This is a genomic window from Emticicia soli (assembly GCF_037860775.1).
Classification (GTDB): domain Bacteria; phylum Bacteroidota; class Bacteroidia; order Cytophagales; family Spirosomataceae; genus Emticicia; species Emticicia soli.
The window spans coordinates 1-57,671 of record NZ_JBBEWC010000016.1 but is presented as its reverse complement, the minus strand read 5'-3'; the positions used below and the strand labels follow the sequence as shown (position 1 = coordinate 57,671).

The following is a 57,671-nucleotide window of genomic DNA, read 5'->3' as shown; positions in this document are numbered from 1 at the left end:
AGTCAAATACCTTTTGGCTATGGCTTGCCGGATTTTATTTTCTTTATCCAGATTCGGTAACTTTACATTCAGTATAGCCGCTTGCATTTCATCAAGACGACTGTTGATGCCTTGCTCTTCAAAAATATATTTTTCACCTGAGCCATAATTTCTCAAAGCCCTTATCTTACCTGCCAAATTATCATCATTAGTAGTAATCGCTCCGGCATCACCCATTGCTCCCAGGTTTTTTGTTGGATAAAAACTAAATCCTGCGCCATCTGAGAGATTGCCTGCTTTTTTTGTTTGATACTCGGCTCCATGAGATTGAGCTGCATCTTCAAAAATTTTCAGATTATTTTTCTGAGCTATTCTGCTGATGGGCTCCATATCACAACATTTGCCGTAGAGGTGTACCACCAAGATTGCTTTTGTATTCGGAGTAATTTTCTCTTCAATTTTTGCAGGGTCGAGCAAGTATGTGTTAAGGTCTGGCTCAACCAAAACAGGAGTAAGACCCGCCAAAGAAATTGCAAGGATACTCGCAATGTATGTATTTGATGGAACGATAACTTCGGAGCCTTTCGGAAAATCAGAAGCTTTTAATAAAAGTACCAGTGCATCGAGCCCGTTGGCTACTCCTATGCAATGTTTTGTTTCGCAGTATTCGGCAAATGAATTCTCAAAAGTTTTTACTTCTTCACCTAATATAAACCAACCCGATGAAACTTTCCTAGATAAAGTTTCATTGATTAGCTTCTCATAATCTTGATTAATTAATTTTAAATCCAGAAATGGGATAGGCTTAGTACGTGTGTTCAATGTATTTTTAAAATTTGTCATTCTATCTTCCGCAAATTCCCTTAAAATCACACCTTTCGCAAATCGTCATATTGTTGGTTTGTATGAATGGTGTTTCAGGACTAAGCATTTCTTTTATTAAATCGGCTAGTATCTGTTCAGATTTTTCTATGAAACCAAAGATACTTGGGTTATCATTAAAACTCAAATTTACCTCCAGATTTTCTTTCATATTTCTGAAAGAATAAATTTTAGCTTTTACCTCATGGTTTTCGGGACTTTCGCCACCTAACAAAAAGCTCTTATCTTGCGTAATGCTCTTGAGCATCAGGTATTGATAAAGCCAAAGTTGACGAAGTTTTTCTTTATCTGGGTCAACGAGAGCTTCTTCCAGTATTTGCTCTCTCGATTTTTCAAGCTCTTTCTTCGCTACTCTGCCAGTTTTGTAATCAATTACTTTTATTGTATTGCCTTCTTTTTCTATCCGGTCTACTCTTCCGGCAATTTTTACTTTTTGTACTTTTCCGAGAATGTTCACATCAAATGCTACTTCAATTTTCTTCTCGGTTTCTAAAACCTGATACGGAAAAACCTGGCTTTCACGTTGCTGTTTAAAGAAATCTTCCAGCAATTGTTCTGCTACTTGTTTCAACAGGTAGTTCATTCCTGAGTCAATCACATATCCGCCAAATTGTTCGAGATAAGCAGTTTCCAGCCTTTTCGGAATTTCAGTAATAATCGAATCTATTAATTCTTTTGTAATTTTCGGGCCGTGGTCATAATCTATTTTCTCTAGCGTATTGTGCAGCCATGTACCAAAAATATCGGCACCAAAATTTTCGTCTACTTCTTCACGCTTCGATATTTTGGCAATTTTATTAAAATAAAATTTCATGGTACAATGTAAGTACTCATTCAGATAGGTCGGGTAAATCCCTCCGTCGGAAATCAACATACTTATATTGTTTAGTATATCAGGTGTTTTCTGAATTTCTATTTTACCAACCGACTGTCTATCAGCGCTTTTAGCGTATTGAATCTTCGGATACGAAATCTCTATTTTCTTATTTTCGTTCGCAAGCTCATTTTCTATCTGCAAAATAAATCGGCTTTTTTCGGTTGCGCCCCCTCCTACGCCTTCACCCGTCGGGATCACATAGAGCACATCTATTTCTTTGGCTCTTTGTAAAAGTCTGAAAAAGTGATACGACATAACGGCGTTCTGATCTGACTGAACAGGTAAATTAAACTCTATTGAGGCATCGAACGGAATCAGCGAGTTTAGATGTCGGGTTGATGGCAGGATGCCTTCGTTGACCGAAAGGAAAATAACTCTTTCGAAATCGAGGCAACGGGTTTCGAGCATACCCATTATTTGCAGGTTGGCTATAGGCTCACCACTAAATGGAATTTTCTCTTGTTTGATTAACTCATACAAGAAATGCTTGAAACTTTTGAGGTTTAGTTGTCTATTGTTAAATAGTATTTTTTCAAGACGGTTCAGAATCGTAAGGAATAAATACAGATACTCTGTTTCAATAGCATCTTTTGATTCTCTATATATACTGCGCAGCTCATCTATCAAATCATAGAAAGCTTGTAATACCTTCAGAGAATTATCACCCCAACGGCTAAAGAGTATTCTGAAAAGTTTATCATCGTTTCCAAATGCTAACATTTCTTCTTCACTCAGGTAAACGATATTTCCCTGAACAATTTTCCGTAGGGTTTCACGAAAAATATTTATTTTGCCCGACTCCTCTTGGTTAATATAATTCATCTGCTCGTACTTACGGCAGAATGGGTGATTGAGTACTTTAAAAATATGACGATGACTAAACTTCTGTACTCTTATTGTTTCTCCGGTTTTGCTTTTAAACTCTGCCACATTTTGCTGTAACTCAAAAATAGCGTCAATCAGTGTAAACAACATTGAGCCCCGTAACGACAAACCCATTGTGATGTTGAAGTCGGACACCACACTATCAAGTGAGTACATGAGCGGGTAAAGCAAATTTTCATCGCACAAAACGATGGCGGTTGGCACATCCGGATTTTGAGCCACCACTTCAGCATAAATTGCCCCAGCCACTTTGGTTTGTAAAGTAGCGTTTTCAACACCAATAATTCTAATTTTCTTGTCGTCGGTCAGCAAATTATTGGCCTGCCAGTTCCATGCACCAAACTTACCGCTGGCTTTATAGCTCCTGAGCAATTTGCCACCTTTATGGTTAAACTTCGGGTCCATAAAGTACTCGTCCGAATCCCAGAGCATTTCGGCAAGATTTGCCTTTACCAGTTTTTCAATTACTTTTTCTTCCGACTTACTAAAGGCATTGAATCCTACGAAATAGAATTTCTCAAATATCTTTTTATCGAGCAAGAGAGAATCAACTTCTTCGGCCAGAAGCCTATAAGCCATACCCCTGTATGCATAACCCTTTATACGTAAATCGTCGTGAAGGTCTTTATAAACATTGTAAATATTTTCAAAAAGCTTAAAGTACCTATCGGTACTTGGGGTGCTTTCAATATTCGGCTTAGCCAATTTCCCAAGTTCTACATTCCAGCGGTCAATAGTTTTTGCTTCGCTTATATAGTCGAACAATGCTTTTGGGTCGCCGATCAGGTATTGGTCTATGGTATCAAAATCTCTCAGTAATGTTGGAGCCCAAGAAATAAAACGGTCGAAGTCAACCTTTGGGTCATATTTTCTAAATGTTTCGTAGAGTTCAAAAAGCAATCCAACTGCATCAATCTGATTGAAGCCCGACATTTTGATTACGAAATCATCAATAGCAAAAACCTGTGGCGCAAGAAAAGGCACTTTTGAAACACGAGCCAGGTAACGCTTAAAGTAATAAACGGCTCTTCGGTTAGGCAAAATAACACAAACATTTTTTAGCTGTGCCAACGAATGTTTGTCAAAAATATACCGAGCCGATTGTTCCAGAAATACCATTGAAATGATTATTACTATCAATAAATGATTTGGAGCATCTATTTATTGTAAAGTGTAGAAACAGTTTATTGATAAGATAGATAATCTTTATGCAAATTACAGATTTTTATCAACTTTATTAAATGAAAGTTATTTTAAGGGAAGATATGTGCTAAATGCACTCAAAACTAAAATTATACTTTTCTAATCCATAAGCTTCAGTTCTAACTTTAATATCAGGAAACAAAATTGTATTTTTCAAATATAAACAAATAAACAAAATTCGCACACCTCGCACGATTCGCACACTTCTGATACCGTGCGATTCGTGCGAGGTGTGCGATTTGTGCGAAATGATTTACCTTAAATATTATTTATTATAATTTGAAAATAGATGAATAGATAACTCGCACACCTCGCACGATTCGCACACCTCTTATACCGTGCGATTCGTGCGATTGATTATTCGTTATAAAGTAATATATTATAATATTACTAATACTATACCTATTTCAATTCGCACAATCGCACGATTCGCACGGTATCAGAAGTGTGCGATTCGTGCGATTGATTATTAGTTATAAAGTAAGATATTATAATATTACTAATACTATACCTATTTCAATTCGCACAATCGCACGATTCGCACGGTATCAGAAGTGTGCGATTCGTGCGATTGATTATTAGTTATAAAGTAAGATATTATAATATTACTAATACTATACCTATTTCAATTCGCACAATCGCACGATTCGCACGGTATCAGAAGTGTGCGATTCGTGCGAATCACAAATTTTAATAAATTATATATTTCTAATATTTCAAATAATTAATTAAGACTAACTAAATTATCACAAAACCAAGAAACAAGCTCTTAGGCACTCATTTTTTATCTAATGCTGTTTTGTAAGCTTTTAGCACTCGCTCTCTGGCAAAGGTGTGTTCTACTATTGGTTCGGGATAATCAAAATTGCTAACTTCGGGCACCCATCTTTTTACATATTTTAGCTCAGGGTCAAATTTCTTTGTTTGAGCAGTTGGATTAAAAATCCTGAAATACGGTGCAGCATCGCAGCCACTACCTGCTGCCCATTGCCAACCTCCATTGTTAGCAGCAAAATCGTAGTCGAGTAATTTTTCGGCAAAGTAGGCTTCGCCCCATCGCCAGTCAATTAAGAGGTGTTTCACCAAAAAACTTGCAGTAATCATTCTTACTCTATTGTGCATAAAACCAGTTTGGTTCAGCTCTCGCATACCAGCATCAACAATGGGGTATCCGGTTTTTCCCTCGCACCATGCCTGAAACTCTTCTTCATTATTGCGCCATTCAATCGCATCATATTCTCTTCTGAATGCTTCGCCCTCATTAATATGTGGAAAATGATGTAGGATATTCATATAAAAATCTCGCCAAATCAATTCATTCAACCATGTCTGATTTAACTTAATTGCTCTCTGTACCAATTTTCTTACACTGACAGTACCGAAACGTAAATGCACACTCAATCGGCTAGTGCCTTGTATCGACGGAATGTCTCTTAGTGTATCATATTTTTCAATCAGTTTTTCGTCAATTATCTTTTTCGGAAAATCCTGCTCTGTTTCGAAAAAACCTATTTCGTTTAACGATGGAATTGGCTGGCTTTCAATTTTCAGAAAATCGGTAAAGTATTTTTCTGTCGGATACGATTTCATATAAAAATCATTCAACTGCTCTTTCCATTTCCGGCTATAAGGTGTAAAAACTGTGTAAGGAGTTTTGTTTCCGGTAAGAATCTCGTTTTTCTCAAATATTGTCTGGTCTTTATGCGTATAAAACCCTATACCGTGTGCGTTGAGCAACTCTCCTATTTGCTTGTCACGCTTAATGGCATAGTTTTCGTAGTCGTGGTTAGTATGCACTTCGGCAATCTCAAATTCTTCTACCAAGCTCTTCCAAACCTCCAGAGGTTTTCCGTATCTTACAATAATTGATGAGCCTAACTTTGTTAGTTGCTGCTGCAAGTCGAGCAAGGTTTTGTAGATAAATTCAACACGGGCATCGTGTTTATTACCTAAATCATCAAGTATTTCGCTATCAAAAATAAAAATCGGGAGTGTCGGGTATTTACTCCTGAGCGCATAATAAAGGCCGGCGTTATCGTCTAATCTTAAATCTCTTCTATACCAAAATATACTCACTTTTTGCTTCATCTCCATTTATTGAGTTTTTATCTTCACTAATATTTTTTTAATCTACATATTAAAATAAAAACTTTACTTTTAGCTTAATTGTTTGTCTAATCTAAAATCAAATCGCTCTTAAAACTATTACTACAATGAAAAGAATTTTTGTTAGTCTTTTTTCATTTATTGCACTGGGAAGTTTTGCCCAGAGTACCCCAACTGCTGATGCTATTATTGATAAATACGTAACAGCGATTGGAGGCAGAGAAGCAATAGACAAAATTAAGGATATTACCATCAGCACTACAAGCGAAAACCAAAGAGGTACGTCTGAAACTGAAGTTAAATATAAGTTTCCGGATAAATATGCCATGAGTATGTATTTTAATGGGAATCCGGGTATGACCACCGTTTATGATGGCAAAACCCTGAAAACCAGTGGTGGTTTTGGTGGCCGAGGTGGTGGTGGCGGTGCGCCAGGCGGCAATCGCCCGCAACCCGAAGGTAATGCAGCTAAGATTCAGGCTATGCGTTCAAACCCATTCTTTGAACTCATGTACAAAGACCTTGGTATAACAGGCACTGTGCAAGGTACCGAAAAAGTAGGCGATAAAGATGCTTACAAAGTAGAGTTTTCGACAGCCGATGGCAGAAAATGGACTGATTATTTTGATGTAGCTTCAGGCTTGAAACTAAAAACTTTTAGCTCAAACGAAACCCCAAGAGGAAAATTTGAAAGCACGGTTTTATATGAAAACTACAAGAAATTTAAAGGAACCGAAGTTTTAATACCGGCTGTAAGCAAACGTAGTGGCGGACAAATGGGAGAAATAACATCAGAAGTACAATCGGTAAAAGTAAACAAGGGTCTGAAAGATTCTGAATTTGAAATTAAAGAATAATTTTTGACGTGTACTGAATAACCTGAAAGCAGATAGTTTTGTTAGCTATCTGCTTTTATTGTTGCTATTATTTAGATGAGCATTCTTTTAAATTTATTTCTAGTTGTTTTTCGCAGAAAATTCCTTACATTTTCGTTTATTCGCAAATAAATCATTCTTTTAAATCCCTCACCAATTGATTTGCATACACATGAAAAAAACCTTTTTCATATTTCTATTACCCTTGCAGCTAGCTGTTATCGGTTTTATTTTTTGCAATAATTCTTTTTCGGATTCAGCTCCTAACGTTAGGTCTACTCCAAAACCTAAAGGGATAATCACCGGAGCCGACCAGTTATCAGAATATTTGCCATACCTAAAAGGCAAGCGCATTGGCATGGTTGTGAATCAGACTTCTATCATTGGCAATAAACCAAGTGTCGACAGTCTATTGGCATTGGGTATAAAAGTTGTAAAAGTTTTTGGGCCTGAGCATGGTTTCAGAGGAAATGCCAGCAATGGTGCAAAAGTTGATGATAACGTTGACCCTAAAACGGGGATTCCGATTATATCGCTTTATGGTAAAAACAAAAAACCATCGAAAGACCACCTGGCTGATATTGACCTGATGGTTTTTGATATTCAGGATGTTGGTGCTCGTTTTTACACTTACATTAATACGCTCAACCATGTGATGGAAGCCTGCGCCGAAAACAATAAAGAGTTGGTGATTCTAGACAGACCAAATCCGAATGGGTATCTGGTAGATGGCCCGATACTTGAAGACAATCTACATTCGGGTATTGGCATACATCCTATTCCGATTGCTCATGGCATGACTATGGCCGAGTTTGCGCAAATGATAAATGGCGAAGGTTGGATTCCTAACAAAATGAAATGCAAATTGCACATTATAAAAGTAGCCAACTATAAGCACGATATGGAATACGAGATTCCGGTCTTTCCGTCTCCTAACTTAAACTCACAACAATCTATTATACTTTACCCAAGTATCTGTTTATTTGAAGGCACTATTATCAGCCAAGGTAGAGGCACGTATATTCCGTTTACGGTATTAGGTGCTCCGGCATTAAAGGGTAAATATGATTTTCATTTTAAGCCTGTAAGTATAAAAGGTATGAGCGAAACACCTCTGCACCAAAACGAAGAGTGCTATGGCATAGACTTAAGAAATTATGACTTAAGTTTATTAAGAAAATCAAAAAAGCTGAACCTGAAATGGATGATGGAGCTATACAAAGCGTATCCATATAAAGATAAATTTTTCGACATGAGCCAAAGCAAGCAAATGAATAGCATTGATAAACTGGCTGGAACGCTGAATTTCAAACAACAGATAATAGACGGTAAGTCGGAAGAGGAAATCCGTAAAAGTTGGGAGCCGGGTTTATCGAACTATAAAATCATGAGAAAAAAATATTTGTTATATCCTTAAGTAAAGCGTTTTGAAAGAGATTCTGGATATATTTGGTATCGTTGGAAAAACAGAACGCTTATCAGGTGGACAAGGACAATCGGTTCGTGTAGGCGACTTTGTGGTAAAACCTATTGAAGAAGTACAAAAATATAGTTGGGCAGGTTCAGTGCTTGAGTCTTTGCCAACGCATAGTTTGGCAATAGCCAAGCCGATACGCTCAAAAAATGGCAATTTTGTTGAAAACGGCTATGGCGTTACGCATTATATAGTAGGTGAGTTTTCAAGGGGATATATTTCTGAAAAAATCGCCGCTTGCCAATTACTTAACCAATTGTTTAAAAATATTGAGCAACCCGAACAATGGAATAGTTGGCATTCGCCTTGGCAATGGGCCAATCGGGTAGCATGGCAAGAAAACAATTTGCCTCAAAACACAGATATTCGCTCAATTGATTTAATTGAAAACATTAAAAGCAAGTATGAACCTATTGATGTGGCAAATCAATTAATTCATTCAGACTTAGCAGGCAACATTTTATTTGATGGCACAAAGCCTATCATTATAGATTTTAGCCCAGAATTTCGGCCAAGTACTTATGCAGAAATTTTACTAATTACTGATTCTATAGCCTGGCACAATGAACCAACAGAAAGTTTGTGGCTTACAAAGCATAGAAAAGAATTAGTGATTCAACTTGCTTTAAGAGCCATTGTTTTCAGGTTATCGGTAGTAATTAATTTCTATCCGACAAACCATGAAGCATTTCGGAAAGAATTAAAAAACTTTCAGCCATTATTAAACGTGTTATTGGATTAGGTGTCTAAAGTTCATGAAGTAAAAATATTAGAACAATTAACACTATTATTTAAAAATTAGAGCTATGAAAAATTTACTCTTTGCCTTAGGCATACTATCATACAGCATGACGGGCTGTGTAGGAACACAAGGTGCGAGCAATTCGAACCAGCAAACAACAGAAGCACTTAATGCTCCTTTAAAACTTAACGGAAGTTGGGAACTCGCTGAAATTCCCGGAGCCAGGGTTTCGGTAGTAGGTTTGTATCCCGAGAAAAAACCTGTTATTACTTTTGATGTAAACGATAACAAATTCGTAGGGAATACAAGCTGCAATAATTTCAGCGGTCTTTTAGTTGTTTTTGGCAACAAGATAAGTTTTAACAAATCGATGGCCATGACCAAAATGATGTGTCCGGGCGAAGGTGAATCAACTTTTATTGAATCACTAAAAAAAGTTGATACCTACACTATTAATGCCGACAAATCGCTGAGCTTAAATATCGGAGGTGTTGAAACCCTACGAATGAAAAAAGTTATGAAGGAGTAAATATTAATCTGCAATATTGGTTAATACATTTCTTTTATCAAACTTAAAGTCTTTGGTAAACAATACCTGTATTTTATTGGCGTTCTCGAGCTTAATGTTTATTTTTTCTTTGCCATCAATATAACCAGCAACTGCCGGATTACGGCTATCAGTTAATTCTGAAGATGCATCATATTTATTGGCATAAATAATAGTACCTTGTGCATCAATATAATACAGGTTGCCTTTATGTCTTACAGCGGCCATGCCATTGTCGAACGAACTGGCTTTGTCGAACATTGCAGGTAAAATTTCTTTCCCTTCATTATTAATAAAACCATACTTGCCATTAATCTTGAAGGTTGCAATATTATCTCTGAAATCATCTAGCAAATCATATTTAGGCTCAACTATTTCTTTACCGTTTCGGTCTAAAATACCATATTTATCAGCTTTCACCATTACGGCTACTCCGTTCTCAAAACTTCCGATATTTTCGTAAATCGGTTCAATAATCATATTTGCTTTCTGGTCTATTACACCAGTTAGGTCTCCTACTTTCACAGTGGCTAGTCCTTCATGGTACGAACTTGCAATATCATACTTACACGGAATTACTTCATTACCGGCATGGTCGATATACCCAAATTTTCCGTTGCTCATCACAGCTGCATAGTTTTCAGAAAAAGGCAACGAAAACTCGTATTTATAATCAATCACCAAATTTCCGGTGGTATCAATGTAACCATTTTTTCCGTTTTTGCTAACCAAAGCTTTACCATCGCTAAAACCCATTCCGAAATCATATTGAGGATTCACAACTACTTTTCCATCTTTATCAATAAATCCATACTTACCATGAATGCTCACAAGGGCTAATCCTCCTGAAAAAGGTTCGCAACTATCAAATACCAACGATGAAAGCAAAGTACCATTTTTACGAATGAAACTATATTTATCTTTTTGTCTGACAATGGCTAATCCATTATTAAAATTCTGAACCATGTCATATTCACACGGAATCTGTACAAATCCCTGACGGTCTATAAATCCATATTTTCCTCCAATATTTACTTTTGCCATATCGTCGACAAAGTAAAGGCCGATAGTTTCGTTTGAAAAAATGCCATTTGTAGAATTTTGCTCTTGTGCCTTAAGCTGAGCAGAAAACAAAATTATAATGCTGAATAAAATAACGTTTAGAGTAGAAGTCTTCATGTTTTTGGGTTTTATATAAAATATTTACCAAACATTATGCCAAAGAAATCGATTATAACAATACATTCTACTTATATTTGATTTACTATAAAATATCCTATGGCTATCAGAGTGCTCCTTGCTGACGACCACGAAATTCTACTCGAAAGTCTGGCTACATCAATCAATACAAGCGATACTATTGAAGTAGTAGCAACTGCTATTAACGGCGAAGACGTAATACGAAAACTAGAAGTCCATGAGGTAGACGTATTGGTTTGTGATATGCAAATGCCCGTAATGGATGGCATAAGTACAGTTTTACAAGTACGGCAGTTGTATCCGAACATAAAGATTCTGATGCTTACCATGCTAGATGATGTAGAACCCATCACAAAAGCAATTCAGGCAGGAGCATCAGGGTATATACTAAAGAAATCTAAAAAAGCTGAGTTAGAAAAAGCTATCCTGGCAGTAGCATCAGGCAAAAAATATTTTAATGAAGAAATTATATCGTCATTAATGAAAGAAGAGAAAGGTGTGGTTAACGATTTTCATCCTCAATCACTTACCGAAAGAGAACTTGAAATTTTGGTTCTGATAGCACAAGAAAACTCAAGCCAACAAATTGCAGATAAATTATTTATAAGCCTTAATACTGTTGAAACACATAGGAAGAATCTTTTCCGAAAACTAAACATTAAAAATCTAGCTGGCATTATCCGCTATGCATTTCAGCATAAACTCATTCATTGATTAACTCTCGAAGACTAAATCTGTCGGAACCGATACTACAAACCGAGTACCCTTATTTGCAGTATCAACAAAAAACTCTCCGCCAATATCATTTAGTCGACTTTGGATATTCTTTAAACCCATACCCTTTTCTACATTTGTCGTCAAGCCTCTACCGTTGTCGCTTACTTCAAGCCATAGCACTCCAGCTTTTTCAAAAATAGAAATACTTGCCTCAGTAGCTTGTGAATGTTTGATAATATTCTGAATTAACTCAAGACAAATGGCATACATATTTAATTCTATACTACGGCTCTGACGATTCAACTGACCAGTTTTAATAAAGAATTTTATTCGTTGATTATTGTTCAATTTATTGATTAATCGTTCTAAAGCTGTTTTAAGTCCATCTTTTTCGAGTTCTTCCGGCAATAAATTATGAGAAAGCAACCTTATTTCAGCATAAGCGTTCTCTGACATATCCATAATTCCGGCATAAATCTTTTTTTCTTGCTCTGTCAAATTCTCAGGATTAATAGTATCAAGCGAAATATTAATAGCTGTAAGCAAACTGCCGAGATTATCGTGTAAATCGGCAGCCATTCGTTTCCGTTCGAGTGTCTGTCCTTTTTGCATAGCATCTTTTATTTCGTCGTATGCTCTCTGCAAGGCAATTGTACGCTCTTTTACCTTCTCTTCTAAACCCGAGTTTAACGTTTCAATCTCCTTTTTTTGTACCTCAACAATTGTACTTTTTTTAGTTAGTAATCTATAATAATACCACAAAAACCCTAGCATTATCAGCAATATTGCAATACCTAAAAACAAAAAATTGCGTAATTTTTTATGTTCTCTTATTTCGTTCTCTTCTTTCTGAATCTGCGCATTTAACTCTGCATCTTCAATTCTCTTTCTCAGAAACGACATCTCCAAAGCATTCTGCTGATTAAAACTTTTTTCTTTGGCTTCTATGTATTTCTCATAAAACATAAGTGCTTCATCAGGCTTATGTTTAGCCTTATAGCATAAATATAATAATTCATAGGCATTCTTAATTATCCGTAGTGGAAGCGTGTTTAGGGGTACAGCAAGTGCCTTTTTTGCATATTCTATGCTGTTATCGTATTTTTTTGTTTGATAAAATATTTTCGCAGCTAAGAAATTGGCTTCGCATAAAGCAAAAAAATCATTGGTATTTTCGAAAAACTTAAGCGAGGCTTGAACATAACTTATCGCTTTTTGGGGCTGATTTACATCCAGATATGTACTCGCAATTTCATTATACAAGTACATTTCAAGTTCGGCCAAACCAAGCTTTTGTGCATCAGCTAGCGCGTTGAACAAATACCGCTGCGCCTCATCAGTTTTTCCTTTCACACTCAGAGTTCTTGATAAATCTATCTGATAGTCAATCAAATCTTCAATATGATATTTTTTAGATTTTTTCAAGAAATCAATTGCAAGTAAATTCTGTTCAATTGATTTATCATTATCACCTAAAATTCTGAGATTAATCGCATAATATAAATGCAATTGCGCATGATAAAACTCAAAGCCTTCGACCCCGACAGAGTCGGCATACTTCAAGCCATTTACACAATACTCCAAGCTTTTCGGATAATTATGTGCATCGCTCATAGCATCAATTTTAAACAGCAAACCGTCAAACACAGCATATTTATCATTGTTTTTTTTACCGAGGGCAATCAATAAATAAGCATATTTTAAGGTAGAATCAGCGTTTTTTTCAGGATTTGTGTTCGATCCATACAGCAAACATAATTCTCTTATAGCCTTACGCTTAAGCGAATCGGGTATTTGTGGAGATTTGTAATAGACTTTGAGTAAATTGAGCAGGCTATCTGAATTAATTTTCTTATGCTGCAACGAAGCTTTTTTTATTTCGGAAGAAACATTTGGGAAGGTTTGAGCAAAAACAGATACCGAGCATATAAAACTCAGAAAAAAAGCAATTACTTTTTTAGGTATCTTTTTTTTCATTTGGCTCAAGCATTCTTTTAACAAATATAGCAACATCTACTAAAAAAGATGTGTAAATCGGTTGATTCTTGCAGATACTATTATTTCTTCACTTATCTTTGCAAAAAATCTTCATTAGTGCGATTCGATAACAGAAAAAAATTAGGCATACTCGGTGGCGGGCAATTAGGCAGAATGCTTATTCAAGCCGCCATTGATTTCGATTTAACTATCAAAACGCTTGACCCTGATAGTGATGCTCCGTGCAAATACATTTCTCATGAGTTTGTAACTGGCTCTTTAAACGACTATGATACAGTAATGGCCTTTGCCCAAGACTGTGATATAATTACGATTGAGATAGAAAATGTAAGCATTGAAGCCCTTGAAGCATTAGAAAAACAGGGTAAAGTTGTTTTCCCTCAACCTTCTGTGCTTCGCATCATTAAAGACAAGCGTGTTCAGAAACAATTTTATCAGTCACAAAATTTACCAACGGCCGATTTTGTACTTACTGATAATCAGGCACATACCAGTACATTCAGTGATTTCCTGCCGGCGGTACATAAACTTGGACAAGGTGGCTATGATGGCAAAGGGGTACAGGTTGTAAGAACGGCTGAAGACTTCCCGAAGGCATTTGATCAACCTGGAGTACTCGAAAAAATGATTGACTTCGAGAAAGAGCTGGCAGTTATTGTAGCCCGAAATCTGGAAGGCGAAACCAAGACATTTCCGGTAGTTGAAATGGTGTTTCACCCAGAGGCTAACTTGGTAGAATACCTTTTTAGCCCGGCCAATATTTCAGCAGAAATTGAACAAAAAGCCGAAGCAATAGCCGTACAAACTGCTGAAGCAATGGGCATTATTGGCTTGTTGGCAGTAGAAATGTTTTTGACTAAAGATGGACAAATACTTATTAACGAAGTAGCGCCACGTCCGCATAATAGTGGGCACCAGAGTATTAGAGCTAATGATGTATCTCAGTTTGAGCAACACCTGCGAGCTATACTCAATTTGCCATTGGGTAGTACAAAAGCATATTCAAAAGCTGCAATGGTAAACTTACTAGGTGAAGATGGCTACACAGGTGAAGCGATATATGAGGGCATGGATGAGGTGCTTGCCGTTGAAGGGGTTCATCCTTTTTTATATGGTAAAAGGTTTACAAAACCATTCAGAAAAATGGGACATATCACGATTATCGACCAGGATTTTGAAAAATTAAAAGAAAAAGTCATTTTTGTAAAAGAAAAATTAAAAGTAATAGCCAAAAACTAATAATATAGATTTCTTTAATATTAGTTAAAACACACGGAAATGGTTGGAATAATTATGGGCAGTTTCTCTGACTGGAAAATAATGGCAGGGGTTGCAGAAATTTTAGAAGAATTAGAGATTCCTTACGAAAAAGAGGTTGTTTCGGCACATCGTACACCTCAAAAAATGTTCGACTATGCTCTTTCAGCTCGTCGTCGTGGGCTAAAAGTAATTATAGCAGGTGCAGGCGGTGCAGCTCACCTTCCGGGTATGGTGGCATCAAGCACTACGCTACCTGTTATAGGTGTACCTATTAAATCGAGTAACTCGATAGATGGTTGGGACTCAGTACTATCAATTTTACAAATGCCTACCGGCGTACCCGTTGCTACTGTTGCTTTAAACGGATCAAAAAATGCCGGAATTTTAGCGGCACAGATACTAGGCGTTGGCGATGAGGAAGTAGCCAAAAGATTACGTAATTATCGTGAAGGCTTGAAGGATTTGGTGGAGGATATGAACGAGGAATTGAAAAAAAGTATATAAGTATATACAATTAAGTAGGGCGTCATTTTGTTAATTGCAAAATGATTGTATCTTTATGTCCGATACAATATGTGTATTAAATAAGAATTTGTTTTCCTAAATAATTAACTAAATTTCCTAATACCATGCAGTTCGAAGACCGCGAACAACGTAATGAACGTCCTAAAGAAGCCTCACGAAATCTACCAATGGCAGTGCTTTTGGTGCTAGTGAGTATTATTTGTGCTTTGCTTTACATCGGTTGGAAATACATGTCTGACGACACATCAACTTCCGATGATTTAACCGCTGCTCCTGCTGACTCTGTAGCTAATGCTATTAAAACACAACCTTCAGAAGAAGAACCAGTAAGTGATGACATCGAAGCTACTAACCCTGATGCTTTACCGGATGTTTCGATGCCAAAAGTAGGCGATAAAAAAGAAGCTGCTACAGCCGAGACCAAGCCAGCAGAAACGAAACCAAAAGAAGAAAAACCTAAAGAGGAAAAACTGAAGGAAGAAAAACCCAAAGTTGATATTCCGACAGGTGGTGAAACATACTCACATACTGTTGGCGAAGGAGAAACCTTTTTTGGCATTGCTAATCGTTTCAATGTAAAAAAAGAAACATTAAAAGCAATGAATCCGAATGTGGAAGAAGGAGGTATTAAGGTTGGGGTAACCAAACTGAAAGTACGCATAAAAGCGATTCATACAGTTGGGCCGGGCGATATTCTGCGTGTAGTGGGTAAGAAATATGATGTTCCTGTATCTTTAATTATGCAGGCAAACAAAAAGACCAAAAACTTTGCCGAACGAGGAGAAAAACTAATTATTCCTTATGGTAAGAAAGAATAGCAGTAACAAGAATAAATGACAAGAGGGCTAAGCCCTCTTTTTTTATATCACTAGTTTGTAAATGTTTAACAACAGACATAAATAAAGCGTTGAACAAACACAGAAACACTAATTGAGCAGCTTTTTCTCTGGGCTTATGCAACGCTTTTCTAAAAATGATTAGTTATTACTTAAACCATAAAGTTTACAATCAGTAGGAGAATAGTAAAAAATATTAATACCCACGCCTGGATCAAGTCAGTTTTTCGGTTTCTGTTAGGATCTACAGTACCTAAATTAAGAAATTGAAGCAGTAAACAAATTGTACCTAATGTACCTAATGTTGAATTTCTCAGTAGCGGTGATGGCATCATTGCAGGTAATATAATGATTCCTAAGAAAGTCAGCACAATAATCCATCTAGAGGTTTTCTTAGATAAAATTGCCATAGTTTATTATTTTTGATTGTAAAAGTTTGGTTGTCTTATTTTGATTCTTCTCTGAGTGTCTCTGAATCGTTTTCTATTTTATGATTCACCTCTGTATCAATATTATCTTCGCTTGTTTCAGCTTGAGTCAATTCATTTTCATCTGACTCAACATTCTTTTCTGTAAACCTATCTTCTGGTTGTTCAGACAACTCTTTTTCGTTGCTTACAATTGGTCTTAAAGAGTTTTCTTCATGTATGAAAAAGCTCTTCTGAAAAAGCAGAATACTTACTACTCCACAAAAGATACAGGCATCAGCAAAGTTAAATATTGGTGTAGTGTTATATTGACCTCCTAAAAAAGGAATCCAATCAGGATAATTACCGTCTAAGCCATAAGTATAAAACATATCAATCACTTGTCCATGAAACCACGGAGTTGGTGAGTCGAGCGGAGCATTGTTTAACCAAACACCATAGAAAGTACTATCGATTACGTTACCAATAGCACCACCTAAAACTGCCGCAATAGACCATAACAAACCACTATGTGCGTTTTTGCGGGCAAGGTAAACAAGATACCAACATATACCCACCATAGCACAAAGACGAAAGGCCGTTAACAATAATTTACCATATTCTCCGGCTAATGTCCAGCCAAAAGCCATTCCTTTATTTTCTACGTAATGTAATTTGAAAACACCTGGAATCAAATCAATTTCCCCGTAATGATTGGGTAATACATCGTAATACATCCACAGCTTAATTCCCTGGTCTATTAAAATCAATATAACCGTAAGCAGCAAATATTTGTATGGAGATTTTCCTTCCAACGAGCCTCTACTTGTAATCATTTATTAATTTGTTTAATACAAAAGCCTTAACTTAAGGCATATCCTGTCAAGAGTTATCTAATGTTCCTACCCTTAAACGATAGGCAGCATAAATTTATTAAAAATATTCTATCTACTCTTACTTTAAAGCTTTTCTGCGCTCTTTTTCTTTTTTAATTAACAAAAACTCACGACTGCTTTGTCCGGCAATAGAAGTATTTTCTTCTGCACGGCGGAATAGATATGGCATTACAGCTTCAACCGGACCATAAGGTACGTACTTAGCGACGTTGTATCCTGCATTAGCCAAGTTATAAGAGATATTATCGCTCATACCCAGTAACTGTGCAAACCATATTCTTTCGTCATCATTTTTAATACTTTTTTCTTTCATCAAGTCAGCACATAATAAACAACTTTCTTCATTATGTGTACCAAGGCAAATAGAAAGAATAGCTAAATTATCAATCGAAAAATGGATAGCTTTATTAAAATCAACATCAGTGTCATGCTTAGTAGCATGAATTGGGTCTTTATATTCAAATTCGGCAGCTCTACGCCTTTCTTTTTCAATATACGCACCACGCACCAGCTTTGCTCCTACTTTATATCCCTCTTTCTGAGCCACTTCGCAGGCATCGGTCAAATGTTTAAGGCTTTCCCAACGATACAATTGGAAAGTATTATAAACAATAGTTTTACCACTAATGTTATACTTCTTCATCATTTCGTAGCTTAAATCGTCAATCATATCCTGAATCCACGACTCTTCAGCGTCTAGAAAAATTCTTACATCGGCAGCGGCGGCAGCGGCGCACAGTTTATCTACTCTATTTCGAACTCTTTCAAAAGCACTCTTTTCTTCCTCCGACACACTATTTGGGTATTCTTGTACTTTTTCAAGAAGTTCAACAGAGCCAATACCAGACACTTTAAAAACCGAAAACGGGATGTCTTTTCTTTGTGTTGCCGCTTTGTCTATAGTTCTTAGAATTTCTTCAGTTGTTGCCTCAAAGTCTTTTTCGTTATCTTCTCCCTCTACCGAATAATCTAAAATTGTACCTACTTTACTTTTTGCCAGACTCTCGATTGTCTTTTGACAGGTTGAGATACTCTCGCCACCACAAAACTGAGCAAATATGGTATTTTTAATCAACAATTTTATCGGTAATCCTAATTTTATTGCTAGTTTTATAAAAAAAGTTCCTATCTTTACAACCCAGTTTTGATTCATCAACGCAAAAATCAGATAAGTTTTACGGAGCTTATTGTTTGACTGATGAGCAAAGGCAATAGAAGTATCATCGAAATTTAACGAGCGGTTTTTAATAGCCGTTTTCATTATTTCAAATATTGGTTTCTTTTAAATTTTTAGTTTTGATGATGAATTGCACTATTTCAAGAAACTCTAGCGTTTTTGGCACAGTATTCTTTAAAATGGTTTGCAAATATACGCCAAAGAAAAGACATTTGAATGAAACAATATGAATAATTCGGTAATGTAATCTGTTGTTGATGCTTGCAATCAGAAGCTTATGTAAAAACATTTGATACCTTTTACAAAGCATTGAAAAAATTGACAAAACAAATTTTAACAAAGAAATGAAAGCAAATTTAGATGTACTACCTCTTAATAGTTGGATAGATACAAACGGAAAACCCTTAATTATCGCTGGTCCGTGTAGTGCCGAGACAGAAGAACAAGTAACCGAAACCGTAACCCGTATTGCTAAAGAAGGATATGCACACGTGATTCGTGCAGGTGTTTGGAAACCTCGTACTCGTCCGGGTAGTTTTGAGGGTATGGGAGAAGCAGCACTACCTTGGTTAGCTGCTGTAAAAAAAGAAACAGGCCTACCAATTGCAGTGGAAGTAGCAACACCTCAACATATCGAATTGGCTTTAAAATATGGTATTGATATTCTTTGGATTGGTGCAAGAACAACCGTAAACCCTTTTAACGTACAAGATTTAGCTGATGCTTTGAAAGGTGTTGATGTACCTGTACTTATCAAAAACCCTGTGAACCCAGACCTTGCGCTATGGGTTGGTGCATTTGAGCGTATTGCCGGTGCAGGTATCAAGAAAATGGCGGCTATTCACCGTGGTTTCTCTAATGCACAGGAAACAAAATACCGCAACTCGCCAATGTGGCAACTTGCAGTTGAACTGAAAACATTGTTCCCTCAATTACCAATCATTGGCGACCCAAGCCACATGGCAGGTAAAAGAGCTTATTTATATGAGATTGCACAACGTGCGCTAGACTTAAACTACGATGGTTTGATTATCGAATCTCACCGTAGCCCAGACGATGCATGGTCTGATGCTTCTCAGCAATTAACGCCTGAGGCTTTGGGCGAAATGCTTCGTGAACTAGAAGTACGTAAAGCTTCTTATGGCGAAGATTTCCAAAGCGAGTTAGACAAACTACGTCAGAAAATCGATAACATCGACCGTGAGCTTTTAGAAGTACTAGCTGCACGTATGGCAGTAGTTGAAAAACTAGGCGAATACAAAAGAGATAACAATGTGGCAGTATTACAGCTTGACCGTTGGAAGCAAGTACACAATAGCCGTGCTGAACAAGGCAAGAAATTGAATCTTTACCCTGAAATGGTTGAGGAGTTATTCAAGCTGATTCACATGGAATCTATCCGTAAGCAAACAGAAGTAATGAACCAACAACCTGCTTAAGTAGCTTGTAGGAACCACGATAGAAAATGAAGATTTAGAAAAGCGTCAGGTTTTAATCTGGCGTTTTTTTATTCTCTGAAATATCGCCACATTTTCATCTTAAAAAACAATTGTTTAGCCCGATTTCTGGTTCTTTCTAAATCAAACTCGTTAGCCACCTGATTAATGTTAAGATTTGTGGCATAAAAATTATTATCGGCAAAAATGATGGGCCTGGCCTGTCTGGGTTTAGAGATATAGCGCAAAAATAAGGGACGGTTTTTCAGAAAAACGGTGTCGAGCTTGTTGCCTGATAAACCATGAGCAGCTTTTAAAGCAGATGATTTTTTCTTGGGGCTAAGCAAATACGGATTATACACATTGTTGATGCCTAGCTGAGCATTGACTTTAATAACAAACAATAAAAACCCAATCAACAATAAACTTGTTTTCATTGCATTTAAGATGGTTTTAGATAATAAAATAACGCTTCTTATTGCTTAAAATTTCATAAACTAATACTATCATTTTACAAAGGCATAATTTTACTGTAACTTTGTAAAGTTAAGAGCTAAAGTTTAATCAGAAAACTAAAATAGTATATTATTCGGCACATATAGATTAACTATTAAAGCCGATAAATGATATAAAGCGCGTCTATGAGCAAATACGCAACAACCGAAATAACAAGTGCCGAAATTCCTTCGGATAACCCTGTACATCAACGTTTATTTTTCCCTTATACCGAAGCAGCCAAAATTATTCATGGCAAAGTGTTGGAGTTGGGCTGTGGCTGGGGCCGTGGTGTTGAAACGCTAATTGAAAAATGTGAGCATTATACGGGTTTAGATAAGAACGAACCACTTATTAACCAACTGCAGGCTAAATATCCTAATCATACTTTTCGCACGGCCGATTTGCCTCATCTGACAGAGTTTAAAGATAATACTTTTGATTTCATTGTAACTTTTCAGGTTATTGAACATATTCAGGACGACCACAAGTTTCTGGCAGAAGCAGCAAGGGTGCTAAAACCTGGTGGTAAAATATTACTAACCACTGTAAACCGCCCTTATTCTCTAAGCCGTAATCCTTGGCATATCCGTGAATATGATACAGCCGAGTTGCGTACACTTATGCAAAAGTATTTTTTTAAAGTAGAAACAATGGGCGTAGGCGGAAACAAGAAAGTATGGGACTACTACGAAGAAAACAAACAATCGGTACGCCGTATTATGCGTTTCGATATCTTTGACCTACAACACAGGCTTCCGGCATGGATGCTACGTGTACCTTATGAATTCCTGAATCGTTTTAATAGAAACAAATTGATGGATGCAACCGGAGGATTGGCAGCGCAGATTCGTTGGGATGACCACTATCTCTCAAACGAACCCGAAAAATGTATTGACTTCTTTTTTATAGGAACAAAATAATATTTCCGGCGATGTTGCGATAACATCGCCGGATTATTTCTTTCACACCGAGTGCATTTATATCTTCATATACCATTTTGTCGCAGAGCGTGTCATTACTGTGATTTTCATTTCAGTACCAACCTTACCATGAAAAGTACGGTTGTAGAGGCTATCTGCCGGGAAATAGAACTTCAAGCTGATTATCTGAGCAATAAGCAACTACAAACTATTTATTTTGGTGGTGGCACACCCTCATTGCTCAACATGAATGAGCTGTATGATATTTTCGAAACTATTAAAAAGTATTATACTTTTGCCGAAGATATTGAGATTACACTAGAAGCAAATCCTGACGATATTACTAAAGAGCGGCTAGCCATTTTCCAAAGATTTGGTTTTAATCGCTTAAGCATTGGTATTCAATCGTTTAACGATGAACATCTAAAAAAACTGAATCGAATTCATGATTCTGCTCTAGCCGAAGGATGCGTAAAACTTGCCCAGGATATGGGCTTTGATAACATAACCATCGACCTGATTTATGCAATTCCTTACGAAAACCATCATATCTGGGAGAATGATTTAGAAAAAGCTATTTCTCTCAATGTTCCCCATATTTCTTCTTATTGTCTTACTATCGAAGAAAAAACTGTTTTTGGCAAATGGCTACAAATCAATAAAATTCCACCAATTAACGAAGATTTCGCCTCTGAACAATTCAGAATTTTGCTTGATACACTCGAATCGGCCGGCTACGAACAATATGAAATATCAAACTTTTGCCGAGACAATAAATATTCACGCCATAATTCTTCTTACTGGCAACGCCACGAATACCTAGGTATTGGTCCATCAGCTCATTCATATAACGGTACTTCTCGCCAGTACAACATTGCCAATAATACAGCTTATGTGAAGGGTATTCATCTTGGGCAAGTACCCGCCGACTACGAAATACTAAGTAAAGAAGAAAAACTAAACGACTATATCCTGACAGGCCTAAGAACTAAATGGGGTTGTAATATTGCTGAAATTGAAAATCTGGTAGGCGATAAATGGCAGATAGCTAATAGAGCCATTCTAGCTAAATACCTTAATAGTAAGCTGTTACAAATCAATAATCAAACACTTACGCTTACCCGACAAGGCAAATTATTTGCCGATAGAATTGCAAGCGATTTGTTCTTAATCTGAGCCCAATGGTTTCAGACTTCTGCTGTATTGTTATAATCGCTACTTTTTTTATATTTGTTTAGCTAAATAGGGTTTTATATTCAGCCGAAAAAAAAATACATTATATACAAGTGTAGATAAAACTTTTCAAAATAAAACTGTGTTCCCCCAATATTACCTTTACTAAAATGCATCACAGTCTACTACTTATTATTTCTTTACTTTTTGTCATTTTCATGCTGGTTATGCTGGGGCAAAAGTTCAAAATCTCCTCGCCTATCTTTTTGGTATTGGCGGGTTTAGCTATTAGCTTTTTACCCAATATTCCGCAAATTGAAATAAACCCCGAGCTTATATTTCTCATCTTTTTGCCTCCGCTCCTTTACGAAGCGGCCTGGTATACATCATGGAATGATTTCTGGAAATGGAAACGCCCCATTGCACTTCTGGCTTTTGGCTTGGTATTGTTTACATCAGTTATTATTGCCTATGCTTCCCAGGCCATGATTCCCGGCTTTACCCTTGCATTAGGTTTTTTATTAGGTGGTATTATTTCTCCGCCCGACGCCGTAGCTGCAGCATCGGTACTTAAAGGAATCAAAATTCCTAAAAGAGTAATTACAATTTTAGAAGGAGAAAGCCTGATAAATGACGCATCTAGCTTGATTGTCTTTCGTTTTGCTTTAGCTGCCATAGTTACCGGACAGTTCTCATTACAGGTCGCCGTTGGCAATTTCTTTTTAGTAGCCGGCATGGGTATTGTAGTTGGGCTTGCAATTGCGCATATAGCTTATGTTATTCATCGTTTCTTGCCAACAACCCCTAGTATTGATGCAGCGCTTACTTTGCTTTCGCCTTATTTCATGTATATCATAGCTGAGCAATTTCATTTCTCGGGTGTAATGGCAGTAGTGAGCGGCGGGTTATTTTTATCTTATCGCTCGCACGAAATCCTTACGCATGGTTCTACTCGTTTACAAACCATAGGCGTATGGAATACAGTTGTTTTTGTATTAAATGGTCTGGTATTTATTCTTATTGGGCTCGAGCTCCCAACAATTATCAAGGGTTTAAAAGAATATTCAATAGCAGAAACTGTAACTTATGCGCTTATCATCAGTACTTTAACCATTGCCATTCGTATTCTTTGGATATATCCTGCTGCATTCATACCCCGATGGTTATTTAAAAGCATTCGAGAAAAAGAACCTAATCCTGGTATCAAAAATCCATTTATTATTGGTTGGGCAGGTATGCGTGGAGTAATATCTCTTGCATCGGCACTTTCGATTCCTTTATACCTGAATAATGGTGAGCCATTTCCTCACCGAAACCTTATATTGTTTACTACTTTTACAGTTATTTTAGTAACCCTGGTTTTTCAGGGGCTTACACTTCCACTTATTGTTAAATGGCTAAAAGTAGAAGAAATTGACAAAACTGCAACAGAAGAAGAACAAGAAGCAGGCATAAAACTGCGTATTAAGAAGGCTGCACTCAAGCAATTAAACGAAAAGTACTCAAGTAAAATGGAAAATAATGAGCTACTGAGCTTTTTGAAAAGCGAGATGGAGAGCGATATTTCAATCACACACCAAAGATTAAACTCAATGGAATGCCAGGTATGTCAGAAAAAAGAAATTGAAGAGTATAATCAAGTTTTAAAAGACCTTTATAGCACTCAGCGAAAAGAATTATATGCCATACGCCGTGAAGTGGCATTTAGCGATGAGGAAATAAGGAAACAAGAAATGCAACTAGACTTTGATGAAGCTAAAATCACCTGGAAACGCCATTGATTTTTTAACCAAAGCTTATTTTCAAAATATATCATGACCTCCCGCTACCTGTTAAACTTTTTTTTAAATGTTTTCTTAATATCTCTTTTAAGTTTTTCGCTTTGTGCACAATCAATTACAGAGCAGAAAACCGAAAACTGGCATGACTTCCAGAAGGTCAGTTTTCGGCTGAATGGCACCCCAGCTTATTATGTAAAGCCAACTAAAGCAATGGCCGGCAATCCCTGGATTTGGCGTGCGCATTTTCCGGACTGGCACATAAGTATGGATAGCATTTTGCTCGAAAAAGGATTTCATATAGCCTATATCAATACTAATGATAGATACGGCGACCCACAAGCAATGCTTAAATGGGACGAGTTCTATGAATATCTTACCCAAAGCCTATCTTTTGCACCCAGAGTGGCCTTAGAAGGTGTAAGCCGTGGAGGTTTGTACGTCTATGGCTGGGCAAAGCGGAATCCTGAGAAAGTAAGCTGCATTTATACCGAAGCCCCAGTATGCGATTTTAAAAGCTGGCCGGGTGGAAAAGGCAAAGCCAAACGATCAGAAAAAGAATGGAAGCAATTGCTTCAAATATATGGTTTTACAGAAGAGCAAGCCTTGAATTATGCCGATAATCCGATAGATAATCTTGAAGGTTTAGCTGCTTATAAAGTTCCGATTTTGCATATAATTGGTTTAAAAGATAAATTAGTACCGCCTGACGAAAATACTTTTCCGTTAGTAGAGAAATATCAGAAATTAGGTGGGCCAGCCTACATATATAGCATGAGCCGTGGAGCTCAGGCTTTAAAAGGGCATCATTTCCCGATTGAACATCCTGAGTGGTGGGCAAACTTTATTATTCAGCATAGTACACCCGTTGTGCAAACATTACCTAAAGCAAATTATATACAATTAAGAAGCGGGCTTTCTAATTTCTATCAGGCTATCAATCAGAAACAGACAATTACTGTTGCTTTTCTGGGTGGCTCTATTACCCACAATACCGGTTGGAGAAATAAAATAAGCAAATACCTGCAAGAACGATTCCCAAAAAATAATTTTACATTTATAACCGCCGGAATCCCATCTTTAGGAAGTTTACCACACGCCTTTCGTTTCGAACAAGATGTTTTGCAAAAAGGCAATCCTGACTTGCTATTCATAGAAGCGGCCGTTAATGACCATACTAACGAAACTGATAGCCTTACACAGATACGAGCACTAGAAGGCATTGTTCGTCATGCAAAGGAAAGTAATCCTGAAATGGATATTGTCTTGATGGCATTTGCTGACCCTGATAAAATCGCTGATTATCAAAACAAAAAGATTCCTTTAGAAATCAAGAATCATGAGTTAGTAGCAAGTCACTATCAGTTACCTTCTATAAATTTAGCTAAAGAAGTAGCAGACCGCCTTGCAGCCAATGAGTTCAGTTGGGAATATGATTTCAAAGATTTACACCCTTCACCCTTTGGTCAGGAGATTTATTATCAGAGCATTAAATACCTCATAAATGAATCTTATCAGAGATTTGGCATAGGCAATGCCGCTCAATCTTTAACTTTACCGAAACCTTTAGAAGTTAAGAATTTTGAAGGGGGTAAGTATGTAAACATCAGCGAAGCCAAAATAAAAAACGGATGGCAATTGGTTGAGAATTGGCAACCAACCGATGGCATAGGCACTCGTAGCGGATTTGTAAACTGTCCTGTTTTAGAAGCTACTGCCCCTGATGCTTCATTATCTTTAAACTTTACAGGCAATGCAGTTGGTATTGGTTTATTGGCAGGGCCAGATACTGGAGAAGTGCTCTATAGCATTGATAATAGCCCATACCAAAGTATGGATTTATACACCCAATGGAGCCATTTTTTGCATTTGCCTTGGTATAAATTGTTTGCTAGCAATTTGTCAGACAAAAAACATACTTTGCATTTAAAAATCAGCAATAACAAAAACCCTAAGAGCAAAGGGAATGCGTGTAGAATTGTTTATTTTTTAGTTAATTCTACCGAGAAATAACAATGGTGTACAATTAAATGATGAATTTTGTGTTAAATAAATAATACCAACGAACCAATCAATGAAAGATTTTAATCTCAAATCTTACCATATCAGAGGCATGAATGCTGCCACAGAAGCCGAAAAAGCTGCTATTAACCAAGAATTGAAAGACCTTTACGAAACTTTGTCGGATGAAGATAAAAAAGATTTCAACGAGCAATTACAAACTTTTCTTATTAAAGAAATGGCCACAATCAATTCGTTTTATCAGGCTACTAAAGAAGATAACCTCAATTAAGTGTTTAATTCGCAAACCAATAGCATAAAGAATACCATTACGTATTAACCATATTTAATCATAATTCAAGTGAAAATTACTTCTCTCACACTCTTTTATGTTTGCTTTTCGATTTTATGTTTTGCACAGGAGCCCCGACCCAGCGTTGTAAAGGTGAACCTTTCGTCTTTAGCTCTAGGGGTTTATTCTGTTCAATATGAAAAAGTTTTAGGCGAGCGCATAAGCTTTGCATTAGGTGTAGGCTATAGACCAGTAAAAAGAATCCCGTTTGCCAAAACGGTAGAAAGATACATTGATGCCGCTGACAAAAGAATTGATTATATAAGCCTTGAAAATGTAAAAAAATCGGAATCAACAGTGGGCATGCTGCACATTACACCTGAATTACGCTTTTATCTTGGCAAAAGAGCATCTGCACCTATCGGTACTTATATTGCTGTTTTTGGGCAATACAATAGTTTTTTCGGAAAAGCCCCCGTGTTTGTCGATATGCTATATCGTGGTGTAATGGCTAGAGTTGAATTACCCGTAGATACGCAGATAAAAACTTATACAGGCGGACTAATGCTTGGAAAGCAATTTCGTTTGGGTAATCGTTTTACTTTTGATTGGTTTATTCTTGGTGGTCACTATGGAAAAGTTACTATTCACGGTGAGTCGAAGCAAGACCTTGAAGGTTATGATGAACAATTCATTACTGACTTAAGAGATAAAATAATTGATACTTTTAAAATCAATGAGCAGTATTTGTCGATAGATGTTGATAAACAAGGAGTTAGAGTTGAAAATGCCCGCAATCTTAAATTTCTTAATCTGCGAGGTTTTGGGTTTAATATTGGTTATAAATTCTAGTTAATGTCTGAATTAAAAGAAATTATATAGTAACAAAAATGAGCGCACGGTTTATCAATGCGCTCATTTTTATGCTGATTAAAAGATTAAAGATTACATATTCTGATTCCAGCCTGATAACCCACCCATGAAGTAAGCATGGCTTTATCGCCAAAATATCGACCTTCTTTCTCCAAAAACTTGAATTTACTAAACTGACCCAGATTAATTTCAGACTCTTGGGTGGCATGAAAATTAATAGTCGGCGCAACAAATAATGCGAAACGGGGCGATAGATGCACTTCCAGCCCTAAACTCCCTCTTAATAACTGATTCAGTTCCCATCTCTCCACATCATTCTGCAAATGATGGCTCGTTATATCAAAATTAAGCCAGAATGTTCTGTTTAGTTTCACAGCTGTACCAAGCCCGTACCCAAAGCTAAATAGTGGTTTATTAGGTTCGTTAAAACTATAGCCTGCTGTAAAAATATTATAGAATCTTCTCACACCTGTTTTAAAACTAATATTAGCTAGGTTTACCTCATCGTTGCTCAACTCCCAACGGCGGTACCCACCTCTTTTCACAAAGCTGGCTATCCCAATCGGAATAGAATTAGATTCTTCCGCAAAGTTAAACACTCCTAATTGCAAGCCATTATTAACGCTATATGCATTGTTAATTACCCCAATCTGTGCACCGCTAAGGGTTTCTTCTACATGATTAATAAAACCTGCAATCTGAACGCCCTTGAAATCGCCTCCGACACCGTTACCAAAACCTGCTACCTGAATACCACTTCCGCTACCCCATATCACGTTACCAAATCCGGCACCTTGTATTGAGTTTCGGGTATTATTGAGCACTACGTTACCGAAACCCGCTCCCTGTACACCACTGAAATTGCGAAAAACCAGATTACCAAAGCCTGCGGCTTGCAAACCATAGGCGCTCTGCCCTACAATATTTACAAAACCACTTCCCTGAAATCCCTTCACAGTCTCTCCTACTAAGTTAGCAAAACCTGCTGCCTGAATACCATCAACTTTACCTCTCACAAGGTTCATGAATCCGCCTACTTCCAGTTTTCTGACACCCAACGAATAGCCCGCAATAATGTTAAAAGAGTAATCATTGATTACGTTTCCACTCAGGTAATGGTTTGTACCAATAAATGGCAATAACGACACCTGAGCCGGGCGATAAAGCGTATCTTCAATATTATCTATATGGATATTCTGTCTGGTGGTTATCAACCAGTCGGTTATTTGACGGTGAGTATACAGTAAAGCATCTCTGGTATCGTTCCAATAAGTTTCGTAGTCGATTTTATTGAATTTCGTAGGCTCCTTAATTACAGTATCCTTCTTTGTCATAACAGGAAGTTCAACCTGAAAGGGTGGAATACTATCTATTTTTTTTAATGGAAGCGTATCGGTTTTAATAGCAATAGGCGCTAATTCTTTAACCGGAACCGAGATAATAGGCTTAATAGGGCTCAAAGATACGTTCAGCGTTGTATTCGTCTTGTTTTTTATACTCAATTCTTCATGATGGTAATTCTGTTTTCTGATCTGAATATTTACATTAGATAGTGCAGAAGACACTTTAAGACGATAATATCCATATTCATTAGTGACGGCAGAAGCCAAAGTGATAGGCTCATATATACTGGCTTTTTCAATTTTTAAGCCCGTTTCTCCGTCTGAAACGTAGCCCATCACGAAAAAATCTTTTTTCGGCTCTTCATCAGTTTTTTTCAGAATCACATAATTACCACGATTTCGGAATGTAGCCGAGTTACCTAATACAATATTCAATACCTCTCTTACGGGTTGGTTCTGTGCCGATACCGTAACTCGTCTGTTAATCTCTATTTCGCTAGGGCTATACGAAAAACTAAAATTCCCTGCACCTGAAATCATTTTCAGGGCATTATCTAACTTCTCATTATTGATTTTTATGGTGATTACTCTCTCCAGCGGGGGGATATTCTGAGCAAAAGCCTGGGATAGGTGCAGTAAGAAAATAAATGTTAATAGCTTTCTCATGAATTTTTTTTTTGTAGCTATGACACCCCACAAACGTTTTCCCCCTAACCTGAATAAAGAAAAAATTATATGACTTTGCTTTAAGCAATCGAGCTAGGGCCTATTGAGCACAGCCTCTGCCGTCTAAAACGTATGCAGTATCTTTTGTACTTACTGTCAGATTCAGCGTTTCTGCAATGATATTCAAGGCATCAGCGAGGCTTTCATTCTCAAATTTAGTAGTCAGGCGGCAAGACTTTATACCCTCATTTTGCAGACGGATATTTACATGGTACCCTTGCGCTAGTACATTGGTTATATATTCAAGGCTTGCGTTGTCAAACACAAATACTTTGGTTTTGTAAGCAAAGGTATTTTTGTCAGCTATTATCTGTTTTTTAATTGTATCTTTTTCGGCTTCAAAAGTGGCTTGTTCTCCGGCAACTAAAATTATCGCTTTAGCTTTATTGGCAAATTGCACTTTTCCGGTTTCAACACTTACTTTTACATTTTTATCGTAGGCCTTTATGTTGAATGAAGTACCCAGCACTTTTATCTCACTACCATTGGCATGTATTACAAAAGGCTTGGTTTCATCTCTTTTGATATCAAAAAACGCCTCTCCCGTCATACTAATCTCGCGTATGTCTCCATCAAAGTTTTCTGGATAAGTCAAAGTTGTATTGCTATTCAAAAAAACTACCGAGCCATCAGGTAGTATTTGCTCCAACGAATTTTTCGTAGTTTTTAATGAAATAATTTCTGGGCTTGGCTTATTGAAGAAATAAAACAAGAGGCCAACAGTAAGAAGTATTGTAATACTGGCAGCAATACCAAGAGTAAAAAATTTTGTTTTTTTAGGAGCAGATACTAACGGTACAACCTTTGCCTCTTGAGGCAAATTCATTTTAGATTTCACCTTTAGCCAAGCAGCATCAACATCTACCGCAGGTGTATGTTCTTCTTTTAAAACACCTAGGTTATCCCAGATAAACGAAAAATCATCTAATTCTTTCTGATTTTCATCACTCTCCTGAAGCCACTTTTCAATCAAAGCATTCTCTTGCGCATCGGTTTCTTGCGCCAGATATTTGCCCAGAAGGTCTTCGTTGTTATCTGAATGATTCGTATTCAAGTTTTTAAGTTTATCTGTCAGGCTTTTAAATATACCAATATTCAATATTCAGGCGTATAAAACCATCAATCAATAAGACCATCAGCGGTAGATACTCTGCTAATTCGGTTCTTAATATTTTTAAGGCTTTACCTATCTGGTTCTCTACCGTTTTCGGCGAAATCCCCAATTGCTCGGCAATTTCATGGTACTTCAGTTCATCAAATCTACTCATTCTGAAAATTATGCGGCATTGCTCGGGTAATTTGCTTATTGCCTCTTCAATTTTCTGCTCAAGCTCGTTTTTCATAACCGACTGACTCACCGATTCGTAAGAACTCTCGTAATAAGTATTTGCGTATTGCTGATACTCTTCTCTTATTTTTAAATGTTTAATTCTGTTGAGACAATGATTATGTACTGCTCTGTACAAATATGACTTCAACGAAATATTTATTTCAAGCTCGGCTCTTTTCTCCCAAATGCCCGAAAACAAATTCTGTACAATTTCTTCGGCTTCGTCAATCTCCTTAAGCATCGAGTTGGCATAACTACATAGGCTCTGATAATATTTCCGAAAAACGACCTCGAAAATACGCTCATTTCCTTGCCTGATTGCACCAACTATTTCTTGTTCTGATAATTGCACCGAATCAATTTTGAAAGTTTATGCAAACATAAGTTTTTCTTGGCAAATTCAGATAAAGCAATTTGATAAACAGCTTTTTTTCTATGACAATTCAGTCCTTTCTTACCCCTACTTACTTTAGTAAATTTTTTAAACAGGCGGTTTAGCGTATTTTTTATAAAAAATTATTTCACCAGCATAGGGGTAAAAGTTTGCTGCTTTGTCATAGAAGCAAATATCAAAAATTTACACATATGAAAAAACCAAATTTAGGCAGTATTATAGCCATTGCATTGCTAGTTTTCAGTATCAGTTCATGTGGGCTTTTGCAACAGGGAATAGAACCTCGTAATCCGGACGAAAAAACTTTTGATTTAAGGAATTTTGATAAACTCGAGATGGGAAATGCCTTTAATATCAATGTAAAACAAGGAAGCAATTATAGAGTAATAGCCAATGGAGATAGCAGAGATATTAATGATTTGGTTGTAAGAGTTAGTGGCGGCGAACTAGAAATCTACTACAAAAAATGGCGTGTAAGACGTTACAGAATGGAAATCGAAATTGAAATGCCAACGTTGAAAGAAGTTGATTTTTCGGGCGCTACTACCTCTTACATAAATGGTTTTGACAACATCGACGAACTTGATATTGACTTATCAGGCTCGTCAAGAGCTACTATTTATGCCAAAGCAAGAACTTATGAAATTGACCTCTCAGGTGCATCAGAGCTTGAACTAGAAGGAAGCGGACAACTATTAGAAGCCGATTTATCTGGTGCATCTAAACTAAATGCTTTTGATACACAGGTTGTAAGAGCATCACTTGAGGTTTCGGGGGCAAGTTCCGGCCGTGTAAATGTAAGCGAAAGATTAAACGTAAGAGCTAGCGGTGCAAGTAAAGTGAAGTATCGTGGTAATCCAGAAGTAATTTCAAATCTCTCAGGCAGTAGCCATGTAGAAAGAGACTAATGAATGACTTAGTTTGGACTATAAAAATGTAGGAAACTTACTAGGCGCTCATAATTGAGTAATTCTTCGTCAGAAGCATTTTTTAAGAGAAAATGACGATAAATATTAGTAATTGTCGCAAAACTATGGTTATCAGTTAGTTTTGCGGCAATTATTCCTTTAAAACATCGGTGTACCTGATTATATAAGTATCTGCAAGGTTTGGTAGGCATATCGTTTAGCAAATCATCAATTTTTTGTAAACAAGCTGCTTCTTCTAAAAACTTAAAGCCTCGGTTTTTAAAAAAACTCTTTATTTCTTCTAAAACTTGGTATAGCTCTTCATCCTCAGTTATTTTAAACCGAAAATATTTCAGATTCTGAAATTTACCAAAGCTAATCACAAGAGTATTGGCAGTGGCACGTTTTCCTCGGGTATTATTAAGAAACTGCTGCACCAATTGTTCGATAAACTCATATCGAATCCCGAAATTCACTTCAATCCAAAGTTCTTTTTGTGTTTCAGAAATAGAAAAAATTACATTCTGAAATCCGTTTTGTGTAGCTTTGCGAAATTGTTTGTGCTCAAGATGCAAATTGAAGTTGTAACTCTGGAAAAATTCCTCCAATTGCTGATAGAATTTCACTTCGAATTTGCTTAGAATCATAACAGTATTTAAGTTATTACTATTAAACCTTTGCTATACAAAAATGTTTAATATTTAGGAATAATTTAGGTTTTTAGGAAAAAATTAAGTCTAAATGCAGATGTCAAAAAAAATTACCTTATCACTACTTACACTCCTTTTCTACATAAATCTTAGTGCGCAAACCACACAGACGATTCGTGGAAGAATTATTGATACTAATACAGAAAAACCGCTTGCAGCGGCAAACATTGTATTAAAAAATACTACACTAGGCACGCAAACAGACGATAATGGTTATTTCAGACTTGAAAAAGTAATTGTTGGTCGTTATCAGCTGGAAATCAGTTCAGTTGGATTTGAAACACAAACAATTTCGGAGGTTCTGGTAGAATCAGGCAAAGAAGTGGTGCTCGAAATACGCCTGCAGGAAGCCACCAAGCAATTGGGCGAGGCTATTGTAAAAGCACCTTCAAATAACCTTACTGGCTCACTCACAAGCATTCATTCTATTACGACCGAACAGATATTCCGTTATCCGGGCACTTACCTTGACCCTGCTCGTTTAGCCTCGGCTTATGCTGGCGTTGCCAACTCAAACGACCAAGCCAATGGCATGGTAATTCGTGGCAATTCGCCAAACAGTATGCAATGGCGTTTAGAGGGTGTTGAAATTGTAAACCCTAATCATTTGAGTAATGCAGGTACTTTCAGCGACCGTATTACACAAAATGCTGGTGGGGTTAATATTCTTTCTGCTCAGTTGCTTGGTAATATGAACTTCTTGACCGGTGCGTTTCCTGCTGAATATGGCAATACACTTTCGGGTGTTATGGATATGCGTTTAAGAACAGGTAATAACCAACGCCATGAATTTACAGCACAAGCCGGGCTGATAGGCTTAGATTTATCAGCCGAAGGACCATTGAGCAAGAATAAAAAAGGTAGCTACTTGGTAAATTATCGTTACTCCTTTACAGGCTTACTTGGTTTATTGGGTGTAACTTTCGGAGGCGAAGACATTACCTTTCAGGATTTTTCGTTCAATGTGTCATTACCAACTAAAAAAGCAGGCACATTTACTTTTTTTGGTATGGCAGGTTTAAGTAGTAATTACTTTGCCGGACAACGTGATACCACCCAATGGGAAGTACAAAAAGATGGTTTTGATATTAACTTTACCAATAAAATGGGAGCTTTAGGTGCCACCCATAGCAAAAACATAGGAGATAAATTGTTATGGAGAACCGTTGTGGTGGGCTCTGGGTTAGAAAGTGTACGTAAAGGTTATGTTTTAAGTAAAAACAATTTCCAGCGTTATCTAACACAATCAGATAGTGTTACAAAAGGAAGAATCTCGCTCTCTAGCTCGCTCAGCTACAAAATAAATGCTAAAAACTTATTGAAAATAGGTGCGTTTATCACCCATCAGTCTGATGGCATTTACTCAATCTCAAACGATAAATCAGCAAAAGGCGAAGGCAGTGGGTTTGTATTACAACCTTATGTTAACTGGCAAATCACACCAATACCAAAACTTACAGCCAACATAGGCTTGCATTATCTTAACTATACAGTTAATAAAACACAATCAGTTGAGCCACGTGTATCGTTAGGTTATCAACTTACAGGTAATCAGTCTTTAAGTTTTGCTTATGGTTTGCATAGTCAATTACAATTACCACAGGTATATTTTGCCTACAGCTCATTGCTACAAGCAACCCCTAATGCATCGCTCGATTTTACTAAAGCACACCATTATGTGCTTAGTCACCAGTATTATTTCAAACGTGGTTCGTACTTCAAAACTGAGTTGTATTACCAGAAAATATTCAATGTACCTGTTATAACCACGTCTCCACTATTCACTCAGAGAGTTGACCCTGGATTTTCTACTTTGAACTTGGTTGAGGATTTTATTGATGAACCTTTGCAAAATAAAGGAACAGGACAAAACTACGGTATCGAAATTACCTACCAGCAGTACCTTACTAATGGGTTTTATACCTTAATAAATGGTACGTTTTACAACTCAACTTATGTAGGTGGCGACGGCATTAAAAGAAATACACGCTACAACGGCAAGCATATTTTTAACCTGACAGCCGGAAAAGAGTGGGAATACAGCAAAAATCGTATGATAGGCGCAAGTATAAGGCTTATCTGGTTAGGCGGTTTCTATGAAACCCCTATCGACGAAAAGGCTTCACAACAGGCGGGGCAGGCTGTTTATAAAGTAACAGAAGCGTTTACTGTTAAGCAACCAGATTATTTCAGACCTGATTTTCGTATTTATTTGAAAAAATCAAAACAAAGATATTCTCGTACATTAGCTTTAGATATGCAAAACATTGGGAGTTATAAAAATACTGCTTATAGCTATTATGATATTTTGCAGAAAAAAATCGTTAAACAATATCAGTTGGGTTTAATACCGGTGTTAAGTTATCGTTGGGAATTCTGATAAAATCTCATGAAAAATCTATTTTTATATTTAATACTTATCTTCATTCCTGTTTTTGCACATGCGCAAGAATCAGGAGGCTTCAGTTGTTCACATAGCAAACAACGTTCGTTTGCGCAAAATGCCCGTTATGCACAAATAGCGTATCCGGGTGATGATAAAATTGATATAGGGTATTATAAATTAAATCTGGATATTTCGCCGACGCAAAAATACCTGAAAGGCGAAGCAACAGTTAGCCTTAAAGCAACAGTTAGTATTTCAGGCTGCTTTTTAGACTTAAAGAATACACTTAGGGTTGATTCGGTTAAACTAGGTGCAAAAAAACTAGCATTTACGCATCAATCAAACAAAATCAATATCACCCTTGATAAAACTTATACAAGTAATGAGGTGCTAACACTTGTTGTGTATTATCAGGGCACTCCGGTTGCTTCGGCTTATGGAAGTTTTACTTTTGCCAATCATTTTAGCGGCACACCCTCTCCTATCGTCTGGTCACTCAGTGAACCTTATGGTGCACCTGATTGGTTTCCATGTAAAGACACCCCTGCTGATAAAGCCGATTCGTCTGATGTTTGGGTTACCATGCCTAAGCAATATGTTTCTGTTTCTAACGGAAGTTTGATTAAAGTTGTTGAAAATAGCAACGATACTCGCACTTATCAATGGAAAAATCACTACCCTATTGCGCATTACCTAATTTCGATAGCCTCTACCAACTATACAGAATACAAAAACTATTATAAGTATTCAGCTACCGACTCTATGGAGGTAGTACATTATGTTTATCCTGGAAACTTCTCAGCGAGTGTGAAAAGAGAGTTAGATGAAACACCTTATATGCTCGAGCTATTTTCGGAGAAATTCGGGCAATATCCATTCATCAAAGAAAAATACGGGCATGCACAATGTGGCTTTGGAGGCGGAATGGAACACCAGACGTGTAGTTCAATGGGTAATTTTGAAAGTAGTCTGGTAGCACACGAGTTAGCACATCAATGGTTTGGCGATAAAATAACTTGTAAAAGTTGGGAGCATATATGGTTAAATGAAGGTTTTGCTACTTTCGGTGAAGCGCTCTATACCGAAGCTATAGGAGGTAAAACGGCTTATCAGGCTGAAATAAGCAACAATATGGTTTTTGCTAAGCGAGCTTCAGGTAGCTTATTTGTAAAAAATACCGCTAACGAAAACGAGATTTTTAATTTTAACCGTAGCTATGCCAAAGGGAGCGTTGTAGTACACATGCTACGTGGGATTGTTGGGGACGAAAAATTCTTTAAAATCCTGCAAAACTACCTGAACTCTCCATTGGCCTATAATTCGGCAACAACTGAAGATTTTCAGAAAGCGGCAGAGCAAACTACTGGTTTGAATCTGGACTATTTCTTCAAACAATGGATATATGGAGAAGGTTATCCAAGATATACTTATGGCTGGCAAAGTGCTAAAACTGCCGATGGAAACTCAACAGTTACGCTGAAAGTTACTCAGGCAAAAAACACAACGCCAGAATATTTTTCGATGCCTGTTGATATAAAAATTATTACATCGCAAGGAGAGTTTACTACTACTGTGTTAGTAGATAAAGCTTCACAAGACATTGAAATTCCGAATATAAAAGGAGATGTAAGCCAGATTATTTTCGACCCTGAGAATAAAATACTGAAAGATGCTTCACTGGTACCCATCAGTCCGACGGGTAAAGAACCATTAAGCAATTTGGTAGAATGGAAAATCTCACCGAATCCTACCACAAGCGAAGCATTAGTTGAGTTTACGTTGAAGCAAAATACAAGTACTCAACTAATGGTTTATGATATAACAGGCAAAAAAATCAGAGAATTACCTGAGGAAAAACTTAACGCCGATACTTATACCAGAAGTTTACGATTAAATGATCTAGCCGCAGGCCAATACATTGTTCGCATTGGATTAGACAATTACTCATTAGCCAAAATTTTAGTAGTGAGGTAGTTTTCTACCTCACTAAAAATCTCCATAGTTTACTTGTAAACAAGGCAAACCTAAATCTAAACGCCATAAATCAACTACCTGATTTCGGTCATCCAATACGAATTTCACATAATATTTATCTTTTACATGAGTTTCGTATAGCTCTTTTTTCACTACCGAATCTTTACGAGAATCTCCTGTAGCTCTCATATAAAGTGCATCATAAGTTATCTTATTACATTCAAGCCAGTTAATAGTCTGCTTTCTAGCTTTCTCTTCTCGACCTGACATAAAAATAATTTTTGTCCCTAATGTATGGTAAGTCTGCACGATTTCCGCAACTGGCTTATTCAACAAATCCGTCTCACAACGTTCTGCATCATAGGGGCTTCGGGCATGTAAAATAGCCAAAGTACCATCTAAATCACATAAAATTGCAGGAGGCAGGCGTTCATCTTGCTCCTGATAATGTGGGCCGCGCTCATTTTTCAGTACATGTTGTCTATACATTTTCATAATTACCTCCCTTCCTACTTTTTTCTCTCTTACTTCGTCTCTAGCCAACGATTCTTCAAGCGTTGTATTCATCTCTTTTATTTCAATTCTAACCTCCTCACCCGTATCTTTTCTATATTTTTCTACAACCTGCGTAATACGCTCCACAGGACGTTCTGATAAGTTAGTATCATCAATCACTACATGATGCCCACCTTTTAAAGCTTCAACCAGCATTATATCACGCACTTTTTCTACAAACTTCTCATTATAGTTTGTATGGTGCGAATTATCTAACATGGCACGTAGTTCGTCTTTATTCAGGCGTTTCCACATACCTCTTTTTTCATCAAGCAGTTTTCTTGCAAAAGTAGATTTACCACTTGCAGGTAGTCCACGCAATATTAAAACAGTTTTCATTTTTGTATTTTTCTTATTGCTGGATACCTTAAAATTAGAGGCTAAAAAAAATATACCAGTGGTAAAATTCTTTTAGCCTTTGTTCATCATTGTATTTTCAACAACGACTAAAAATTAGTTGATGTACCCAAAACTTCGTTTGTGTTTAAATCATTTTTAATAATATCCAGTTTTGCATTTGCCATATTATAGGCATCCTGACCTAAAAACAAATGCACCGGAGGGTTTGCACTTTTGGCAACCTCAATAATTACCTCTGCTGCTTTCTCAGGGTCACCTGGCTGATTACCCGCTATCTGTTGTTCATGCATTAGCTCTGACTCTCTTGCTTCTTTATAATCCACTATTGAGTTCTGAGGTAAAGCAAGTGACCCTTTTTCTAAGAAATTTGTTCGAAAATAACCAGGATACACAACAGTGGCTGATATTCCATGAGATTTTGCTTCCGCCGCAAGAGCTTCGGTAAAACCTGCTACTGCAAATTTTGTTGCACAATATACACCCCAGCCCGCGAATGCCCCCATAAAACCACCAATTGACGAAATATTGAATATTTGCCCTGATTTGTTTGCACGGAAATGAGGCATTATGTGGCGAATGACATTTAATGAACCAAAAACATTAACGTCAAAGTTTTTACGGGTTTCATCGTCGCTCAATTCTTCAAGCGTTCCTAATTGACCGTAGCCTGCATTGTTAACTATCACATCAATTTTACCAAAAGTGTTAATAGTTTCAGCAATAGAACTTGCTACGCTTTGTTCATTTACTAACTCAACTTGCAAAGGCAAGAAGTTTGCTGATTTTTCGCCAATTTCTTTGCCTAAATCAGCAATATTTCTTGAAGTAGCAGCTACCTGATGACCCGACTGTAATAATTTTTTCACCAGAATAAGCCCCAAGCCCTTTGAAGCACCTGTTACAAACCAAACTTTTTTTGTGTCCATTTTCTTTAATTTTTTAATATTAATTTGATAACACAAAATTAGTTTCCCGGTAAGCCGTGCGTATTACACCAAACAAACCGATAATTGCAAAAATCAAACTAGGCCTGGGCAGCACGAAAAGAATTAGGCGTGAGTTGCGTATATTTCTTGAAGAAATTAACAAAATGCGGTGCTTCTTCAAAGCCTAAACTATAGCCAATTTCGGAGATATTCCAATCACTGTGTTTCAACAATGACTTCGCTTCCTGTGCTATACGCTCACCAATGAGCTGCGAAGTTGTTTTACCAACAGTCTCTTTCAATGCTCTATTCAGGTAGTTAACATGCAACGATAGTTGATTGGCATAATCAACAGGAGAACGAAAACTCACCTGCTGCCCCAGCGATTCAATCGGAAACTGCCGCTCTAATAGCTCCATAAAAATAGAGGCAATTCTGGTGTAGGCATTCTGGTTTGACTGCGTTATTGGTGCGGGTTGTAATTTTTGTGCGGTATGAATCAGCTCTACCACAAGTGCCCTTATTAAATCATATTTGTAGGCATAATCAGAATTTATTTCATCTATTATCCTTAGAAAAATTCCTTTTATCCTAACCAAATCTTCATCATCAAGAAAAAAGATTGGGTTTCCACCGGGTTTAAATACCGGATAGTCTTTTATTTTGCCAAACTGATTGAAAAACTCTTCGGTAAAAACGCAAAAATAGCCAGCCTGCTCATCTTCTAAATACTCCCAATTATACGGAATCTGAGGATTGGCAAATAAAATGGCCTGCTTATCTATTTCTATGGTTTTATCAGCATAGTTTGCCCTATTCTTACCAATGATAAGACTGATTTTAAAAAAATCTTTGCGGCTATAAGGAATTTCGCTTGTATAACGAGGTAAGAAATCTTCCAATTTGAATACATTGAAATGCCCCATTTCCTTATCTAAGTTTTCGGGTATATAATTTACCTTTATCTTATAAAAATCTCTGATAGTTTCTGTCTTATTCATCTTTCAAAATCGTTAATCTGTTTATTTCAGCTATCATCTTCTCCATTCTTTCTTCCCAATTCCCATTTATGCTTACATAGCTAATTTGGCGCGCATCAAGTTCAGCTTTAAAAACCTGATACATTTCTGCTCTTCTGTGGCCTAAATCCCGAAGTGGGTCATTAACCCAAGGCACATCGATATCAAGTAAAAAATACAAATCATAAACTACTTCTTGTTCTAGTGACTTTAATACGGCAGGCACAAAATCCAGATAATGTTGTGCATAAATCTGCGTTGTTATGAGGTCGGTATCACAAAACAAAAGCTTATTGGCAATTGCCATTTTTTCTTTCACTAATTCAGTTTGCCTTTCACCTATTTTAGTAATAATACCCACGTCAATATCATTCGATGTCAGTATTTCACGTGCTGCTTCTGGAACAAACACAGTTTTATAATACTCAGCTAATTTCTGGCTCAATACCGTTTTACCCACGCTTTCAGGTCCAAAAAGACATATTTTTTTTACAAAGTAAGGCTGAACTACTAAGGGGATAAAATCCCAATATTGAAAAGGATTTTGCCTGATTTTAGTTGCCGAAACCGGAACCTGCTCACGAGCTTTATCAAACCATATACAAGGCAAACCTAGATGAAATGCCAGCGGTTCGCCATAATCTTCAGAACAGAAAAACCCTTCAATGTCCGGAAACTCTCTGCGTATAAAATCAGCCCAAAGCTTGGTAGCCTCAAAAAGCGGCAAACTTTCGTCATGAAAATCGTCAATCTTTTCTACCAGCGTTATAGCATTGTCTCCTTCAAAAATCTTTTGTAGCCAGGCAAAACGTAAAGTATGGTTTATAGGGTCGTTTGGCATAAAACTCATAGAAACAATCAGGTGTTCACACCGAGATTTTGCAAATGCAATTAGGGCCAGATGCCCCTTATGCACAGGCATAAATTTCCCGAATACCAAGCCTTTTTTTAGTTTCTCCATCTGCTATTTTATTACTTCATGTCTTACTTTCAGTAGCAAATCATTAACAAATTCAGTATCTACTTCCTTTGGCAAGCCGCTTTTGGCAAAGAGTTCGTTTAATTCTATAATTTCTTCTTCTGCTCTTTCCATAAATGCTGCCAGGTCTATTTCTCCACGCCTTATTTTCAGTAATTCCTGCGCATTAGGGCGCCTTACATTAATAGTCTTTTGCGTAGCTATTTCAATAGCCATGTCGAGCAAACGTCGGCAATGCAAAAGATTTTTCCCATCAATCTGTTGTTGATGATTAGCAATGTCTACATAACGTTGTACATTTCGGTTTTTGAGCCATGTTTCATACTCAACATAATCTTTACAGTGCGACGAATAACCCTCTTTGTTAAAGCTCATAATACTTACAGGACTCTCGCCTTTAGGCACCGAGCTAAGTTTAACATCATTTCCTTTTTCCGAAACAATGCCTTTATAATCTAGCTCGCCAGAATTGTCATAATATAAAGCATAGCAGTTTTTGAAATGATTCAGGGCTACTAAACCACAGTTCTCAGCCGACCAATTATTTCTTTCCAGAAAATACAGCAAAGGCATAGTTTTACCGTCTTCGTAAACATGACAAAAATCAAACGGTGTTTTTCTGACAATTTTATCGTGCTCCCAGTTCATTTTCTTTTCTAAACCTTTGGCTTTACTAATTTGCGCAATGGCATAGCCACCAAAAGATTGCAGACATTTCTGGGTCAAAAATTTCTCCCGATTTTCAAGAATAATATCAAAAGCCGGGTGTTTTTCAATAATGCATTCCTGCGGCATGTACAATAGCTCCAGCATTGTCGGGTTAGCCGATTGAAGCAATTGCAAAAAACGCCTTACTTCAAAATAACACTCATCTTTCGATACTTCAATCTGCTCTTTATAATTAAAGCTTATCAGGTCGTCAATTGATTGGGCATATACCCCTTTGTAATCAATGTCTGAGCTAGCAGTGTTTGTACCATAAGCTTGGCTACCTACAATAGCCTTCAATAAAATCTTCATGTTTCTATATTTGTTGCAAAGGGTTTCTCGAATTTGGGTCTGAGCATTTTCCAGATAATATGGGCATAAGGCTTTTCTTCCATCATTTTAAACAAAACAGCCGGATACCTACAAGTCTGATAATAAAGTGCTGTATCTTTTCTGGTTGCTAAAACTTTAAACTCATTTTTAGCTTTTGCTTCAATGGCCCTAAAGTTATCAAACAATTGTTTTTCTGTCAGTTTCACCCAATCATAAAACTCATCAGGCACTCTATCTAAAATAGTCATTAAATCGTTACCTTCCTTCAAGTGTTCCCAGATACTTACGTTCGATACCCTTGTAATAATATGATGAATTCGCTGATACTCTTCAAATTTTACTTTTAAACGGAGTCCACCTGCAAACTTTATTACATATCCTTCTCGGTTGCTTTCTTCGAGTTTCTTTAATTGGTATAAATCCTTAACACCATCATATAGTTTCACTACTTCAAAACCAATTTGCTCTAATTCGCATTCTTTTCCTGTTTTTGTATCGATTACCCCCAGCAAAACCAATGCTCTTTTATCTCCGTAGTTTACCACAATACGGTTTTCAGGATAAATGATCTCAAACAAATAGGTCTTTGCTCTATCTAAAAGCGGTATTGAAGTAGCATATTTTGTATGCAACATTTGGGTAGCCACTTTGGCTTGGTCGCTATTAAACGAGCCTCTGGTAGCAATATACGGAATTTCATTAAGCCAATATAATATTCCTAAAGAGCCGTCCATTTTTTCATACACTTCAAATGATTCTTGCGGAATCTCTTGATTCTCTATCTCCCCCCAATTAAAGAACTTCTTGAACGGACGTGCAATAACATCATACTCAGCATTCATAATCAAGCCACGACATGCCAAAGTCCATTCGTTCCAAACTCTTTCATATTGTGCTTTGGCTGAGTAATTATAAATATACAAGTCGGCATTATTATGCTTTTGTACATTAATATAATCGTTGGCGATAAGTTGCTGTAATTCTTCGATATTCATGATTATTAAAATTAACACTACAAAGTAAAATAGTCACTACGCAATATATTTGCGCAGATAAAAATATTTTCATTTTTTTGTGAAATATTTTTTCAAAACACTATGCCTGCAAACCGAAATGCCCTTGTTCGCTATAAAACAATTGATGCCTGTTTACGAAACCGACACCGCAAATGGACATTGGAAGATTTAGTTGAAAAGGTATCTGATACCCTTTATGAGTACGAGGGTATTGATAAGGGCATTAGCGTGCGCACGATACAAGGTGATATACAAATAATGCGGAGCGATAAACTTGGCTATTTTGCACCAATTGTTGTAATTGATAAAAAATACTACACTTACGAAGACCCAAAGTATAGTATAACCAATATCCCTATTTCGAATGCTGATTTAGGTAGAATGAATGAAGCCGTGGAATTATTAAAACAATTCAAAGGCTTCTCTCATTTCAACCAGCTCAATGAAGTTGTTCAGAAACTTGAAGACCATGTGTATGCAACGGCTCATAAAAAGCAATCAGTTATTAATTTCGAAAAAAATGATAACCTCAAAGGCTTATCTTATCTCGATTTGCTCTACCATTCAGTTATCCAGAAGAAAGCTGTTCGTATTAGCTATCAATCATTCAAAGCACATGAGCCCAACACATTTATTTTTCATGTCTGGTGGTTGAAAGAGTTTAAAAATCGCTGGTTTGCCGTAGGTGTTCATGGGCAACAGAAAATTGTCTATCATTTGGCCCTAGACCGTATGCAGGACTTATCGATAGATGACAATAACATCTATATTGAGAATGATAAGTATGATTCGGAAGCATTTTACAAAGACGCTATCGGCGTAACTATTTCAACTAATTTAAGACCAGAATTAATTACCATATTTGTTGCTAAAGAAGATGCCCCTTATGTTGAAACCAAACCACTGCATCATTCACAAAAAATACTGGAACGCAATGAAAACGGTATCGTTATACAGATTTATGTACAGATAAATTTTGAGTTAGAAAGAGAAATTTTAGGTTTTGCTGATAAAATGCGTGTAGTTTCCCCTGAGTCTTTAAAGAACAGAATTCATTTGCGAGCTAAAAAGAACGCAGAAAACTACGAAAACCCCAAACTAATTACTAGCTAAGGAATTTTGTTCTCTGATAAACCGACGTATTCGCCACGATACTGAATTACTTAAGTCATTCGTAACGTTATCAAGCATTGTCCATCGTGTTGGCGAAAAAGATTCCATGCCAGAGTTAGAAGCACCTGCAGGCAAAGCCCGTGAGTCGCCCGAAACCGTTACCCATTCATTTACCCAGTTGTAGTCATCATAAAAACTATCGTGCAGCACCTCTTTATCTTGCTGATAGTCTATTACTTTAAACCACACTCTACCATCGGCTTTCAGAGTTTTAATACATTTTACAACCTTGCCTGATACGGTTTCGTAAATAGGTTCTACTTTCACACTATCTACCTTCTTCTCGCCTACTTTTAAACTTTTACTAAAGCTTTCTTCTGAGCAACTACGATTCTCGAATCCAACATTCAAGTATTCAAAGCCAAAACTAACTACATAGTCAGGCTTAACCAAACTCTCACTTGCCTCTTCTGGACTGTAAAACTGATAAAATGGCTTGGCATCTGCATATCTAGGCAAGTTTCTGAATAAATCACGTTCAATGTCCTGTACATAACTTTTATCATATCTATAATCGCCTTCCAATACAATTCTTACCGTTCCTTCTTCTATCGATTCTTGTATCAACGAATCAATATCTCTTCTGTTTGGCGACAATTTCTGGGCTTTTACGAAACTAAAATAGGCTTTTTGGGCAGCAGGTTTGGTATTCAAACCTAAGTCTAAAAGTCCAGCCTCTATCCTCTCTTCTGTAGCATTTGCCAAAGCTGCAAATTGTTCTGATTCATAAAAAACAGGCGTAACGTCTTTCAGACAATTGGTGCAATTCTGAATCTTCCACGCCATATCATTCAAAACCTTATATTTATCATGGATTTTCTCCCAATAAAAAGGTTTCTGTTCTTTCGCCAGACTTTCAATTTCTAACAGAAGTTTATCTTTTTGTTCTCTATAAGAAAGTTGCAGTCTTTCGGTAAACTTGGCTTTTGTAGGTTTTCGCTCAACTTTTCTTGCGTAATTAGATACGTCTCTGACACTATTAGAATGCCAGTTTTTAGGAGAGCAAGCCCCTACAAATGCTAATGCTACAAAAAGTATGAAAAGCTTTTTCATGATACTGCTGTTAATATCAATAAGATGCTTTTTTTATGGAAAACGTTTAACGGTTTTCCATAAAAATTTATCCAAACAACTCACTGAAAACCTCTTCGAGCTTACTTGCGGCAAAAATCTCGATTTTATAGTTTTTAGTATCTAAACCTTTCTGGTTATATTTTGAGATAAAAATCTTCTTAAACCCTAGTTTTTCTGCCTCCGAAATTCGGTTTTCTATTCTGTTCACGGCTCTTACCTCACCGCCTAAGCCTACCTCTGCCGCAAAACAATAAAGATGCGGAACACTGAGGTCTTCAAACGATGACACGATTGAAGTACATATAGCTAAGTCAATAGCTGGGTCCTCTACTTTTAGCCCTCCGGCAATATTCAGAAACACATCTTGCGTGCCAAGCCTGAAACCGCCCCGTTTTTCGAGTACTGCCAGCAGCATTTGCATACGTCGGCTATCAAAGCCATTGCTTGTGCGTTGAGGCGTTCCATATGTGGCCGTGCTAACTAACGACTGTATTTCAATAAGCAAAGGTCTGTTACCTTCAAGCATGGCTGCAATCGTTATTCCGCTCAAGTCTTCTTCTCTTTGTGAAATCAGAATTTCTGATGGATTGCTCACTTGGCGAAGGCCATCGCTTTGCATTTCATAAATACCCAATTCAGATGTACTTCCAAAGCGGTTTTTAGTTGTCCGTAATATTCGATAGGTCATGTGGCGGTCGCCCTCAAACTGTAAGACTGTATCAACCATGTGTTCAAGCACCTTCGGCCCAGCCAATGAACCATCTTTGGTAATATGCCCAATCATGATAACCGGAGTATCTGACTCTTTAGAGAACTTCATCAACTCGGCAGTACATTCTTTTACTTGTGAGACACTTCCAGCTCCCGACTCAATTAAAGGAGAAACTAAGGTCTGGATTGAATCAATAATCACAATATCAGGCTCGGTGAGCTCTATTTGCCTGAAAATATTATCGGTTGCTGTTTCATTCAGAATATAACATTTATCGTTCGAAAAACTCATTCGTTCTGCACGCATTTTTATCTGCTGCTCACTTTCTTCGCCCGATACATACAAGACCGTATAATCTTTTAAGCTGAGCGCAATCTGCAGCATCAGGGTAGATTTCCCAATTCCCGGCTCTCCTCCGATTAATACCAACGACCCCGGCACTATGCCGCTTCCTAATACTCTGTTCAGTTCATTATCGTCTGTAATAATCCGATACCGCTCATGTTTTGTAATCTCGGTGAGGGTTTTAGGTTTGTTAGCTGTCTTAGGAACACCAGACGATGTAAACTTCCAGTTTCCTTTTTCGGGTTCGTCTTTGCTCACTACCTCTTCTACCATTGTACTCCATTCACTGCAAGAGGGGCAGCGACCTAGCCATTTAGGCGAATTATATCCACAATTCTGACAGAAATAGGCTGTTTTAATTTTTGCCATTTAATTTTTCTTTAAATTTTAACAAGTTGATGTAGATACGTTATAAAGATATATGCTCAGATACACTTAAAGATAATAAATATTCTGATAACAATCAAGACCAAAAAACTGTTAAACATAAGTTAATAAATACGAATTCGAGATTCATATACGTTAATTTCAAAAACCAGACAACAATATAACACATACTATGAATTGACGTATATTCTTTTAAATCGTTGCTAATCATTTTTAACACAAAAAATCATGAAAAAAATCTCAATTCTTAGTCTTTTTGCGCTATTTTGCACCCTTTCAGCTTCTTTTGCCCAATCAGGATTTGGTATCAAAGGAGGTCTTAACTTCAACAAAGTCTATACCGATGCGGGCTCTCTTGGCAGTAATATTAAAGAAAGTCTTGACACCCAAACAGGGTATGTTTTAGGTGTTTTTGGGCGAATCGGCGATAAAGTTTATTTACAACCTGAAGTGCTCTTTGCCGAAAGAGGTGGTACCATTGAAACACCCCAATACGGGAAAGTAAAATTCAAATATAGTAATATTGATGTCCCTGTATTAGTTGGGTTCAAACTCTTTAAATTTTTGCGTGTTATGGGTGGTCCGGTTGCTACATTTAAGCTTAATGAAGACCAGAAACTTGGCGAATCAATAAAAGATTATACTTCTGGTAGCTTCGACGATGCCATGAAGAAAGCAACCTTTGGATATCAGGTAGGTGTTGGCGTAAAAATATTAGGACTCGATATTGATTTGCGAAAAGAAGGAAGTTTATCTGAAATTTCACAACTAAATCTACAAAACAACGCACAGTTCAGCCAGAAAGCCAGTGGATGGCAAATAACGCTGGGCATAAAAATATTGTAAGATATTACAGAAATGTAACTGTTGGTTAATCCAAGAAAGTCTCTTCGGTTGAAGAGGCTTTTCTTTTATCGGGCAGCCAAAATCTTTATATCGCTTACTTCAAGTATCTGTTTCTCGTATCCCTTGGTTACGCTATTTATCATAGCAATACCAATATCTTTCAGCTTCACTACTGCATTAGGCGAAAATAACTTAATAACAGGAAAAAGCCAACTCAGGTATTTGTAATAAGGCAAAACATTTTTTAAACCTTTGGTAGCCTCAATAGCAGCCGGACGAAAATTATAAACCTGCTTAAATGGCAGTTTCATTAAATCATTCTCTGTTTTACCTTTTACCCTTGCCCACATCAATCTTCCGGCCTCTGTACTATCTGTGCTTGCTCCCGAAACATAACAAAATGTCATATCCTGATTATGCTTAACCAAGGTTTTAGCCACATGGAGCGTCAGGGTATAGGTAAGTTTGTAATATTCATCTTCTTTCATACCTACCGACGACACCCCAAGGCAAAAGAAGCAAGCATTGTAGCCTTTAAGTTGAGATTCGATTGCAGAAAAATCCTGAAAATCGGCATGAATAATTTCTTTTAGTTTTGGGTGTTGTACACCACAAGGTTTTCTGTTTATTACCAATACTTCTTCAACATCATTATGCAATAAACATTCGTGTAAAACACCCTCTCCTACCATGCCTGTGGCACCTGTAATTATTGCCTTTATTTTTGTAGCCAATTGCTTACTCATTTAGTATCTGATTTAAGTGACTCATACTGTAATTAACACATAAATAATAGATTCCATTCCAAAGCATGAAATCTATTATTCAATTTATTACCAAAACTGACTTTTTGCATTTTACTGAAAAAAAATTTTCTTTTTCGGCAAATACTCCGTATTTTATTATGTTTTTAAAGAAAAAACCAATAGCTTTGCACCAAAGAAAATTTTGCACTTCAAAATAAATATAATCAAATGAGTATTAACAAACTCGATCCAATCGACCATAAGCTTCTGGAGATTTTACAGAGCAATGGCAAGATTACAAACGCACAGCTTTCAAAAGAAATTGGTTTATCTCCTGCACCCACACTCGAACGAGTAAAAAAGCTAGAATTATCCGGTATCATCAAGAGTTATCATGCCCAAATAGACAGAGAAAAAGTAGGCTTAGGTGTTATGACCTTCGTACAGGTTTCTTTATCAGGCCACAGAAAATCTATCACTGATGCATTTGTTGAGAAAATTTTACGAGTTCCTGAAATAATTGAGTGCCACCATGTAACCGGTTCTTGCGATTTCTTATTGAAAGTAATTGCCAAAGACATAAATTCATATCAGAAACTGATAATGGAAACCATTAACGAAATTGAAGAAGTAGCCAACACACAAACAATGGTTATTCTTTCAAGTTTCAAAGATAGCCAGGTGTTACCTGTACCTTGAAAACAAACAATTTTTTAACGACAAAGCCTTTTTCTACGTCAGAAAAAGGCTTTGTTGTTAGAGCACTCTCTACTTTAGATTTTTGTAATTTTCTTACTAACTTTTAACGATGGAGTTTTGAGCTTGAGAATATAATTACCCGCCGGAATACCTTCTAAAGAAATTATTTCCCTTTTTTCAATCATCAAGGTCTTGTTCAGTACTTTTTTGCCGCTTAGATCAAGCAAACTAAGCTGTGTTTTTATAGTTTTTCCTGTCTTATTTTCAATCATCAAATCGCTTGAAACTGGATTTGGAAATATTGAAAAAACCATATTATTATCATCTTCAACCGAAAGCGGCGCTAGTATCGAAACCTTTGCATTATCGGCATCTATTTTCCCATTCCCGCAAGCATTGCTAAGACTTTCTAAAACATAGGTTGCTGCCTGGTTAGGGTTAATTTTTATGCTTACATCGCTACTTTCAGTAACACTTTCAGGCATATTACTTAATTTGTAGGTATAGGGTGCAGTGCCTGTAAAGCGTAGATTTAAAGTTACAAGCGTATCAAACGGAATATTTTTCTCACCAACAAAACCTCCTTTAGCAGGTTTGTTAAACCGAAAACTCTGGCTTGGGTGTTCTTCAAAAAAATCCGCATCAGGCCGAACTCTCACTCTGTAATTAGGCCCTTCTGCCAAATTATCGGGAAGTGTAAACTGTACCGTATTTTGATTCAATTTTGCTAATACAGTAGGCGTATCAAAAGAACCGTTGGCATCAGATAACTCTAAGACATAATTCCATTTATTGAAATCAGTATGTTGTAAATTGAAAGAAGCCTTTACTGACTGCCCCGGACAAACTTCGCTCTCGGTAATGTCGGTACTGATAATTGGTTGTGGTGTAACCGTAATAACAAAATCATCTTCCAGAAAGCCCAGAGAATCTTTCACAATCACTGTTTCAGCTCGTAATGCCTGGTAATCTATTTCACTATCTTTCGTATTTCCGTTCGACCACACATGGCTCCCTTTCCACGAAGAAGTTAAATGAACTTTAGAGCCATATTCAACATGGAAATTTTCTCTTTTATTCACATTCTTGAAAACAGAAAAATGGTCACGCTCAACATTATCGGCACATATCCACCTGCCATCTAAACGATTTCCATTTACTGTCAGAAATAAAGAGCCACCTATTGATATATTTGAATAAATAGAAGAAGGATGAACCTCATGCGAACCATTCCAATCTAATCTACCAGCCGAACCCACTACACAATAAATAGTCCCTTCATTCTTATTAATAAATGGCCTAGACCCTGCATCAGCATCATAACGCCCATTCACATCCTGAACCACATGAATATCTTTATTAAACGACATCGAATGCCCCTTGTGATTTTTCATTAGATACGAGCGCTCATAAATATGGCTATGGCCTGTAAGCACCAAATCAACTTTATATTGGTCGAAAAGCGGAACAAGATGCTCTCTGATATACTGTAATTCAGGCTCTGCATCTGAATCATGCGATCGCTTGGTATATGGTGGATGATGAAACATCACGATTGTCCACATAGCGTTGTTGGCTGCCAAATCTTTTTTTAACCATTGATACTGCTTACTTTTCTCGTCGTAAACCCGATATTTTCCATCATCATAGCCATCAGAATCAAGTGCAATAATATGCACATTGCCATAATCATACGAATAATAAGCTTTCTCGTTTGATGAAATCCCCCCCATTTCTCCCTTTGTTGGCACGCTGATTATATCGAAATAAGGAATTTTTCTGTCGACTCTACCCGTAGGGCTAGCAAAGTATTCATGGTTACCCGGAACAGCCGAGAAGGAAGTATTACCAAAGATACTTGACCCATAAAAATCAAAGACTTGTTTCTGATATTGTGCTTGTGTTCCACAGCAATAGGCATTGTCTCCCAACCACAACCAAAGGTCAGTAAAAGCCGGACGATTCTTTAAGTAACTATCTTTGATTCCTTTTTGGGTTTCCATATAAATCTTGGTCGACTCATCGCCAAAATCTCCCATCGCCCAGATATTAATTGGGCGTGCGCTACCTGTAGGCGGGCCAGTTATAAAATAAAAATCCTTACCCGAGGCAAGGGTTTGTGCAGTAGTACCAACCGAATAATGATAAGGTGTATCGGGCTTTAGATTGCTTATCTGAACTACATGCTCGGTTGTAAGTTGTGAGTCAGCAACACTAGTAACTTGTGTAGAATCACTCTGATAAACCTTTACAACACTTTCAGTAGCAACATTGGTGCGCCAGTGAACAATTACGCCACTATTGCTTAATTGTTGTAAGTAGGGTCCTCTGGTAATAGTTTGTGCTTGAAGCTTAGGAACAATTTCTAAAAAAAGGAGAATGATAATTAAATACTTCTGGGCTGTTTTCAATACAATTAAATTTTGGCTCAAAATTACATCTGTTGCTTTATATCTTTCTCCTTTTATTATTATTTATTTCTTTTTAGCAGGTTTCATTATTTTCTTAGTTTCTTCAATTTGCTTTTTGGCTTCTTTGTAAGTTTCCGATTTTTTCTCAGCATTATTTGCAACAACAGTAAAATACTGAATAGCCTTTAGATAATCTTTTTCAGTGAGTGCCATTTTACCTAATGCCATATTAGCACTTAAAAAATACCCTGAATCTTTAGCTTTGCTTTGCTCAGCAAATTCAATTGTCTGCTGATAATATTCTTTTGCTTTAGCTAGGTCTCTTTTATACGTCAGGTTTATATAACCTAATATATAGGCTGCGTATCTCCCTGAAGTAGCCTCGTAACCTGGTTTACCCGAATTAACTCTATTGAGTAGGTCTTGTGCAAGCACTTCGGCTTCGTCGGCTCTGCCTATAACAAAGGCTGTACGGGCAGCATAACGATGAAAAAAGGAATTATTAGGATACATTGTATGCATCTGCTGAGCCATATAATAGGCTTTTTGATGTTGGTTTTCCATCGAATAAATCTGCATCAGAAAATACTTAGCTTCCATACGTGTATAAAAAGCATTTTGCGCTACATATTCTAGCTGCTTTATACCCTCGTTTTTTACCCCTTTTCTGAAAAACACCAGCATGGGTTTCAAAGAAGGATAATTCTCAGGAATCCATTTAGAATAATAGTTATAAAGGCCATCGCCAATGGCTAACTCCGGGCTGAAATCACCAAATCCTCGGCATTTTTCAAGGTATTTCATGGCTTGTTTACTTGCCCAGGCTGCTTTAATCCAGTTCTCTCTTTCAGAGTGTAGGCGTCCTTTTACAGCATAAGCCGCCGACATAAAAAATGCAGCTTCTTTGTCTTCGCTGTCGTCGTCTAGCATATCATCTGCCAAATCAATAGCTTTATCCATGTAGTAAAAACAGCGCTCATCATATTTTTCAATTTTGCTATCAGGCAGAATCTTCCACCACTCATTCAATCCAATCAAAAAATATCCTATTGGATGCTCAGGATATTTCACTATCAACCATTTAAAGTCACGTTCGGCTTCATCGTAGTTGAAATTATACATATTATTTATGGCCTGCGTGGTTTCAATCTGAATCGCTCTATTGGCCAATAACACTTCATGCTGTTTTTTTTTGGTGCTGCCACCAAACCACGAAAACTGTGCTTCTGCCACCTGCGCCACCATTAACAAAATCAACCAGCTATATTTAAACTTCATTTCTATCAATTTTTATCAGATTAACGAAGAGAACAAAAATAAAATTGCAAAACTTAAAATTTTCTTAAAATTATTTTTCTAGTACAAAAATACTAAATTGCAGCCTAAATTCAGGCAATATTTTGTTGCCATACACCAATTATGAAACAAATAAAAGACAAGAATTTTGTACCTTTCATTGAATCAGTAGCCCTTCAAGCGCGTATTAAAGAGCTCGCTCAACAGGTAAACAAAGATTACGAAGGAAAAAATCCCTTATTAATTGGGGTTTTAAACGGCTCCTTCATGTTTATTGGCGACTTATTTAAGTCTATTGACATTGAGTGCGAGGTAACATTTATACGAGTATCTTCATACCAAAACACTGAATCGACAGGACAGGTAAAGCAGATTTTGGGTTTAAAAGAAGATATTAAAAACAGGCACGTAATTATAGTTGAAGATATTGTAGATACCGGCATGACCATGCAAGAGGTACTCGGACAGTTAGCTTCTCAGAAACCAGCTTCTATCAAAATTCTGACCTTATTATATAAACCCGAAGCCCTAAAAGTACCACTAAAAGTAGACTATGTATGTTTTGAAATAGAACCCAAATTTGTAGTAGGCTATGGACTAGACTATGATGGTTTCGGCAGAAACTTAGATGCTATTTATGTATTAGAAGAAGAAAAATAGCTAATTTTTAGCTATTAACATCAAATAAGAGGTCTTAATATCAAACACTCAGACCTCTTATTTATTACATCTTAATCACTTATACGGGCCTTTTATCCTAAGGTTTAGCAATTAAAACAATCTGATTTTTATCGGCTTTTACAATTTTTTTTCTGAAATCTACCCATTCATTGTAGCTAGCAGCAGAGTGAAGCCCTTTAAACATACTTAATTTGCGATTATAAATAAGCATATCATCTTTTATCTGAACATCAGCCGAGTAGGCACCAAATTTTGTTTCGATTTTTATTGGTTCCGGCAGATATTCAGCAGTAAAGCCTTTAGGAATTTTAAAAGAGATGTTATCAATATCAAGATAGTTATCATCTAATTTAAGTGCTGTTTTTCTGTTTGCATTTGCAATCGGCAACCTACGCTGTTGATTCAAGATATTAGGCGTTATAAATAATCGTGTACCGCTTTTATTAGCTATATTCCGCAACTGCAAATTAAGCTTTTCCTCTACCACAGGCAGTTTTTCCTTTCTCTCTTTGAATGAATAATTAATTATTTCTACACTTGGTAGGCTTAAATTTCTTAAGAGCCATTTTTTCTGGTCGTCGCTATTCAGCGAGTGTGCTACTTCGGCATAAATCTCTTGTTGTAAACCAGTGTACTCAGTTTTAATATCTGCTGTCGCTTCTCCATTCTCTTTTAATTCAATAGTTGCTGCGCGTAAAAGCTGATTATCATTGGGCAAATACGTAGGCGTTCTTATCAGTTTACCACCGCTTTCGGTTACCAGCACAACGTTTCTATCGCTGGTAAAACTACCCAGATAAGCAAAAGGATTATTCTGGCTTGTACACTCGAGCCACAACGTATCTTTTTCGGTAGGCACACATAAAATAACATGGTTAAACTGGAATGAGGGAAAGTCAGCCTGAATTTCGGCTCTACTTTCTCCTGCTCTCACCAAAGCCACATAAGATTTAATACCAACTTCTTTCAGCATAGCCTTTGTAAAGTTGGTAAGGGCTTTACAGTCGCCATAGCCTTTGCTTGCTACATCAGAGGCTTTCATTGACTGCCAGCCACCTATTCCTAACTGGATACTCACATAGCGTGTATTTGCTTGCAGATACTCATATATTTTCTTTACCTTATTTGCCAATTCGGCCTCATTTTTTACCAAATCTTTTAACTTAGCACTCAAATCTGCCGAAACTTTGTCTCTATCAACATTCAGCGAGCCATAAAACCTCCCTATATCGTCCCAGGTTTTTACGTTTCCGGTGTAATCCTCAACCTTAAAGTCCGAAGGTGCGGTGTAAACAGTAGGCATAATTTCTGAATAATGAGAAGTATAAGGTTCTCTCTCTATCGCCTTTATGTTGCTTACCGACCAGCTATAATTCAATCGTTTATCTTCTGTAATTACAGTTACTTTTGTAGGCATATTTTGCTCTTTATACCTTAGGTCTATACCTACTGGCAATGAAACTTTAAAAGAAGACTTCTCAACCGATGTGAACTCGGCATTATCTAATACAGCATTCCAGTTAGGATAAAACATCATGTTCTTATCTGTGTACTGATAGGCATAATCTATTGTGTACGGATATTCAGAATGAGCTAGAGAAGCAATCTTTACGTAATTATCTTCAATAGAGTTTTGTCCCGACGAAGTGCTATAACTTTCAATATCATCTCTCTTAAGCTTTTTTACTTGCTTGCCATTCGCATCATAAATGCGGGCTTCTATGTTATTTATCTTGGTAAACTTATTATATAAAATCACCAGATTAGCATGCTCCTTACCTTTTTCGTCAAGAATCGTGATTGTGCCTTTTATGCGTATTACAGCTTCGCCAATGTCTTTTACATAAAATTCAGTTTCATGATTCCGAACCACCGCATGGGCCTTTTCTTTCAAATCTACCGGAATTGTTGCAGCCGAAAAATCCTGCCCCAAAGCCTGAAAACTTATTATTGTTAAAATTAAATACCTTACCATGCTATTAGTTTTTCTTCAATACAATTTGCTCATTATGTTTTTCTACTATTTTATCGAAAAATTCCTGTAGAAAAGGATATTCTTCTGCGTAATAAACGGCTTTTCGTAATTGAATACGGCTTGTTAAAGTAAGTTTGTTATCGTTTACTGCTGATGCATAAGTAAACCTACCACCGTTTTCAGGTAAATTCAAAGCAATATTTTTTGGTAGTTCTACAATCGAATAACCCTTTGGTAATTCAAAAGTTGCCATAAACGTTTCTTCTATCGGAAATGCAAAATCAATCGGATAAACACGTTCTTTGGCTTTGAGTAAATTCTCTTTTGTGCCTTCCGAAAGCATTGGTTTCAGGTAGAGCATATTACCTGCTTTTGTTACATAATCATTCATACTTACCTGATACTGCGATTCCATAGGAGCACCCGAATCATCGGTATTAAGGTAATCGGCCTTTTCGATTACCCATGAGGCATTTTCCTTTCTAGCTTCTTCCAGATATTTTTCTGAACCTTTTTCTTTAAACTCTTTTTTCTCTCGCCAGCCGCCATAACCTGCATAGGCTTTAGAAAAAACACCTTTTAGCTCTCCTTCTTCATCAATAATCAGATTTGCCTTCTTAAACCCAAAGTCTTTTTCGATAGGGTTTAAAGAAATAAATCTGGCTTTATCCTGATGAACCAGCCAGCCTTTTCCATTCAGGCAATCAACCGGAAGCATTCCTAATTTAAGAAACTCTTCGGTGGCATCGAGCAACAAATCTTTACCATTTTGTTCAATATGCGCTACTACACAATTAAACCTTTTCAGTAAGGCATATTGCTCATGAATTTTGCCATGCCCTCTGGTACTCAGAATAACCGGATTGGCATCAAAACCTAGTTCTCTTAATAGGGCAACTAGCAGCAAATTAATGTCGCCGGCATCGCCTTTGCGAGAATCCAATACTTTTTTAAGGCTATTAGAGTATATACTATAGTTGCCATTCCATTTTACATTTTTCTGTAAATACTCGCAAGCAGCTTGCAGACGAGCGGTTGAATCTGTATGCTTACTTTTGATTTCTTTAGCAATATCATCAAGGAAACCAGTTCGCTTTAGCTGGCCGCCTAATAGTGAACTTTCCAATAAAGTTTTGTTCAGTGCGGCATAATCTAAAGAAAAATCTTTCATTAATACATTAGGCCACATAACACTAGCCAATTCAAAATCAATTTTTGATACATAATCACCAATATTGGTTATATATGCCTCATTTCTGAAAGCGGGAGCATCTTTCATTACAAAGCGTTGCAAGAGTCCACTGGTAGCATGGCTGCCTAGTGTCATGTTTACAGGCTTATTTTCATTAGCTGTTAAATTAAGGTATCCTGACATCAGGGTTCTGTATATGAAATATTCAGGGATTGTAATTTCATAAATACTCCACTTAACAGGGTGAACTCCTTGAAATGTCCATGTTGAAGGATTTAATGAAACCCCAAAAGGCGTGTCAATAGTATAGGTATACTCAATAACTGAGCCTTCTTTTACATTGGGCATCGTTATTTTTACATTCTGCACTTCGCCAACGGCTTTTTCTATGAAAATAGATTCTTTGGAAAGTTTTTCTTTTTTCACTTCTCCATTTTCCATGTTATAGGTAAAACCTTTAATATCGGTAATAAACTGGTCTCGTTCATATCCCCCTTTTACTAATCGCATAGAGATAGTCCCTAAGTCAAGGGCTGATTTTTTCAGAATCTTTATTCGTCCGTGATATATAAAACGGATATTTATTACACCTGAGCGAACATCAAACAATGTTTGACCATAATCGTAAAGTACAACTGCATCGGCAGTAGAATCTTTATCATAAGTTTTCATTTCAACCTCAGACAGATTAAATTCGCCGAACTTGATTTTAGGTTCAACAATTCCCTGACCATGAAGTAAGTAAACACAGCATAACAGCAGGAGTGTTAGTAGATTTGTTTTCATCTTTTTTAGTACAATTTTTCTAAGTATATGTCAAAAGTTTAGAATAATTGCTAACTGCCTGTAAATCAAACAGTAAAGCTCTATTAAGCTCATCCAATCCGTATCGAAAAATACTAAAAGCCTT

The 57,671-nt window shown here is 36.9% G+C and carries 47 protein-coding genes (1 of these 47 running past the window's edge); 22 read left to right on the top strand and 25 right to left on the bottom strand.

The features are described 5' to 3' along the window. The 3 genes from WAE64_RS21840 to WAE64_RS21830 all read right to left on the bottom strand — a co-directional run. Positions 1–801, bottom strand: the 5' portion of a protein-coding gene (locus WAE64_RS21840; protein ID WP_340239912.1) for a DegT/DnrJ/EryC1/StrS family aminotransferase. Its footprint begins 306 nt before the window's first position; only the first 801 of its 1,107 coding nucleotides appear in the window; its start codon is at positions 799–801; its stop codon lies beyond the left edge, outside the window. A gap of 22 nt (positions 802–823) precedes the next feature. Continuing rightward, a complete protein-coding gene (locus tag WAE64_RS21835; RefSeq protein ID WP_340239911.1) occupies positions 824–3,763 on the bottom strand; it encodes a PD-(D/E)XK nuclease family protein in 2,940 nt (979 codons plus the stop codon). Positions 3,764–4,603: 840 nt separating this feature from the next. After that, a complete protein-coding gene (locus WAE64_RS21830; protein ID WP_340239950.1) occupies positions 4,604–5,914 on the bottom strand; it encodes a cryptochrome/photolyase family protein in 1,311 nt (436 codons plus the stop codon). 125 nt (positions 5,915–6,039) lie between these two features. Between WAE64_RS21830 and WAE64_RS21825 the strand changes: the two genes are divergently transcribed. The 4 genes from WAE64_RS21825 (at position 6,040) to WAE64_RS21810 (ending at position 9,552) form a co-directional block, all read left to right on the top strand. Next, entirely contained in the window at positions 6,040–6,789 is a 750-nt protein-coding gene (locus tag WAE64_RS21825; protein WP_340239910.1) for a hypothetical protein, read from the top strand. 190 nt (positions 6,790–6,979) lie between these two features. Beyond that, entirely contained in the window at positions 6,980–8,224 is a 1,245-nt protein-coding gene (locus WAE64_RS21820) for an exo-beta-N-acetylmuramidase NamZ family protein (protein ID WP_340239909.1), read from the top strand. Positions 8,225–8,234: 10 nt separating this feature from the next. Beyond that, positions 8,235–9,023: a protein kinase family protein gene (locus tag WAE64_RS21815; RefSeq protein WP_340239908.1), complete on the top strand. Its 789-nt coding sequence runs from the start codon at positions 8,235–8,237 to the stop codon at positions 9,021–9,023. A 64-nt stretch (positions 9,024–9,087) separates the two neighbouring features. Then, on the top strand, positions 9,088–9,552 hold the full coding sequence (locus WAE64_RS21810; protein WP_340239907.1) for an META domain-containing protein: 465 nt from the start codon (positions 9,088–9,090) through the stop codon (positions 9,550–9,552). Between the two features lie 3 nt (positions 9,553–9,555). On the opposite strand, the gene WAE64_RS21805 is transcribed toward WAE64_RS21810, so the two are convergent. Continuing rightward, positions 9,556–10,749: a WG repeat-containing protein gene (locus WAE64_RS21805; protein ID WP_340239906.1), complete on the bottom strand. Its 1,194-nt coding sequence runs from the start codon at positions 10,747–10,749 to the stop codon at positions 9,556–9,558. Positions 10,750–10,848: 99 nt separating this feature from the next. On the opposite strand from WAE64_RS21805, the gene WAE64_RS21800 reads away from it, so the two are divergent. After that, positions 10,849–11,484, top strand: coding sequence for a response regulator (locus tag WAE64_RS21800; protein WP_340239905.1), 636 nt, complete (start codon positions 10,849–10,851; stop codon positions 11,482–11,484). Here WAE64_RS21800 and WAE64_RS21795 read toward each other — a convergent pair whose 3' ends face one another. Beyond that, positions 11,485–13,464: a histidine kinase gene (locus tag WAE64_RS21795; RefSeq protein WP_340239904.1), complete on the bottom strand. Its 1,980-nt coding sequence runs from the start codon at positions 13,462–13,464 to the stop codon at positions 11,485–11,487. A 117-nt stretch (positions 13,465–13,581) separates the two neighbouring features. Between WAE64_RS21795 and WAE64_RS21790 the strand changes: the two genes are divergently transcribed. The 3 genes from WAE64_RS21790 to WAE64_RS21780 all read left to right on the top strand — a co-directional run bounded on the left by WAE64_RS21790 (position 13,582) and on the right by WAE64_RS21780 (position 16,088). Continuing rightward, a complete protein-coding gene (locus WAE64_RS21790) occupies positions 13,582–14,724 on the top strand; it encodes a 5-(carboxyamino)imidazole ribonucleotide synthase (RefSeq protein WP_340239903.1) in 1,143 nt (380 codons plus the stop codon). A gap of 39 nt (positions 14,725–14,763) precedes the next feature. Then, on the top strand, positions 14,764–15,249 hold the full coding sequence (gene purE / locus WAE64_RS21785; protein ID WP_340239902.1) for a 5-(carboxyamino)imidazole ribonucleotide mutase: 486 nt from the start codon (positions 14,764–14,766) through the stop codon (positions 15,247–15,249). A gap of 125 nt (positions 15,250–15,374) precedes the next feature. Next, the gene (locus WAE64_RS21780; RefSeq protein WP_340239901.1) at positions 15,375–16,088 is read left to right on the top strand and encodes a LysM peptidoglycan-binding domain-containing protein; all 714 of its coding nucleotides are present in this window, start codon (positions 15,375–15,377) and stop codon (positions 16,086–16,088) included. A gap of 463 nt (positions 16,089–16,551) precedes the next feature. Here the strand turns inward: WAE64_RS21780 and WAE64_RS21775 are convergent, their stop codons facing one another. After that, complete coding sequence (locus WAE64_RS21775) at positions 16,552–17,349, bottom strand: lipoprotein signal peptidase (protein ID WP_340239900.1); 798 nt, start codon at positions 17,347–17,349, stop codon at positions 16,552–16,554. 118 nt (positions 17,350–17,467) lie between these two features. Then, the gene (locus WAE64_RS21770; RefSeq protein ID WP_340239899.1) at positions 17,468–18,670 is read right to left on the bottom strand and encodes a proline dehydrogenase family protein; all 1,203 of its coding nucleotides are present in this window, start codon (positions 18,668–18,670) and stop codon (positions 17,468–17,470) included. 260 nt (positions 18,671–18,930) lie between these two features. On the opposite strand from WAE64_RS21770, the gene WAE64_RS21765 reads away from it, so the two are divergent. Continuing rightward, positions 18,931–20,025, top strand: coding sequence for a chorismate mutase (locus WAE64_RS21765; RefSeq protein ID WP_340239898.1), 1,095 nt, complete (start codon positions 18,931–18,933; stop codon positions 20,023–20,025). Between the two features lie 68 nt (positions 20,026–20,093). Here the strand turns inward: WAE64_RS21765 and WAE64_RS21760 are convergent, their stop codons facing one another. Continuing rightward, a complete protein-coding gene (locus WAE64_RS21760) occupies positions 20,094–20,459 on the bottom strand; it encodes a hypothetical protein (protein ID WP_340239897.1) in 366 nt (121 codons plus the stop codon). 204 nt (positions 20,460–20,663) lie between these two features. On the opposite strand from WAE64_RS21760, the gene WAE64_RS21755 reads away from it, so the two are divergent. The 6 genes from WAE64_RS21755 to WAE64_RS21730 all read left to right on the top strand — a co-directional run bounded on the left by WAE64_RS21755 (position 20,664) and on the right by WAE64_RS21730 (position 27,536). After that, complete coding sequence (locus tag WAE64_RS21755; protein ID WP_340239896.1) at positions 20,664–21,440, top strand: class I SAM-dependent methyltransferase; 777 nt, start codon at positions 20,664–20,666, stop codon at positions 21,438–21,440. A 51-nt stretch (positions 21,441–21,491) separates the two neighbouring features. Further along, positions 21,492–22,616, top strand: coding sequence for a radical SAM family heme chaperone HemW (gene hemW, locus WAE64_RS21750; RefSeq protein ID WP_340239895.1), 1,125 nt, complete (start codon positions 21,492–21,494; stop codon positions 22,614–22,616). 167 nt (positions 22,617–22,783) lie between these two features. Then, positions 22,784–24,394, top strand: coding sequence for a Na+/H+ antiporter (locus tag WAE64_RS21745; protein WP_340239894.1), 1,611 nt, complete (start codon positions 22,784–22,786; stop codon positions 24,392–24,394). A 33-nt stretch (positions 24,395–24,427) separates the two neighbouring features. After that, a complete protein-coding gene (locus WAE64_RS21740; protein ID WP_340239893.1) occupies positions 24,428–26,404 on the top strand; it encodes an SGNH/GDSL hydrolase family protein in 1,977 nt (658 codons plus the stop codon). A gap of 61 nt (positions 26,405–26,465) precedes the next feature. Further along, positions 26,466–26,684, top strand: a complete 219-nt coding sequence (locus tag WAE64_RS21735) for a hypothetical protein (RefSeq protein WP_340239892.1) — start codon at positions 26,466–26,468, stop codon at positions 26,682–26,684. 69 nt (positions 26,685–26,753) lie between these two features. Next, positions 26,754–27,536, top strand: a complete 783-nt coding sequence (locus WAE64_RS21730; protein WP_340239891.1) for a DUF3575 domain-containing protein — start codon at positions 26,754–26,756, stop codon at positions 27,534–27,536. A gap of 86 nt (positions 27,537–27,622) precedes the next feature. Here the strand turns inward: WAE64_RS21730 and WAE64_RS21725 are convergent, their stop codons facing one another. The 3 genes from WAE64_RS21725 to WAE64_RS21715 all read right to left on the bottom strand — a co-directional run bounded on the left by WAE64_RS21725 (position 27,623) and on the right by WAE64_RS21715 (position 31,308). After that, on the bottom strand, positions 27,623–29,566 hold the full coding sequence (locus tag WAE64_RS21725) for an STN and carboxypeptidase regulatory-like domain-containing protein (protein ID WP_340239890.1): 1,944 nt from the start codon (positions 29,564–29,566) through the stop codon (positions 27,623–27,625). A 100-nt stretch (positions 29,567–29,666) separates the two neighbouring features. Beyond that, complete coding sequence (locus WAE64_RS21720) at positions 29,667–30,680, bottom strand: FecR family protein (RefSeq protein ID WP_340239889.1); 1,014 nt, start codon at positions 30,678–30,680, stop codon at positions 29,667–29,669. A 25-nt stretch (positions 30,681–30,705) separates the two neighbouring features. Beyond that, positions 30,706–31,308 carry an RNA polymerase sigma-70 factor gene (locus WAE64_RS21715; protein WP_340239888.1) on the bottom strand — a complete coding sequence of 201 codons (603 nt, stop codon included), beginning with the start codon at positions 31,306–31,308 and terminating at the stop codon, positions 30,706–30,708. A 233-nt stretch (positions 31,309–31,541) separates the two neighbouring features. On the opposite strand from WAE64_RS21715, the gene WAE64_RS21710 reads away from it, so the two are divergent. Further along, positions 31,542–32,258 carry a head GIN domain-containing protein gene (locus WAE64_RS21710; protein ID WP_340239887.1) on the top strand — a complete coding sequence of 239 codons (717 nt, stop codon included), beginning with the start codon at positions 31,542–31,544 and terminating at the stop codon, positions 32,256–32,258. 8 nt (positions 32,259–32,266) lie between these two features. Here the strand turns inward: WAE64_RS21710 and WAE64_RS21705 are convergent, their stop codons facing one another. Then, positions 32,267–32,905, bottom strand: a complete 639-nt coding sequence (locus WAE64_RS21705; protein WP_340239886.1) for a hypothetical protein — start codon at positions 32,903–32,905, stop codon at positions 32,267–32,269. 100 nt (positions 32,906–33,005) lie between these two features. On the opposite strand from WAE64_RS21705, the gene WAE64_RS21700 reads away from it, so the two are divergent. Together WAE64_RS21700 and WAE64_RS21695 are read left to right on the top strand one after the other, a co-directional pair. After that, a complete protein-coding gene (locus tag WAE64_RS21700) occupies positions 33,006–35,348 on the top strand; it encodes a TonB-dependent receptor (protein ID WP_340239885.1) in 2,343 nt (780 codons plus the stop codon). A gap of 9 nt (positions 35,349–35,357) precedes the next feature. Further along, complete coding sequence (locus WAE64_RS21695; RefSeq protein WP_340239884.1) at positions 35,358–37,328, top strand: M1 family aminopeptidase; 1,971 nt, start codon at positions 35,358–35,360, stop codon at positions 37,326–37,328. Positions 37,329–37,340: 12 nt separating this feature from the next. Here the strand turns inward: WAE64_RS21695 and WAE64_RS21690 are convergent, their stop codons facing one another. From WAE64_RS21690 to WAE64_RS21665, 6 genes are all read right to left on the bottom strand, one after another. Then, on the bottom strand, positions 37,341–38,222 hold the full coding sequence (locus tag WAE64_RS21690) for a phosphatase domain-containing protein (RefSeq protein WP_340239883.1): 882 nt from the start codon (positions 38,220–38,222) through the stop codon (positions 37,341–37,343). A 107-nt stretch (positions 38,223–38,329) separates the two neighbouring features. Further along, entirely contained in the window at positions 38,330–39,169 is an 840-nt protein-coding gene (locus tag WAE64_RS21685) for an SDR family oxidoreductase (RefSeq protein ID WP_340239882.1), read from the bottom strand. A gap of 98 nt (positions 39,170–39,267) precedes the next feature. Further along, positions 39,268–40,170 (bottom strand): helix-turn-helix domain-containing protein, encoded by a 903-nt coding sequence (locus tag WAE64_RS21680; protein WP_340239881.1) that lies wholly within the window; start codon positions 40,168–40,170, stop codon positions 39,268–39,270. After that, positions 40,163–41,149 carry an AAA family ATPase gene (locus tag WAE64_RS21675; protein ID WP_340239880.1) on the bottom strand — a complete coding sequence of 329 codons (987 nt, stop codon included), beginning with the start codon at positions 41,147–41,149 and terminating at the stop codon, positions 40,163–40,165. The genes WAE64_RS21680 and WAE64_RS21675 overlap by 8 nt, the downstream gene beginning before the upstream one ends. A 3-nt stretch (positions 41,150–41,152) precedes the next feature. Further along, positions 41,153–42,187 (bottom strand): DNA polymerase beta superfamily protein, encoded by a 1,035-nt coding sequence (locus WAE64_RS21670; RefSeq protein WP_340239879.1) that lies wholly within the window; start codon positions 42,185–42,187, stop codon positions 41,153–41,155. Then, positions 42,184–43,203: an RNA ligase gene (locus WAE64_RS21665; RefSeq protein WP_340239878.1), complete on the bottom strand. Its 1,020-nt coding sequence runs from the start codon at positions 43,201–43,203 to the stop codon at positions 42,184–42,186. Before WAE64_RS21665 ends, WAE64_RS21670 begins: the two co-directional genes overlap by 4 nt. A 102-nt stretch (positions 43,204–43,305) precedes the next feature. Here WAE64_RS21665 and WAE64_RS21660 point away from each other — a divergent pair, with 102 nt between their 5' ends. Continuing rightward, complete coding sequence (locus tag WAE64_RS21660) at positions 43,306–44,337, top strand: helix-turn-helix transcriptional regulator (protein WP_340239877.1); 1,032 nt, start codon at positions 43,306–43,308, stop codon at positions 44,335–44,337. Here the strand turns inward: WAE64_RS21660 and WAE64_RS21655 are convergent. Both WAE64_RS21655 and radA read right to left on the bottom strand, forming a co-directional pair. Continuing rightward, positions 44,323–45,450, bottom strand: a complete 1,128-nt coding sequence (locus tag WAE64_RS21655) for a hypothetical protein (protein WP_340239876.1) — start codon at positions 45,448–45,450, stop codon at positions 44,323–44,325. The genes WAE64_RS21660 and WAE64_RS21655 overlap by 15 nt on opposite strands. A 67-nt stretch (positions 45,451–45,517) precedes the next feature. After that, entirely contained in the window at positions 45,518–46,897 is a 1,380-nt protein-coding gene (gene radA / locus WAE64_RS21650) for a DNA repair protein RadA (protein WP_340239875.1), read from the bottom strand. Between the two features lie 246 nt (positions 46,898–47,143). Here radA and WAE64_RS21645 point away from each other — a divergent pair, with 246 nt between their 5' ends. Beyond that, the gene (locus WAE64_RS21645; protein WP_340239874.1) at positions 47,144–47,761 is read left to right on the top strand and encodes a porin family protein; all 618 of its coding nucleotides are present in this window, start codon (positions 47,144–47,146) and stop codon (positions 47,759–47,761) included. Positions 47,762–47,826: 65 nt separating this feature from the next. Here WAE64_RS21645 and WAE64_RS21640 read toward each other — a convergent pair whose 3' ends face one another. Then, a complete protein-coding gene (locus WAE64_RS21640; RefSeq protein ID WP_340239873.1) occupies positions 47,827–48,507 on the bottom strand; it encodes an NAD-dependent epimerase/dehydratase family protein in 681 nt (226 codons plus the stop codon). 228 nt (positions 48,508–48,735) lie between these two features. Here WAE64_RS21640 and WAE64_RS21635 point away from each other — a divergent pair, with 228 nt between their 5' ends. Beyond that, entirely contained in the window at positions 48,736–49,206 is a 471-nt protein-coding gene (locus tag WAE64_RS21635; protein WP_116984584.1) for an Lrp/AsnC family transcriptional regulator, read from the top strand. A gap of 74 nt (positions 49,207–49,280) precedes the next feature. Here the strand turns inward: WAE64_RS21635 and WAE64_RS21630 are convergent, their stop codons facing one another. Together WAE64_RS21630 and WAE64_RS21625 are read right to left on the bottom strand one after the other, a co-directional pair. Further along, complete coding sequence (locus WAE64_RS21630; RefSeq protein WP_340239872.1) at positions 49,281–51,638, bottom strand: metallophosphoesterase; 2,358 nt, start codon at positions 51,636–51,638, stop codon at positions 49,281–49,283. A 42-nt stretch (positions 51,639–51,680) separates the two neighbouring features. Then, on the bottom strand, positions 51,681–52,895 hold the full coding sequence (locus WAE64_RS21625) for a tetratricopeptide repeat protein (protein ID WP_340239871.1): 1,215 nt from the start codon (positions 52,893–52,895) through the stop codon (positions 51,681–51,683). 141 nt (positions 52,896–53,036) lie between these two features. Here WAE64_RS21625 and hpt point away from each other — a divergent pair, with 141 nt between their 5' ends. Then, positions 53,037–53,573 carry a hypoxanthine phosphoribosyltransferase gene (gene hpt, locus WAE64_RS21620; RefSeq protein WP_340239870.1) on the top strand — a complete coding sequence of 179 codons (537 nt, stop codon included), beginning with the start codon at positions 53,037–53,039 and terminating at the stop codon, positions 53,571–53,573. Between the two features lie 97 nt (positions 53,574–53,670). Here hpt and WAE64_RS21615 read toward each other — a convergent pair whose 3' ends face one another. Next, complete coding sequence (locus WAE64_RS21615) at positions 53,671–55,569, bottom strand: DUF3857 domain-containing protein (RefSeq protein WP_340239869.1); 1,899 nt, start codon at positions 55,567–55,569, stop codon at positions 53,671–53,673. Between the two features lie 4 nt (positions 55,570–55,573). Next, complete coding sequence (locus WAE64_RS21610) at positions 55,574–57,547, bottom strand: transglutaminase domain-containing protein (RefSeq protein ID WP_340239868.1); 1,974 nt, start codon at positions 57,545–57,547, stop codon at positions 55,574–55,576. Between the last annotated feature and the right edge of the window lie 124 nt (positions 57,548–57,671).

Excerpts from the sequence above, each read along its gene's own strand:
- WAE64_RS21770 (WP_340239899.1), bottom strand. The coding sequence starts at position 18,670 with ATGAAAACGGCTATTAAAAACCGCTCGTTAAATTTCGATGATACTTCT.
- radA (WP_340239875.1), bottom strand. The coding sequence starts at position 46,897 with ATGGCAAAAATTAAAACAGCCTATTTCTGTCAGAATTGTGGATATAAT.
- WAE64_RS21675 (WP_340239880.1), bottom strand. The coding sequence starts at position 41,149 with ATGGAGAAACTAAAAAAAGGCTTGGTATTCGGGAAATTTATGCCTGTG.
- WAE64_RS21665 (WP_340239878.1), bottom strand. The coding sequence starts at position 43,203 with ATGAATATCGAAGAATTACAGCAACTTATCGCCAACGATTATATTAAT.
- WAE64_RS21645 (WP_340239874.1), top strand. The coding sequence starts at position 47,144 with ATGAAAAAAATCTCAATTCTTAGTCTTTTTGCGCTATTTTGCACCCTT.
- WAE64_RS21610 (WP_340239868.1), bottom strand. The coding sequence starts at position 57,547 with ATGAAAACAAATCTACTAACACTCCTGCTGTTATGCTGTGTTTACTTA.
- WAE64_RS21795 (WP_340239904.1), bottom strand. The coding sequence starts at position 13,464 with ATGAAAAAAAAGATACCTAAAAAAGTAATTGCTTTTTTTCTGAGTTTT.
- WAE64_RS21780 (WP_340239901.1), top strand. The coding sequence starts at position 15,375 with ATGCAGTTCGAAGACCGCGAACAACGTAATGAACGTCCTAAAGAAGCC.
- WAE64_RS21625 (WP_340239871.1), bottom strand. The coding sequence starts at position 52,895 with ATGAAGTTTAAATATAGCTGGTTGATTTTGTTAATGGTGGCGCAGGTG.
- WAE64_RS21615 (WP_340239869.1), bottom strand. The coding sequence starts at position 55,569 with ATGGTAAGGTATTTAATTTTAACAATAATAAGTTTTCAGGCTTTGGGG.
- hpt (WP_340239870.1), top strand. The coding sequence starts at position 53,037 with ATGAAACAAATAAAAGACAAGAATTTTGTACCTTTCATTGAATCAGTA.
- WAE64_RS21660 (WP_340239877.1), top strand. The coding sequence starts at position 43,306 with ATGCCTGCAAACCGAAATGCCCTTGTTCGCTATAAAACAATTGATGCC.
- WAE64_RS21725 (WP_340239890.1), bottom strand. The coding sequence starts at position 29,566 with ATGAGAAAGCTATTAACATTTATTTTCTTACTGCACCTATCCCAGGCT.
- WAE64_RS21800 (WP_340239905.1), top strand. The coding sequence starts at position 10,849 with ATGGCTATCAGAGTGCTCCTTGCTGACGACCACGAAATTCTACTCGAA.
- WAE64_RS21755 (WP_340239896.1), top strand. The coding sequence starts at position 20,664 with ATGAGCAAATACGCAACAACCGAAATAACAAGTGCCGAAATTCCTTCG.
- WAE64_RS21655 (WP_340239876.1), bottom strand. The coding sequence starts at position 45,450 with ATGAAAAAGCTTTTCATACTTTTTGTAGCATTAGCATTTGTAGGGGCT.
- WAE64_RS21685 (WP_340239882.1), bottom strand. The coding sequence starts at position 39,169 with ATGGACACAAAAAAAGTTTGGTTTGTAACAGGTGCTTCAAAGGGCTTG.
- WAE64_RS21765 (WP_340239898.1), top strand. The coding sequence starts at position 18,931 with ATGAAAGCAAATTTAGATGTACTACCTCTTAATAGTTGGATAGATACA.
- purE (WP_340239902.1), top strand. The coding sequence starts at position 14,764 with ATGGTTGGAATAATTATGGGCAGTTTCTCTGACTGGAAAATAATGGCA.
- WAE64_RS21740 (WP_340239893.1), top strand. The coding sequence starts at position 24,428 with ATGACCTCCCGCTACCTGTTAAACTTTTTTTTAAATGTTTTCTTAATA.
- WAE64_RS21710 (WP_340239887.1), top strand. The coding sequence starts at position 31,542 with ATGAAAAAACCAAATTTAGGCAGTATTATAGCCATTGCATTGCTAGTT.
- WAE64_RS21735 (WP_340239892.1), top strand. The coding sequence starts at position 26,466 with ATGAAAGATTTTAATCTCAAATCTTACCATATCAGAGGCATGAATGCT.
- WAE64_RS21830 (WP_340239950.1), bottom strand. The coding sequence starts at position 5,914 with ATGAAGCAAAAAGTGAGTATATTTTGGTATAGAAGAGATTTAAGATTA.
- WAE64_RS21640 (WP_340239873.1), bottom strand. The coding sequence starts at position 48,507 with ATGAGTAAGCAATTGGCTACAAAAATAAAGGCAATAATTACAGGTGCC.
- WAE64_RS21700 (WP_340239885.1), top strand. The coding sequence starts at position 33,006 with ATGTCAAAAAAAATTACCTTATCACTACTTACACTCCTTTTCTACATA.
- WAE64_RS21670 (WP_340239879.1), bottom strand. The coding sequence starts at position 42,187 with ATGAAGATTTTATTGAAGGCTATTGTAGGTAGCCAAGCTTATGGTACA.
- WAE64_RS21635 (WP_116984584.1), top strand. The coding sequence starts at position 48,736 with ATGAGTATTAACAAACTCGATCCAATCGACCATAAGCTTCTGGAGATT.
- WAE64_RS21810 (WP_340239907.1), top strand. The coding sequence starts at position 9,088 with ATGAAAAATTTACTCTTTGCCTTAGGCATACTATCATACAGCATGACG.
- WAE64_RS21705 (WP_340239886.1), bottom strand. The coding sequence starts at position 32,905 with ATGATTCTAAGCAAATTCGAAGTGAAATTCTATCAGCAATTGGAGGAA.
- WAE64_RS21680 (WP_340239881.1), bottom strand. The coding sequence starts at position 40,170 with ATGAATAAGACAGAAACTATCAGAGATTTTTATAAGATAAAGGTAAAT.
- WAE64_RS21690 (WP_340239883.1), bottom strand. The coding sequence starts at position 38,222 with ATGAAAACTGTTTTAATATTGCGTGGACTACCTGCAAGTGGTAAATCT.
- WAE64_RS21760 (WP_340239897.1), bottom strand. The coding sequence starts at position 20,459 with ATGAAAACAAGTTTATTGTTGATTGGGTTTTTATTGTTTGTTATTAAA.
- WAE64_RS21775 (WP_340239900.1), bottom strand. The coding sequence starts at position 17,349 with ATGATTACAAGTAGAGGCTCGTTGGAAGGAAAATCTCCATACAAATAT.
- WAE64_RS21745 (WP_340239894.1), top strand. The coding sequence starts at position 22,784 with ATGCATCACAGTCTACTACTTATTATTTCTTTACTTTTTGTCATTTTC.
- WAE64_RS21820 (WP_340239909.1), top strand. The coding sequence starts at position 6,980 with ATGAAAAAAACCTTTTTCATATTTCTATTACCCTTGCAGCTAGCTGTT.
- WAE64_RS21825 (WP_340239910.1), top strand. The coding sequence starts at position 6,040 with ATGAAAAGAATTTTTGTTAGTCTTTTTTCATTTATTGCACTGGGAAGT.
- WAE64_RS21695 (WP_340239884.1), top strand. The coding sequence starts at position 35,358 with ATGAAAAATCTATTTTTATATTTAATACTTATCTTCATTCCTGTTTTT.
- WAE64_RS21805 (WP_340239906.1), bottom strand. The coding sequence starts at position 10,749 with ATGAAGACTTCTACTCTAAACGTTATTTTATTCAGCATTATAATTTTG.